This is a genomic window from Mesorhizobium sp. M0772, assembly GCF_040320135.1.
In the GTDB taxonomy this organism is placed as follows: domain Bacteria; phylum Pseudomonadota; class Alphaproteobacteria; order Rhizobiales; family Rhizobiaceae; genus Mesorhizobium.
Window position 1 is genome coordinate 1 of the sequence record NZ_JAMYPB010000035.1, and the last position, 56,067, is coordinate 56,067.

Annotated in this window: 57 protein-coding genes and 1 tRNA gene (1 of these 58 only partly in view); 34 read left to right on the plus strand and 24 right to left on the minus strand. The window is 62.5% G+C overall.

From position 1 onward, the window contains the following. Positions 1–228: 228 nt before the first annotated feature. The gene (locus tag NKI06_RS21230) at positions 229–828 is read right to left on the minus strand and encodes a LysE family translocator (protein WP_023683785.1); all 600 of its coding nucleotides are present in this window, start codon (positions 826–828) and stop codon (positions 229–231) included. Between the two features lie 96 nt (positions 829–924). Here NKI06_RS21230 and NKI06_RS21235 point away from each other — a divergent pair, with 96 nt between their 5' ends. Continuing rightward, a complete protein-coding gene (locus tag NKI06_RS21235) occupies positions 925–1,794 on the plus strand; it encodes a LysR family transcriptional regulator (RefSeq protein WP_352986962.1) in 870 nt (289 codons plus the stop codon). Between the two features lie 63 nt (positions 1,795–1,857). Here NKI06_RS21235 and NKI06_RS21240 read toward each other — a convergent pair whose 3' ends face one another. The 3 genes from NKI06_RS21240 to NKI06_RS21250 form a co-directional block, all read right to left on the minus strand. Further along, positions 1,858–2,508, minus strand: a complete 651-nt coding sequence (locus NKI06_RS21240; RefSeq protein WP_352986964.1) for a dihydrofolate reductase family protein — start codon at positions 2,506–2,508, stop codon at positions 1,858–1,860. A gap of 116 nt (positions 2,509–2,624) precedes the next feature. Further along, positions 2,625–3,482: a protein-L-isoaspartate O-methyltransferase family protein gene (locus NKI06_RS21245; RefSeq protein WP_352986965.1), complete on the minus strand. Its 858-nt coding sequence runs from the start codon at positions 3,480–3,482 to the stop codon at positions 2,625–2,627. A 53-nt stretch (positions 3,483–3,535) separates the two neighbouring features. Next, positions 3,536–4,894, minus strand: coding sequence for an Nramp family divalent metal transporter (locus NKI06_RS21250; RefSeq protein WP_023691522.1), 1,359 nt, complete (start codon positions 4,892–4,894; stop codon positions 3,536–3,538). Positions 4,895–5,150: 256 nt separating this feature from the next. Between NKI06_RS21250 and mntR the strand changes: the two genes are divergently transcribed. Together mntR and NKI06_RS21260 are read left to right on the plus strand one after the other, a co-directional pair. Further along, on the plus strand, positions 5,151–5,606 hold the full coding sequence (mntR, locus tag NKI06_RS21255; protein WP_352987030.1) for a manganese-binding transcriptional regulator MntR: 456 nt from the start codon (positions 5,151–5,153) through the stop codon (positions 5,604–5,606). A 91-nt stretch (positions 5,607–5,697) separates the two neighbouring features. Beyond that, positions 5,698–5,886 carry a hypothetical protein gene (locus NKI06_RS21260; RefSeq protein WP_023672434.1) on the plus strand — a complete coding sequence of 63 codons (189 nt, stop codon included), beginning with the start codon at positions 5,698–5,700 and terminating at the stop codon, positions 5,884–5,886. A gap of 28 nt (positions 5,887–5,914) precedes the next feature. Here the strand turns inward: NKI06_RS21260 and NKI06_RS21265 are convergent, their stop codons facing one another. After that, positions 5,915–7,981 carry a hypothetical protein gene (locus tag NKI06_RS21265; protein ID WP_352986967.1) on the minus strand — a complete coding sequence of 689 codons (2,067 nt, stop codon included), beginning with the start codon at positions 7,979–7,981 and terminating at the stop codon, positions 5,915–5,917. Positions 7,982–8,168: 187 nt separating this feature from the next. Here NKI06_RS21265 and ypfJ point away from each other — a divergent pair, with 187 nt between their 5' ends. The 3 genes from ypfJ to NKI06_RS21280 all read left to right on the plus strand — a co-directional run bounded on the left by ypfJ (position 8,169) and on the right by NKI06_RS21280 (position 11,463). Beyond that, positions 8,169–9,104, plus strand: a complete 936-nt coding sequence (gene ypfJ / locus NKI06_RS21270) for a KPN_02809 family neutral zinc metallopeptidase (protein ID WP_023705842.1) — start codon at positions 8,169–8,171, stop codon at positions 9,102–9,104. Positions 9,105–9,280: 176 nt separating this feature from the next. After that, positions 9,281–10,546 carry a TCR/Tet family MFS transporter gene (locus tag NKI06_RS21275; RefSeq protein ID WP_023683790.1) on the plus strand — a complete coding sequence of 422 codons (1,266 nt, stop codon included), beginning with the start codon at positions 9,281–9,283 and terminating at the stop codon, positions 10,544–10,546. After that, positions 10,543–11,463: an aldo/keto reductase gene (locus tag NKI06_RS21280; protein WP_352986969.1), complete on the plus strand. Its 921-nt coding sequence runs from the start codon at positions 10,543–10,545 to the stop codon at positions 11,461–11,463. The genes NKI06_RS21275 and NKI06_RS21280 overlap by 4 nt, the downstream gene beginning before the upstream one ends. A 263-nt stretch (positions 11,464–11,726) precedes the next feature. Here NKI06_RS21280 and carA read toward each other — a convergent pair whose 3' ends face one another. Next, entirely contained in the window at positions 11,727–12,944 is a 1,218-nt protein-coding gene (carA, locus tag NKI06_RS21285; RefSeq protein WP_081731488.1) for a glutamine-hydrolyzing carbamoyl-phosphate synthase small subunit, read from the minus strand. Positions 12,945–13,202: 258 nt separating this feature from the next. On the opposite strand from carA, the gene NKI06_RS21290 reads away from it, so the two are divergent. Both NKI06_RS21290 and NKI06_RS21295 read left to right on the plus strand, forming a co-directional pair. Further along, positions 13,203–13,652, plus strand: coding sequence for a GatB/YqeY domain-containing protein (locus NKI06_RS21290; protein WP_352986972.1), 450 nt, complete (start codon positions 13,203–13,205; stop codon positions 13,650–13,652). Between the two features lie 110 nt (positions 13,653–13,762). Then, a complete protein-coding gene (locus NKI06_RS21295; protein WP_023672441.1) occupies positions 13,763–14,320 on the plus strand; it encodes a GNAT family N-acetyltransferase in 558 nt (185 codons plus the stop codon). 7 nt (positions 14,321–14,327) lie between these two features. Here NKI06_RS21295 and NKI06_RS21300 read toward each other — a convergent pair whose 3' ends face one another. Both NKI06_RS21300 and NKI06_RS21305 read right to left on the minus strand, forming a co-directional pair. Then, entirely contained in the window at positions 14,328–15,509 is a 1,182-nt protein-coding gene (locus tag NKI06_RS21300) for an MFS transporter (protein ID WP_352986973.1), read from the minus strand. Positions 15,510–15,604: 95 nt separating this feature from the next. Continuing rightward, positions 15,605–17,269: a Na/Pi cotransporter family protein gene (locus tag NKI06_RS21305; protein ID WP_352740759.1), complete on the minus strand. Its 1,665-nt coding sequence runs from the start codon at positions 17,267–17,269 to the stop codon at positions 15,605–15,607. 388 nt (positions 17,270–17,657) lie between these two features. Here NKI06_RS21305 and NKI06_RS21310 point away from each other — a divergent pair, with 388 nt between their 5' ends. The 5 genes from NKI06_RS21310 to NKI06_RS21330 all read left to right on the plus strand — a co-directional run bounded on the left by NKI06_RS21310 (position 17,658) and on the right by NKI06_RS21330 (position 23,515). After that, complete coding sequence (locus NKI06_RS21310; RefSeq protein ID WP_023740190.1) at positions 17,658–18,026, plus strand: RcnB family protein; 369 nt, start codon at positions 17,658–17,660, stop codon at positions 18,024–18,026. A gap of 171 nt (positions 18,027–18,197) precedes the next feature. Further along, a complete protein-coding gene (gene dnaG, locus NKI06_RS21315) occupies positions 18,198–20,138 on the plus strand; it encodes a DNA primase (protein WP_352986975.1) in 1,941 nt (646 codons plus the stop codon). Between the two features lie 412 nt (positions 20,139–20,550). Further along, positions 20,551–22,575, plus strand: a complete 2,025-nt coding sequence (gene rpoD / locus NKI06_RS21320) for an RNA polymerase sigma factor RpoD (RefSeq protein WP_023672446.1) — start codon at positions 20,551–20,553, stop codon at positions 22,573–22,575. 196 nt (positions 22,576–22,771) lie between these two features. Further along, on the plus strand, positions 22,772–23,065 hold the full coding sequence (locus tag NKI06_RS21325; protein ID WP_023733294.1) for a GYD domain-containing protein: 294 nt from the start codon (positions 22,772–22,774) through the stop codon (positions 23,063–23,065). Positions 23,066–23,134: 69 nt separating this feature from the next. Beyond that, positions 23,135–23,515, plus strand: coding sequence for a thiol-disulfide oxidoreductase DCC family protein (locus tag NKI06_RS21330; protein ID WP_352536691.1), 381 nt, complete (start codon positions 23,135–23,137; stop codon positions 23,513–23,515). 45 nt (positions 23,516–23,560) lie between these two features. Here NKI06_RS21330 and NKI06_RS21335 read toward each other — a convergent pair whose 3' ends face one another. Beyond that, entirely contained in the window at positions 23,561–23,818 is a 258-nt protein-coding gene (locus NKI06_RS21335) for a DUF2798 domain-containing protein (protein ID WP_023672449.1), read from the minus strand. A gap of 272 nt (positions 23,819–24,090) precedes the next feature. On the opposite strand from NKI06_RS21335, the gene NKI06_RS21340 reads away from it, so the two are divergent. The 3 genes from NKI06_RS21340 (at position 24,091) to greA (ending at position 25,741) form a co-directional block, all read left to right on the plus strand. Continuing rightward, entirely contained in the window at positions 24,091–24,759 is a 669-nt protein-coding gene (locus NKI06_RS21340) for a PadR family transcriptional regulator (protein ID WP_352986977.1), read from the plus strand. 101 nt (positions 24,760–24,860) lie between these two features. Further along, complete coding sequence (locus NKI06_RS21345) at positions 24,861–25,157, plus strand: HlyU family transcriptional regulator (RefSeq protein WP_023691516.1); 297 nt, start codon at positions 24,861–24,863, stop codon at positions 25,155–25,157. Positions 25,158–25,258: 101 nt separating this feature from the next. Next, entirely contained in the window at positions 25,259–25,741 is a 483-nt protein-coding gene (greA, locus tag NKI06_RS21350; RefSeq protein WP_352986978.1) for a transcription elongation factor GreA, read from the plus strand. A gap of 47 nt (positions 25,742–25,788) precedes the next feature. Here greA and NKI06_RS21355 read toward each other — a convergent pair whose 3' ends face one another. After that, positions 25,789–26,367, minus strand: a complete 579-nt coding sequence (locus tag NKI06_RS21355; protein ID WP_245266126.1) for a hypothetical protein — start codon at positions 26,365–26,367, stop codon at positions 25,789–25,791. A 218-nt stretch (positions 26,368–26,585) separates the two neighbouring features. Then, positions 26,586–27,221 (minus strand): FMN-dependent NADH-azoreductase, encoded by a 636-nt coding sequence (locus NKI06_RS21360; RefSeq protein ID WP_352986979.1) that lies wholly within the window; start codon positions 27,219–27,221, stop codon positions 26,586–26,588. Between the two features lie 109 nt (positions 27,222–27,330). Between NKI06_RS21360 and NKI06_RS21365 the strand changes: the two genes are divergently transcribed. After that, positions 27,331–28,287, plus strand: a complete 957-nt coding sequence (locus NKI06_RS21365; RefSeq protein ID WP_352986981.1) for a LysR family transcriptional regulator — start codon at positions 27,331–27,333, stop codon at positions 28,285–28,287. Here the strand turns inward: NKI06_RS21365 and NKI06_RS21370 are convergent. Beyond that, on the minus strand, positions 28,220–28,846 hold the full coding sequence (locus NKI06_RS21370; RefSeq protein ID WP_023672456.1) for a TetR/AcrR family transcriptional regulator: 627 nt from the start codon (positions 28,844–28,846) through the stop codon (positions 28,220–28,222). The two genes, NKI06_RS21365 and NKI06_RS21370, sit on opposite strands and share 68 nt — an antisense overlap. Positions 28,847–28,912: 66 nt before the next feature. Between NKI06_RS21370 and NKI06_RS21375 the strand changes: the two genes are divergently transcribed. Further along, positions 28,913–29,338: a VOC family protein gene (locus NKI06_RS21375; protein WP_352986983.1), complete on the plus strand. Its 426-nt coding sequence runs from the start codon at positions 28,913–28,915 to the stop codon at positions 29,336–29,338. A 160-nt stretch (positions 29,339–29,498) separates the two neighbouring features. Continuing rightward, positions 29,499–30,344 carry an arginase family protein gene (locus tag NKI06_RS21380; RefSeq protein WP_352986984.1) on the plus strand — a complete coding sequence of 282 codons (846 nt, stop codon included), beginning with the start codon at positions 29,499–29,501 and terminating at the stop codon, positions 30,342–30,344. Between the two features lie 4 nt (positions 30,345–30,348). Here the strand turns inward: NKI06_RS21380 and NKI06_RS21385 are convergent, their stop codons facing one another. Further along, entirely contained in the window at positions 30,349–31,299 is a 951-nt protein-coding gene (locus NKI06_RS21385; RefSeq protein WP_352858106.1) for a S1C family serine protease, read from the minus strand. Between the two features lie 169 nt (positions 31,300–31,468). Here NKI06_RS21385 and NKI06_RS21390 point away from each other — a divergent pair, with 169 nt between their 5' ends. From NKI06_RS21390 to NKI06_RS21400, 3 genes are all read left to right on the plus strand, one after another. Further along, entirely contained in the window at positions 31,469–32,341 is an 873-nt protein-coding gene (locus NKI06_RS21390; RefSeq protein ID WP_352986985.1) for a S1C family serine protease, read from the plus strand. 8 nt (positions 32,342–32,349) lie between these two features. After that, a complete protein-coding gene (locus NKI06_RS21395; RefSeq protein ID WP_502900605.1) occupies positions 32,350–33,060 on the plus strand; it encodes a helix-turn-helix transcriptional regulator in 711 nt (236 codons plus the stop codon). Positions 33,061–33,179: 119 nt separating this feature from the next. Continuing rightward, positions 33,180–34,046: an SDR family oxidoreductase gene (locus NKI06_RS21400; protein ID WP_352986989.1), complete on the plus strand. Its 867-nt coding sequence runs from the start codon at positions 33,180–33,182 to the stop codon at positions 34,044–34,046. 130 nt (positions 34,047–34,176) lie between these two features. Here the strand turns inward: NKI06_RS21400 and NKI06_RS21405 are convergent, their stop codons facing one another. Beyond that, a complete protein-coding gene (locus tag NKI06_RS21405) occupies positions 34,177–34,692 on the minus strand; it encodes a TIGR00645 family protein (RefSeq protein WP_023672463.1) in 516 nt (171 codons plus the stop codon). A gap of 328 nt (positions 34,693–35,020) precedes the next feature. Beyond that, the gene (locus NKI06_RS21410; RefSeq protein WP_245259835.1) at positions 35,021–35,953 is read right to left on the minus strand and encodes an OmpA family protein; all 933 of its coding nucleotides are present in this window, start codon (positions 35,951–35,953) and stop codon (positions 35,021–35,023) included. 90 nt (positions 35,954–36,043) lie between these two features. Between NKI06_RS21410 and NKI06_RS21415 the strand changes: the two genes are divergently transcribed. From NKI06_RS21415 to NKI06_RS21430, 4 genes are all read left to right on the plus strand, one after another. Further along, positions 36,044–36,670: a hypothetical protein gene (locus NKI06_RS21415; protein WP_245262753.1), complete on the plus strand. Its 627-nt coding sequence runs from the start codon at positions 36,044–36,046 to the stop codon at positions 36,668–36,670. Between the two features lie 39 nt (positions 36,671–36,709). Next, positions 36,710–37,327, plus strand: coding sequence for a hypothetical protein (locus NKI06_RS21420; RefSeq protein ID WP_245262754.1), 618 nt, complete (start codon positions 36,710–36,712; stop codon positions 37,325–37,327). A gap of 106 nt (positions 37,328–37,433) precedes the next feature. Next, positions 37,434–37,880 (plus strand): YcgN family cysteine cluster protein, encoded by a 447-nt coding sequence (locus NKI06_RS21425; protein ID WP_023672465.1) that lies wholly within the window; start codon positions 37,434–37,436, stop codon positions 37,878–37,880. A gap of 220 nt (positions 37,881–38,100) precedes the next feature. Next, the gene (locus NKI06_RS21430) at positions 38,101–38,445 is read left to right on the plus strand and encodes a hypothetical protein (RefSeq protein ID WP_023672466.1); all 345 of its coding nucleotides are present in this window, start codon (positions 38,101–38,103) and stop codon (positions 38,443–38,445) included. Between the two features lie 259 nt (positions 38,446–38,704). On the opposite strand, the gene NKI06_RS21435 is transcribed toward NKI06_RS21430, so the two are convergent. Next, positions 38,705–39,412, minus strand: coding sequence for an SIMPL domain-containing protein (locus NKI06_RS21435; protein ID WP_352986990.1), 708 nt, complete (start codon positions 39,410–39,412; stop codon positions 38,705–38,707). Positions 39,413–39,546: 134 nt separating this feature from the next. Between NKI06_RS21435 and NKI06_RS21440 the strand changes: the two genes are divergently transcribed. Continuing rightward, positions 39,547–39,622 (plus strand) — tRNA-Ile (locus NKI06_RS21440). A 21-nt stretch (positions 39,623–39,643) separates the two neighbouring features. Here the strand turns inward: NKI06_RS21440 and NKI06_RS21445 are convergent. Continuing rightward, entirely contained in the window at positions 39,644–40,879 is a 1,236-nt protein-coding gene (locus tag NKI06_RS21445) for a tyrosine-type recombinase/integrase (RefSeq protein ID WP_352986992.1), read from the minus strand. Continuing rightward, the gene (locus NKI06_RS21450; RefSeq protein ID WP_063170774.1) at positions 40,876–41,127 is read right to left on the minus strand and encodes a helix-turn-helix transcriptional regulator; all 252 of its coding nucleotides are present in this window, start codon (positions 41,125–41,127) and stop codon (positions 40,876–40,878) included. The genes NKI06_RS21445 and NKI06_RS21450 overlap by 4 nt, the downstream gene beginning before the upstream one ends. Before the next feature lie 467 nt (positions 41,128–41,594). Between NKI06_RS21450 and NKI06_RS21455 the strand changes: the two genes are divergently transcribed. Then, complete coding sequence (locus NKI06_RS21455; RefSeq protein WP_352986995.1) at positions 41,595–41,756, plus strand: PIN domain-containing protein; 162 nt, start codon at positions 41,595–41,597, stop codon at positions 41,754–41,756. A gap of 347 nt (positions 41,757–42,103) precedes the next feature. After that, entirely contained in the window at positions 42,104–42,709 is a 606-nt protein-coding gene (locus NKI06_RS21460) for a hypothetical protein (protein ID WP_352986996.1), read from the plus strand. Positions 42,710–42,760: 51 nt separating this feature from the next. Here NKI06_RS21460 and NKI06_RS21465 read toward each other — a convergent pair whose 3' ends face one another. The 6 genes from NKI06_RS21465 to NKI06_RS21490 form a co-directional block, all read right to left on the minus strand. Continuing rightward, positions 42,761–43,558 carry a DUF6339 family protein gene (locus tag NKI06_RS21465; RefSeq protein ID WP_352986998.1) on the minus strand — a complete coding sequence of 266 codons (798 nt, stop codon included), beginning with the start codon at positions 43,556–43,558 and terminating at the stop codon, positions 42,761–42,763. Further along, positions 43,555–44,463: a hypothetical protein gene (locus NKI06_RS21470; protein WP_352987000.1), complete on the minus strand. Its 909-nt coding sequence runs from the start codon at positions 44,461–44,463 to the stop codon at positions 43,555–43,557. Before NKI06_RS21470 ends, NKI06_RS21465 begins: the two co-directional genes overlap by 4 nt. Then, a complete protein-coding gene (locus NKI06_RS21475; RefSeq protein ID WP_352987001.1) occupies positions 44,460–46,298 on the minus strand; it encodes a hypothetical protein in 1,839 nt (612 codons plus the stop codon). The genes NKI06_RS21470 and NKI06_RS21475 overlap by 4 nt, the downstream gene beginning before the upstream one ends. After that, complete coding sequence (locus tag NKI06_RS21480) at positions 46,280–47,260, minus strand: PD-(D/E)XK motif protein (RefSeq protein WP_352987003.1); 981 nt, start codon at positions 47,258–47,260, stop codon at positions 46,280–46,282. The genes NKI06_RS21475 and NKI06_RS21480 overlap by 19 nt, the downstream gene beginning before the upstream one ends. Before the next feature lie 22 nt (positions 47,261–47,282). Next, positions 47,283–49,901, minus strand: coding sequence for a Z1 domain-containing protein (locus NKI06_RS21485; RefSeq protein WP_352987005.1), 2,619 nt, complete (start codon positions 49,899–49,901; stop codon positions 47,283–47,285). Positions 49,902–50,071: 170 nt separating this feature from the next. Further along, a complete protein-coding gene (locus tag NKI06_RS21490; protein WP_352987007.1) occupies positions 50,072–51,676 on the minus strand; it encodes a DNA cytosine methyltransferase in 1,605 nt (534 codons plus the stop codon). A 75-nt stretch (positions 51,677–51,751) separates the two neighbouring features. On the opposite strand from NKI06_RS21490, the gene NKI06_RS21495 reads away from it, so the two are divergent. The 5 genes from NKI06_RS21495 to NKI06_RS21515 form a co-directional block, all read left to right on the plus strand. After that, positions 51,752–52,240 carry a very short patch repair endonuclease gene (locus tag NKI06_RS21495; protein ID WP_352987009.1) on the plus strand — a complete coding sequence of 163 codons (489 nt, stop codon included), beginning with the start codon at positions 51,752–51,754 and terminating at the stop codon, positions 52,238–52,240. A gap of 150 nt (positions 52,241–52,390) precedes the next feature. After that, positions 52,391–53,011, plus strand: a complete 621-nt coding sequence (locus NKI06_RS21500) for a type IV toxin-antitoxin system AbiEi family antitoxin domain-containing protein (RefSeq protein WP_352987011.1) — start codon at positions 52,391–52,393, stop codon at positions 53,009–53,011. Further along, positions 53,004–53,888, plus strand: coding sequence for a nucleotidyl transferase AbiEii/AbiGii toxin family protein (locus tag NKI06_RS21505; RefSeq protein ID WP_352987013.1), 885 nt, complete (start codon positions 53,004–53,006; stop codon positions 53,886–53,888). Before NKI06_RS21500 ends, NKI06_RS21505 begins: the two co-directional genes overlap by 8 nt. Before the next feature lie 433 nt (positions 53,889–54,321). Then, positions 54,322–55,215 carry a 3'-5' exonuclease gene (locus tag NKI06_RS21510; RefSeq protein ID WP_352987014.1) on the plus strand — a complete coding sequence of 298 codons (894 nt, stop codon included), beginning with the start codon at positions 54,322–54,324 and terminating at the stop codon, positions 55,213–55,215. A gap of 237 nt (positions 55,216–55,452) precedes the next feature. Further along, a protein-coding gene (locus NKI06_RS21515; RefSeq protein WP_352987016.1) for an RNA-directed DNA polymerase crosses the window boundary here: on the plus strand, positions 55,453–56,067 show its 5' portion. The gene runs 2,979 nt beyond the window's last position; 615 of the gene's 3,594 nt are visible here — the first part of the coding sequence; it begins with the start codon at positions 55,453–55,455; its stop codon lies beyond the right edge, outside the window.

The window sequence follows — 56,067 nt, forward strand, 5'->3', positions numbered from 1 at the left end:
CGCGGCCCACGCCACGCCCTCCCCGCCCGCCCCCCCCCCGACCCGCCGGCGGCGGGTGCGGGGGGGTGAGTCTAAGGGGCGCGGCGCCCCACCCAGGACCCCCACCCCGCTCACTTCGTTCGCGGCCCTCCCCACAAGGGGGAGGATAAAGTGCGCGCTCCCCTACCTCCCCTTTGTGGGGAGGTCGGACCGCAGGTCCGGGTGCGGTACTGGCGCCGACCTCTGCGTTTACGCTCCCCGCCACATCGGTATGATCGACGCAGCCAGCACCAGCGCCAGCACGATGTTGAGCGCGCGCCATTGCCATTCGGTCTTGAGCAGCCGTGCCAGCACCATGCCCGCCACGCACCAGATCGACAGCGAGATGGCTGCGGTGAAGCCGAAGGTCGAGCCGAGCAGCAGCGCGAGTTGTCCCGGACCGTCGGCAAGGGCTGCGAACGAGGCCGCCGCACCCAGTCCCATCGCCCAGCCCTTCGGGTTCATCCATTGAATGCCGGCGCCGCCGAAGAAGCTGTTGGGTTTTGCCATCGCCACATCGAGATCAGGCGGCCCGGCGCGGCCGATCTTGATTGCCAGCCAGATGAGATAGAGCGAGCCGATGATTTTCATCGCCAGTTGCAGCGACGGCATGGCCAGCAGCAGACCGGCGAGCCCGGCGGCGGCAGCAGCGGTCACGGTGGCGAGGCCGGCAGCGCTGCCGATCAATAGGGGAACGGAACGGCGAAAGCCGAACTGCGCACCTGAAGCAGTCGACAGGGTGGTGGCGATTCCCGGCGTGACGGTGGCCACGAAGGCAAACAGGATGAGCGGAAAGATGGGCTGCAACATGAGGCGTCCTCCATCGAAGGCCCTACGGTAGACTTCTGCATACTTCAGTAAATGCAATGTTTGCGATGGTTGGCATTAGTAGGTATAATGCCAACCATGATCCGTAACCTCGACACAGCGCTGATCCGCACCTTCGTCACTGTCGCCGACAAGGCCAGCATGACGGCGGCGGCGAACGCGCTGCATCTGACGCAAGGCGCCGTCAGCCAGCAGATCAAAAGGCTGGAGGAGGCGCTGGGCTGCAGCCTGTTCGAGCGCGACCGGCGTGGCTTGCGGCTGACGCGGCCCGGCGAGCGGCTGTTCGGCAAGGGCAAACGGTTGCTTGGCCTCAATGACGAGATCTGGGCCGAGATGGCGGGCACCGAGGTCGCCGGCCAGGTGCGGCTCGGTGTTCCCTATGACCTTGTCGGCACTTTGCTGGCGCCGGTGCTGAAGGCCTATGCCGAGACCTATCCGCAGGTCGAGATTTCGCTGCTCTGTGCGGCTTCGCCGGACCTTGCCGCTGCCCTTGCGGCCGGCACCATCGATCTTGCCGTCATCGAGGAGCGGGTCGGCCCGTCCGCCGGTGAGTGCCTGGCCATTGACCGGCTGGTCTGGGTCGGGGCCAAGGGCGGCGTCGCCCGCGCCAAGCGGCCGCTGCCGGTGTCGATCGTGGCCGATACATGCGCCTTCCGCCCCGTGGTGCTGTCGGCGCTGAACGAGCACGGGCTGGAATGGCGCACCGTGTTCGAAAACGGCAACATCGACGCGACGACCGCGACGGTGCGCTCCGACCTTGCCGTCACCGCCTGGCTGGCCTCGACCGTGCCGGCCGACCTCGACATCCTGGCTCTCGATGCCGGGCTGCCGCCGCTGCCGAGTTTTTCCATCAATTTGCATTTGCCGAAGTACGGCACGGCGCCGGCAGCGCAGGAGTTCGCGCGTTGTATCCGCCATGGGTTGGCACGGCGGGCTGTGGCGGCTTGACAGAACTTGGATTTCCTCTCCCCCGTCGATCGGGGGAGAGGAAAGGTGCCAAGCCTGTCCCTGTCACTTCCAGTTCTTACGCCGCTCGAGCTCGGCCTCTGACGGCTCTTGCGTGGCGAACGACCCGACCTTGACCTCACCCCCGCGTTCGTAGGTCGCCATGATGACGCCGGTGGTGGTAGCCTGCGACTTGACGAGCTTGAAAGCGGCCGGCATCGCACCACCATCGAACAGCCGCTTGCCCTTGCCCAGCAGCAGCGGGAAGATCATCAGCCGGATTTCGTCGATCAGACCGTTGGCCAGCAAGGTCTGGATCAGCTTGCTCGAACCCTGGATGAGCAGGTCAGGCCCATCTTCCTTCTTGAGGCGGCGCAACGCCGCGACGATATCGTCCCCAAGCCATTGCGTGTTCTCCCAGGTCAGGCTGTCCGGCCGATGCGTGGCCACATATTTGGTCGCAGGGTTGAAGACGTCTCCGATCGGATCTTTCTGGTAAGGCCAGTACGCGGCGAAGATGTCGTAGGTTCTGCGGCCGAGCAGCAGGGCGAAGGGTTTGGAGAACAATTCCTCCATGGCCACCCCCGCCACCTCGTCGAAGTAGTGGAACGTCCAGCCGCCGAATTCGAAGCCGCCAACCGGGTCTTCTTCCGGGCCGCCTGGCGCCTGCATGACGCCGTCGAGGCTGACGAAGGTGGAAGCGATGATCTTTCGCATTGGATTTTCCTTTTCCAGGATCCGCGCCGTCAGGGCCGGATTTCGATCTAAGGACGGACAGGCCGGCGGCCGCCCGACAGACGTTGGCAAAAAAACGCTGCGGCCGACAAGAGTACCTACCGCCGTCGCCCGCCGGCAAGCGCCTGCGACGAAAACCAGACATCGCCGACGATGGCGGTGGCGGTCCGGTCCGGCGCCCTGTCTGATGTCAGCCAGATCGAACGGCTGCGCGCGGCCTTCTGGAGGTCGGGGATTTTGGCCGCCGAACCGGCGACCGAGGCGCCGACGCAGGGGATGAACCACGAGCGCATGAAGGGGTCGCAGGCAAAACCTTGTTTGGTGCGGGTCACCATTACGGCCAGGCCGACGCCCTGGGACGGGCGCCAGGGAAAGATCATGCGGCCGCCCGCTTTCAGCGCCCGCAGCCAGGCAGCCGGCGGTGCGACGACACCGGCATTGACATAGATGATGTCGGACGGCGGCAGATCGCCGGTGACGGCATCGCCGTGGATGACGCTTACATTGCCGTAGGTCTCGAGATTCTTTGTCGCTCTGGCAGCAAGATCGGCCTCTATTTCGAAGGCGGTCACCGGGCCGGGCGCAACCAGCCGGGCCAGCAAGGCGGTGTAGTAGCCTGTGCCGGCGCCGATATGGGTGACGGCCTCGTCCGGTCTGGGGGCGATCCTGCCGATCCACATGGCGTGCAAGGAGGGTTCGCCATTGTTGATGCCCTTGTCGGCATCGAGCGCCACCAGCACGTCCTGATAGATGTGAACAGGATCGGCGCTCGGCGTCATGATCTTGCCGTTGCCGGCGGTGAGCGCCCTGCCGGCGACTACCGCCCAGGGTCCGGGACCGAGAAAGGCCTCGCGCGGAACGGTGGCGAACGCCTCTTCGAGGCGCGGATCGGCCGAGCCGGCATTGCCCGCCATCAGCTGCGCGTAAAATTTCCTGGCGTCTTCGACACTTGTCATGATGGCCGGTAAGATAGCGCAAGCCGCCGGTTTGTCGCGGTCGGGAATGAGAATCAGCCAACGCCGAAGACGGTGTCGTAGAGCAGCTTGAAGTTGAGCACCAGGATGACCGCCGCGACCACCCAGGCGAGGGCCGCCACGCCACGGGGAATGGCAAGGTCGCCCATCTTCTTCTTGTCGGAGACGAACTGCACCAGCGGGATGACCGCGAAGGGCAGCTGCATCGACAGCACCACCTGGCTGAAGACCAGCAACTGGCCGGTGCCCTTTTCGCCATAGAGCGCGGTGACGACCACCACCGGGACGATGGCGATGCCGCGCGTCAGCAGCCGGCGCGCCCATTGCGGAATGCGCAGGCGCAAAAAGCCTTCCATGACGATCTGGCCGGCAAGCGTTGCCGTAACCGTCGAGTTGAGGCCGGAGGCCAGCAGCGCCACCGCAAACAGGATGGAGGCGATGCCGAGGCCGAGCAGTGGCGACAAGAGCTCGAAGGCTTGGCCGATCTCGGCGACATCCTGATGGCCGGTGCCATGGAAGGCCACCGCCGAGACGATCAGGATCGAGGCGTTGACGAACAGCGCCAGGACGAGCGCGATGGTCGAGTCCGTCGTCGCCCATTTAATGGCGTCGCGCTTGCCTTTTTCGGTCCGTTCATAGGCGCGTGTCTGTACGATCGAGGAGTGCAGGTACAGATTGTGCGGCATCACCGTGGCGCCGATGATGCCGATGGCGATGTAGAGCATCGCCGGATTGGTGACGATCTCCGTCGACGGCACGAACATCGAATGCAGGATCGAGCCGACCGGAGGGGCAGCGGCAAAGATCTGGATGGCGAAACAGCCGAAGATGATGATCAGAAGCGCGATGACGAAGGCTTCGAGATAGCGGAAACCCTTGTTCATCAAGAGCAGCACGATGAAGGCGTCGAGCGCCGTCAGCAACGCGCCGCCGATCAGCGGAATGCCGAACAGAAGCTGCAGCGCGATCGCCGTGCCGATCACCTCGGCGAGGTCGCAGGCGATGATGGCGAGTTCGCAGGCGATCCACAGCACGAAACTGACGGGACGCGGATAATAGGCGCGGCAGGCCTGGGCGAGGTCGCGGCCGGTGGCGATGCCAAGCCGGGCGGCAAGCGCCTGCAGCAGGATCGCCATCAGGTTGGACAGCATGATGATGAACAATAGCGTGTAGCCGAACTGGGCGCCGCCGGCGAGGTCGGTGGCCCAGTTGCCCGGATCCATATAGCCGACCGAGACCATGTAGCCCGGTCCCATGAAGGCGAACAGGCGACGGAACCAGACGCCGGACTGCGGCACCGCGATCGTGGAGTTCACCTCGCGCAGGCTGGGAGGATTGTCCTCCGGTCTGTCAAATCGCCAGGATGATCCCAAGGTAGCGTCAGCTTCGGACATGGAGGGCTTTCCACTGGATGGATCGGTTGACGTCATCCTATCTATGCCAGGGCTCAACATTATGCAATAGGCTATATTTCATTGTATGTGCTTCCTGTTCGCCGACCGGCAGGCCGGCAGGGGATCGCAAACGCCGGTTGCGCCTACCATGGAATGGAAATAAACGGCTGGAACAGTTAAGCCCGTGCTATGAATGGCAAAGGGCGATTGCTTTGCCCAAAGCCGATTCTTGTCAAAAGATAGGAAGGAGCGCGTGTTGGCGCTGAAGCACAGACCGGTTGGACGCGAGGAGCCGCTGCCTGACGCCGAGATTCATTCGAAAGGGTTCCGGCAGCAGCGCGATGCGCGCCGCGGCGCGCTGGTCGAGGATTATGTCGAGCTGATCGCCGACCTGATCGAAGACGGCAATGAGGCGCGTCAGGTCGATATTGCTGCGCGGCTGGGTGTCGCCCAGCCGACGGTGGCCAAGATGCTGACCAGGCTGTGCGCCGACGGGCTCGTTTCCAGAAAACCCTATCGCGGTGTGTTCCTGACCGACGCCGGGCGCAAGGTGGCGGAAGAGAGCCGCATCCGCCACCAGACGGTAGAAGCGTTTTTGCGTTCGCTCGGTGTCAGCGCCGAGACGGCGCGCATCGATGCCGAGGGCATCGAGCATCATGTCAGCGCCGAGACGCTGGAAGCCTTTCGCAAGGCGATGATCGCGCCGGGCTGAGGGGTGCCGGGGCCGCACCACTGGAACCTCCGCACGTCAGGCTCGTTGCTCCTGACGTTGCGCGTGATTGTTGCGCGCCAAGGAGGAAAACATGGGCGTCGAACAGGCACCGACCGCGAAGGGCAAGCAGGCGGCCGAGGGTTTGAGGCAGGCAGCGGCAAAGGACGAACGCAAGACCGAGGTCGAAACCGGCCATGCGCTGAAAAAGGGCGCCGCGCGTTTCGAGGAACGCTCCAAAAGCTCGGACGGCAAAAGCGCCGGCACCAAGCAGAAGATCTGAGTTCTGTTCGCAAGCGGCAACCTGCCGCTCATTCCTCGGTGTCCTGCACCCAGCTGCGCGGATGGCCGTCGACGCGGAACTGGAAGATGAAATAGGGCGGAATGCAGGAGCCCTTGCCAGGCTTGGCTGCGGCCAGATCGTCGTAGCCGGCGGTGCAGATATAGTCCTCGCGGCAGGGATGCGCCTTGTCGCAGGCACGCAGGCCGGCGGTCTTGGTGAATTCCTTGGTGCAGAATTTGTGGTCCTTGCCCGACGCGATGCAGTCGTTGAAACCGGTCTTGGCGAGGCGGCCGCAAGTCGCCTCGTCGGGAAGCTTGTCGCAGCTTGCCTTGCGCAGCATGCCCCCGGGAAAGCCGCCGGTCTTCTGCCCGGGGTTGTCATAGCGTTGGCGCGCCGCGCCATAGCCGGCGAGCTTGATTACCGGTTTCTTGTCGCGCGCCGGATCGATGGCGCAGGCTTTTGCGGTGGCCGGCGACAGGCGGCAATATTTGTCGCTGCCCCAGCTCGACATCTTGATCTGGCCGAACTCGACGGGGTCGCCAACTGCGGTGGCCGCCTCGCTGACGCAGGTGCCGAAGCCCGGATGGATGTCGCTTTCATGGACGCCGGCGCAGCGCAGGCTTTCGCCGCAGCTCCAGTCCTTGAAGCTCGCATCCTCGCCGCTGTAGCAGATCGAGCCCCAGCCATTGTAGAGATCGGTGCCTTTCAGCGCTTCGGCGAGTTTGGCGTCCGGACGGGCGGCGAAGCCGCGTGAGAAATCCGGATGGCCGCCGGCGGCGAAGTCCTCGACGTTGGCGCGGCGGCGCGGCAGGTCGGCGAAGAACACAGCCGAGCCGGGGACGAAGACGGCGTTGCGGCGCGGCTCGCTGGCCGGATCGGCGCCGGTGTAATGGAAGCCGGCAATGCCGTGCGTCTGATGGCAGCCGGTGCAGGTCATTTCGTTGAGACGCAGATTGAAGCCGGCCACCGATTTCACGCTGCGCAACGTGTTGCCCCTGGCGACATAATCCTGCAACGCCTTGTCGATATCGCTGTCATCGAGCAGCCCATAGGCGATGTTGTTTTGCGATCTGGCGATGCCGCCGGGTGCGACCGAGACGGCGTTGGTCGCCAGGAACTTGTCGTCGATGACCAGCCGGCCGCGATCGAGGTCGTAGAGGTTGCGGTCGGTCAGCAGCCATTTGGCGAAGGCCGGCCGGTCGGCCAGAACCACTTTCCGGTCGATCTGGTTCTCCATCTTCGATTCCTGGAAGGTGGACGTCGTTGGGTCCCATTTGAAAATCTTGAGGAGATATTCGGCGTGGCCACCGAAGTCGCGGCGGCTCGAGGCCGACAGCCGGAGAACTTGCATGTTCAGCTCAAGTCGCATGATCTGCGACGAATTCAGCATGGCGTTGGAGAGCGGCCCTTCGTCGGAGCGCAGCCAGGCTGCCAGTTGCTCGGGCGCAAGGTTCTTCTGGCCGGCGGCGAGCCAGCGCTTGGCGATTTCGGCACAGGAAACGGCGGTGGCGCTTGGGCGATCTCTCGAAGCGCGGGGGCGAGCCTCGCCGGGCCTGGCGTTGAAGACCAGACTCATGGTCAGCGGCAGCCGCGACGAGATGCGTTGCGCTGTCTTTCCCTTCGCCGGCTTTTCCGCGACCGAATAGTGGAAGCGGTAGATCAGCCTGATCTCGCCGCATTCGGTGTGGCCGAGATAGCCGCGGTCCATGCGGTTCACGACGCCGGTCAGGTCGAGCGTCGAGCCGTCATCGTCGATGTATTTCGGGTTGAATTTCTGGCTGGTGTCCTTCGACTTGGCCATGGCCGCGACGTAAGGATCGGGGCTATTGGCAGGCTCGTCGGCGATCTCCTGCTTGACGGCGTTGCGGACAGGGGTCAGCGCGCGCACCGAAAACAGGCCCCGATTGTCGACCTCGCGCGTGAGACCCAGCGCCGGGCCGAGCAGGCGGCTGATCGAGAGGCCGCCACGCTCAAGCGCCTGCAATGTCTCGGGATCGGTTACGGCGACGCTGGAATCGAGCGTCACGGCGCGCGCCGGCGACGGGCCGAGGCATAGCACCACCGCCAGCAGCAGAAATCGACCGATCGTCCGCAAGTCCCCGACACCCCCGTTCGAACCGGATGCTACAGCGCGCATGCCGCCTCGACCAGAGTGCGAACGCGATGCCGCTGCCACGAAAAATACTGTGACTTGGCGCAACCATTGCGATAATTGTCTGTTGGGTCGGACTGGGCCACGACATCGGCCAAGCCAGCCGAAAATTTGCATACGGGGAGTTGCCATGCTCTGGAAGGGCCGCCGTCAGAGTGACAATGTCGAGGACGAGCGCAGCGACAGCGGCGGCGGTGGTGGTTTCGGCGGCGGCAGCCCTGGCCAGTTCCGCATCCCGATCGGCGGCCGCACCGGCGGCGGCGGCAGCATCCTGCTGGTCGTCCTCGTGGTGCTGGCCGGATGGTATTTCGGCTTCGATCCGTCGCAGATCCTGGGCACTGGCGAGGGCGGCGGTGTGCTGCCGGGTGGCGGTGGCCAGATTACCGACAACAGCGGCGGCCAGGACGACGGCGCCGGCACGCCTGCTTCCGACGAGATGAAGCAGTTCGTGGCGACCGTGCTGGCCGAGACCGAAGAGACCTGGACCGGCATCTTCCAGTCGCAGGGCCTGAAATACGAGGACCCGAAGCTTGTGCTGTTCAGCGGCCAGATCCGCTCGGCCTGCGGCTCCGCCTCGACGGCAGCCGGACCGTTCTATTGTCCCGGCGACCACAAGGTCTACCTCGACACCACCTTCTTCCAGCAGCTCGACCAGCAGTTCGGCGCCTCGGGCGATTTCGCCCAGGCCTATGTGATCGCGCATGAAGTTGGTCACCATGTGCAGAACCTCACCGGCATCCTGCCCAAGTTCAACCAGATGCGGCAGTCGATGGGTGAGGCGGAAGCCAACCAGATGTCGGTGCGCATCGAGCTGCAGGCCGACTGCTTCGCCGGCGTTTGGGCGCATTTCACCGCGCAGAAGGGCATTCTGGAACAGGGCGACATCGAAGAGGCGCTCAACGCCGCCAAGCAGATCGGCGACGATACGCTGCAGAAGAAGATGCAGGGCTATGTCGTTCCGGAAAGCTTCAACCACGGGACGTCGCAGCAAAGGCAGACCTGGCTGGCGCGCGGCTACAAGAGCGGCAAGCTGTCGGATTGCAACACGCTGACCGGTCCGGTTTGAGGCGCTCGCAAGTTCCAGCCGACCGCGGTTCAAAGCGCATCCGTCGGCGGGCCGATTCACCACCGGCAACAGATGTCAGGAGGAGAACGCCTGAGGCGTTCTCCTATTGTTCCAAAGTGGCGCCTCGCCTATAACGGGCGCCCGCCCAAGGGCGGTCTCAGGGAGCAGACACCATCATGATCGACCCCAAAACCGCAAGGCGGGGCCTTGCGCTCGTCTTCACCACGCTGCTGCTCGACATTATCGGCTTCGGCATGATCATGCCGGTTTTGCCGGCCTTTCTCAGGGAGCTTTCCGGCGTCGGCATCAGCGAAGCGGCGATCGAAGGCGGCTGGCTGTTCTTCGTCTATGCGGCGATGCAGTTCTTCTTCGCGCCGATCATGGGTGGATTGAGCGACCGCTTCGGGCGGCGGCCGATCCTGCTTGCCTCGGTGCTTACATTCTCGATCGACAATCTGATCTGCGCCATCGCCTGGTCCTATCCGATGCTGTTCATCGGCCGCGTGCTGGCCGGCATTTCGGGCGCCAGCTATTCGACGACGTCGGCCTTCATTGCCGACATCTCGAACGACGACAACCGGGCGAAGAATTTCGGTCTGCTCGGCATCGCCTTCGGCGTCGGCTTCGTCATTGGGCCGGTGCTGGGCGGGCTGCTCGGCACGTTCGGGCCGCGAGTGCCGTTTTACTTTGCCGCCGGGCTTGCCTTCGTGAACTTCCTCATCGCCATGTTCTTCCTGCCTGAAACGCTCGATGAAAAGCACCGCCGCCGCTTCGAGTGGAAACGCGCCAACCCGGTGGGCACGCTGCTGCAGATGCGCCAATATCAGGGCATCGGCTGGATCGGGCTCGCCTTCTTCCTGATGACGCTCGGCCACATGATGTATCCGGCGGTGTGGTCGTTCGTGTCCAATTATCGTTATGGCTGGAGCGAGCAGCAGATCGGCTTCTCGCTCGGCGCCTTCGGCCTGTGTGGGGCGATCGTCATGGCGACGGTGCTGCCGCGCGTGATCCCCAAACTTGGCGAATGGAGGACGGCGGTCATCGGCCTGACATTCACGGCGGCCAGCGCCTTCGGCTACGCCTTCGCCTCGCAAGGCTGGATGATCTATGCGGTGATCGTCGTCGGCTGCCTGGAAGCACTGGCCGATCCGCCGCTGAGAAGCCTTGCCGCCGCCAAGGTGCCGCCGTCGGCGCAAGGCGAATTGCAGGGCGCGATGACGTCGATCTTCTCGATCACCTCGATCATCACGCCGCTGCTCTACACCGCGATCTTTTCCTGGTTCACCGGACCGAATGCGCCCGTGGTGTTCGGCGGCGCGCCCTATCTGGTTGGCGCGTGCTTCCTGACGCTTGCGGTCATTGTCTTTGTGACGAAAGTTGCGAGGCCGACGGCGGTGAGAAGCGTTGCCACCGGCGCTGCGGAAGATGGAGCCCAGATATGAGCCATGACAGCCGCATAGAGCTGACCAAGGACGGTTTGTCGCTGTCGCGGCTGGTGTTCGGCGCCTGGCGGCTGCTCGACAGCGCCGCGCGCCCGGACGCCGACCAGATCGCGCGGCTGATCGGCACTGCGGTCGATCTCGGCCTGACCAGCTTCGACCATGCGGATATTTACGGGCATTACCTGGTGGAAGCTGCCTTTGGCGCCGGCATGTCGCGCTGGAAGGGCAAGCGCGACAGCATCGAGCTGATCTCGAAATGCGACATCATGCTGGCATCGGCCAACCGGCCTCAGAACCGGCTGAAGCATTACGACACCAGTGCGGCCCATATTGCGGCCTCGGTCGACCGTTCGCTCGCAAATCTCGGCACCGACTATCTCGACCTGTTGCTGCTGCACCGGCCGGATCCGCTGATGGATGCCGACGAGACGGCGGCGGCCCTTGCCGGGGTGGTCAAGTCGGGCAAGGTGAGAGCGGTCGGGGTCTCCAATTTCACGCCGTCGCAGTTCGACCTTCTGGCTTCGCGGCTGCCGTTTGCCTTGGCCACCAACCAGATCGAGATGTCGGTGCTGAAAACCAATGCGCTGGTGGATGGCAGCCTCGATCACGCGCAACGCCTCGGCTATGCGCCGATGATCTGGTCGCCGCTCGGCGGCGGCTTGCTGTTCACCGGCAAGGAAGGGCGCGAGGCGCGGGTCAGGGCGGCAATCGCGGCGGTGGCTGCCGAGATCGGCGCCGGCGATCTCGCCGCCGTCGCCATCGCCTGGCTGCTGCGTCATCCGGCGCGGCTGGCGCCGGTGCTCGGCACGATGAAGCCCGAGCGGCTGGCCGCCATGGTCAAGGCGCTGGAGATCGACCTCGACCGCCAGCAATGGTTCGCCATACTGGAGGCCAGCGAAGGCCGGCCGGTGGCATAAGGTTACCCAGGCGCGAACTTCGAACCCGCCATAGGTGTGTGCTTCGTCCGTTAATGCGGCGCGCAAGCGAAGCGATGAGGGGGGCTTGGGCTCAGGGGATGCCGTCGGCGCTCTCGAAGCCTTCGTCGCTTCGCGCCGTCACAAACAGACCGGTTGACCGGTTTATTCCATTGACCCAAGACAAGGGCAATCGCGCCGCGTTTGTAACTCCGGCTATTCGGAGCATCACGATCTGGGCAACGGCTAGACGAAGACCTGTAAAATCAAACCCGTTCGGCCAGCAGTTCCTCGCCGCGCTTTTCGCGGATCAGGTTGACGAAGCGGCGGAACAGATAGTGCGAATCCTGCGGGCCGGGCGAAGCCTCGGGGTGGTGCTGGACCGAGAACACCGGACGTCCGGTCAGCGCGATGCCGCAGTTGGAGCCGTCGAACAGCGAGACATGGGTTTCCTCGACGCCCTCGGGCAAGGAGTCGGCATCGACGGCAAAGCCGTGGTTCATCGAGACGATCTCGACCTTGCCGGTGGTATGATCCTTGACCGGGTGGTTGGCGCCGTGATGACCCTGGTGCATCTTGGCGGTCTTGCCGCCGAGCGCCAGGGCCAGCATCTGGTGGCCGAGGCAGATGCCGAACACCGGAATATCGGTCTTGAGCAGGTCCTGGATGACCGGCACCGCGTAGTCGCCGGTGGCTTCCGGGTCGCCGGGGCCGTTGGAGAGGAAGATGCCGTCGGGCTGCATGGCCAGGATCTCTTCCGAGCCGGTGCCGGCCGGAACCACGGTGACCTTGGCGCCGAGGCCGGAAAGCAGGCGAAGGATGTTACGCTTGACGCCGTAGTCGATGGCGACGACGTGCATCGACGGCTCGGCCTGTTCGCCAAAGCCTTCGTTCCACACCCAGGGAGTTTCACGCCAGACCGAGGACTGGCCGGAGGTGACTTCCTTGGCGAGGTCAAGCCCGATCAGGCCCGACCAGGCGGCGGCCCGCCGCTTCAAATCGTCGAGGTCGAAGATGCCGTCGGGCGCGTGCGCAATGACGGCATTGGGCATGCCCTTTTCGCGGATCAGCGCGGTCAGCGCCCGGGTGTCGATGCCCGACAGCGCGACGATGCCGCGCTTCTTCAGCCACTGGTCCAGCCCGGTGCCGGCGCGGTAGTTGGACGGGTTGGTGACATCGGCCTTGAACACCGCGCCAACGGCGCCGGCACGGGCGACCGGGTTCAAGTCCTCGATGTCCTCGTCATTGGTGCCGATGTTGCCGATATGCGGGAAGGTGAAGGTGACGATCTGGCCGGCATAGGATGGGTCGGTGAGAATTTCCTGGTAGCCGGTGAGCGCGGTGTTGAAGCAGACTTCGGCAACGGCGGAACCGGTGGCGCCGAGGCCGCGACCCTCGATGACGGTGCCGTCGGCCAGCACCAGGACGGCGGTCGGCTTTTCGGTTGCCCAAGGCGGGGTCAGTTCGGGGGTCATCTCGGCCATGGCGACGCTCCTGTCACGCTGCGCGCTTCGATGGCGGGCCATCTGCGCAGCAAACGGCGCGGCCGATCTCTCGAGCCTGCGCGCTTCAATTCTTTGTCTTATGCAAGGCCGAGTACATAGGGGAAGGCGCCAGAGCGGTCAATGATGCCGGGCCAAAACGGCGGGCATTTGTTTCGTCGAACAATATCAGAGGCTTGGCGTGTTTGCTTTACGAGTTCGCCACCGTTATTGTCCGCACCGTTCGAAGGAGAAAGCATCATGCGCGCAAAAATCGCCGAATCCCTGAAGAGCGCGATGAAGGCGCAGGACAAGCACCGGCTGCCGACGCTGCGGCTCATCCAGGCCGCCATTCACGACCGCGACATCGCCAACCGCGGCTCGGCCAAGGACCCCGCCAGCGACGAGGAGATCCTGCAGATCCTGGCCAAAATGGTGAAGCAGCGCGAGGAATCGGCCAAGGCGTTCGAGGACGGCAAGCGCCCGGAACTGGCGGCGCAGGAGCGTGGCGAGATGGAGATCATCCGCGGCTTCCTGCCGACGCAGCTGGACGAGGCGGCGGTGACTGCAGCGGCGCGCGAAGTGATCACTGCTACCGGTGCGACCAGCCAGAAGGACATGGGCAAGGTGATCGCTGTGCTGAAGCAGAAATATGCCGGCCAGATGGATTTCGGCAAGGCCAGCGGCATCGTCAAAGGCCTGCTGCAGTAGGAGCCGACACCACTTCAATGGCGAAGGAGAGCAGGGGCATTACCTCTGGGCAAGAAACGGTCCGCACCGGCTTAAGCGAGCCAAGCCTTGACCTGCCGGAGAGACCCACCATGATCGAAATCGTCAAACCCACGCTCGAACATCTGCCCTCCTACAAGGCGGCGCTCGAGCGTGGCTGGTCGCCGGACAATGTCCGGCTGATGGAAGCGACGCGCGAGCAACTTGCGGCGATCGACGAGGATCCCGCGGCGTTCCTTGCCAGCCTCGACGATCCCGAGGCCAAAGGAGGCCCGATTACCTTGCCGGACGGCACGACCGTGCCGCGGCTGCCGGGCTTCCGGCGCTGGATCTGGGACGGCGAGGCCGCCGGCTCGATCGGCTTTCGCTGGCAGCCGGGTACGGCCGCACTGCCGTCGCATGTGCTCGGCCATATCGGCTATGCCGTGGTGCCGTGGAAGCGCGGACGAGGCTATGCGACCGAGGCGCTGCGGCTGATGCTGGACGAGGCGAGGGCTGTTGGTTTGCCATATGTCGAGCTCACCACCGACCTCGACAATCCGGCCTCGCAGAAGGTGGTGCTGGCCAATGGCGGCCGTGTGGTCGGTCCGTTCATCAAGGACGCCGCGTATGGCGGCGCCGAGAGTTTGTTGTTCCGGATCGATTTGTAGTCCGACGCTATTCGGCCGCTGCTTGCAGCGGCGGCGCTGCCCGGCTGCGCCCCTCCCACATGTAGGAGGCAAGTGCCACCACCACCGCCACCAGCATGGCGGCAGCGCCCACAACCGGCAGGCTGCGATAGCCGTAGCCGGCATTGAGCATGGCAGCGCCCAGCGACGCGGCGAGCGCGATGCCGACATTGAAGCCGGAGGGGATGAGCGAGGAGGCGAGGTTGGAGGCGTCCGCCGTCCAGGCCAGGATGCGGGTCTGGATCGGCGTGCCGATGGCGAAGTTGAGGCCGCCCCAGACGACGATGGCGATGACCATCGGCACGGGGTAGGGGCTGACGGCATAGATCACGCCCAACATCACCGCCTGCAGCACAAGCATGGTGATCAACGACGGCATCAGCTTCCAGTCTGAAAGCTTGCCGCCGAGAAAGACGCCGACGGTGGCGCCGACACCGTTGAGCAGCAGCACCCAGGGGATCAGGCTCTCGTCGAGATGGGTCACCTCAAGCAGTGTCGGAGTGATGTAAGTGAACAGGCCGAACTGGCCGATCATCAACATCAGCATCAGGATCAGCGAGGTCCAGACTTGCTGGCGCGCCAGCACGCGAACCTCGCTGCCAAGGCTGGTGGATGGGCTCGATGCACCCGTTTTGCGCGGCAACAGAGTGGCCATGGCGGCAAACGCCACCACGCCCAGCGCGCACATCACCCAGAAGGTGGCGCGCCAGCCCCAGAGATTGCCGATTGCGGTGCCGGCCGGCACGCCGATGACATTGGATACGGTGAGGCCGGAGAGGATCACAGCCACGGCCATGCCGCGCTTGTCCTCGGGCACGAGGCCGACAGCCACCACCATGGCGACGCCGAAATAGGCGCCGTGTGCGACGGCGACCGCAATGCGCAAGAGCAGCATCGAGGTAAAATCGGGCGCCAGCGCGCAAGCGGCCTGGCCGATGGTGAAGGCGACGGTCAGGCAAAGCAGCAGCGTCTTGCGGGGAATGCCCTTGGTGGCGAGCGCCAGCAATGGCCCGCCAACCGCGATGCCGCCGGCATAGCCTGAGACGAGATAGCCGGAGGTCGGGATCGAAACGCCAAGGCCGTCGGCCACTTGCGGCAGCACGCCGGCAATGACGAATTCGGTGGTGCCGAAAGCGAAGGCGGCGATGAACAGGGCAATGAGCGGAAGCATGGCGCGGAAGCGATCCTTGAACGAGTTGGCCTCAAATCATGGATGGCGCTTGCCGGCAATGCAGAAATTTTTGCGGCCGGTTTAGGTTTTCTTGATCAGCTCGCCTTCAACCTGGAGCCGCCGAGCAGGCCGCGCTCTTCCAGCACCGGGTAGGCCATCGACGCCAGCAGCGAGTTGATCTGCTTCAGGTCGCGGATGGTGTCGAGGTGGATGGAGCTGGTCTCGACGCTCTTGGCGGTGCCGTCGCGCAGGCGCACGAAATGGCTGGCGCTGGTTTCCTTTTCGCGGTCGCGCAGCCGGTCCTTTTCCAGCACCAGCTGGCGGGCAGTCTCAGGGTCGCGCGACACCAGCACGTTGAAGGCAAGCCTGGCATTGGCCAGCACCGAGGTGTGGAAGGCGAGCAACTCACTCCAGCCCTCGGGCGTGAACTCCAGCCCGCGCTCGAACTTCTTCTTCACATGCACCAGCATGTTGCGCACGATGATGTCGCCGACCTGCTCGAGCTTGACGCAGGCGCCTATCAGCTCCTGGCAGCGCAGCGCCTCGCCCTCTGTGAGCGAGTTCCTGGTCAATTTGGCCAGATAGAGCTTGATCGCCGCGTGCTTCCTGTCGACGCGGTCGTCAAGGGCGGCCAGCGCCTTGATCTTGTCGCCGTCGGCGCTTTCATACAGCTCGATGATGCGCTTGAGCATGATCTCGACCGTCTCGCAGACGCGCACCACCTCGCGGGTGGCGTTGGCCAGCGCCTGGCTCGGAACGTCGAGCGCGCCGTCGTTGAGGGCGGAGAGTTCGACCACGTCGAGCTCTGTAGCCGGCGCTGGCTTGGTGCCCATTGCGACGATCTTCTCGGAAGCACGATAGATCAGGCTGGCAAGCGGCAGGCCGGCGAGCAGGATCAGCACATTGAACAGTATGTGGGCGTTGACGATCTGGTCGGGCACGGTGGCGCCGAGGAAGGCGACCGGCGGCTTCAGCGTCATGAACAGGATCAGCATCACCAGCGAGCCCATGCCGCGCATCAACAGATTGCCGATCGGCACGACGCGCACGCCAGGTTCGGCACTTCGGGTGAGCAGCGGCGCGATGATCGACGAGCCGAGATTGACGCCGAGCACCAGCACGATGCCGAGTTCGGGCGGGATGAAGCCGCGGCCGGCCAGCGTGACCATCAAAAGCACGGCGGCGATCGAGGAGTGGAACAGCCAGGTGACGAGCGCGGCGAGCAGATAGGCCGTGACGTAGTCGCTGGAGAAATATTCGATGATGAGCGGCATCAGCGTGCTCTGGCGCAGCGGCTCCGAGGCTTGGCCGATCATCTCCAGCGACAGTACCAGAAGGCCGATGCCGACCAGGATGCGGCCGAACTGGCGCCAGTCGCGCCGCTCGGTGGCCATGAACATGACCGTGCCGGCGACGAGGCAGATTGGCACCAGCAGCGTCAGATCGAAGGTCAAGAGCTTGACCACCAGCGCCGAGCCGATCTCGGCGCCACGCACAGCCAATTGGCCCGACATGCCCGAGACGATGCCGGCGCCGGCGAAGGAGCCGACCAGAAGCGTGACGGCGGTCGAGCTCTGCAGCGCGATGGACAGGCCGCAGCCGGCCAAAACCGCCATGATCGGATTGCGCATGGTGGAGCGCAGCCGGTGACGCAGCACGTCGCCATAGGCGCGCTCGACGCCTGTCTTGACCATGCGGGTGGCAAACAACATCAGCGCCACCGCGCCCGCCAGATGCAGCAGGACGACGGAGCCGCTCATTTCGAAACCCGCACGCAGACAGGGACCGCGACGCGGAGGGCGCGCAGTGCAGGGAGGAAAACGGGGCTGCGAATCATGGTCATGACAGTCTTGAACAATATCCGGAATATTTTAGCCGGGTAATAAAATCTTGTCGATTTCAAGAGCCGTCGCGGCGCGACAGGGCGTGTCGGAAAATGGACGGATGCGCAAATGGTTGCATGGCGGATCCCTGGTGATGGCAGCGGATCGTCCCGGTTTGCCGGACTCCCGGCAATCGCCTTTGCGATGATGTTCAAATATCCAGGATAAGCACAAGATTTCATTACGTAAATGTAATGCTAGTGTTCAGTTTCGGTTCATCCTTCGGGCGCTATTCCCTAGGCATCGACAACCAAGGAGCCCCGCTATGAAACGCATTGTTCTTTCCGCCCTCGCTTTCTCGATGCTGGCCGCCACTTCGCTTACCAGCCAGGCCGCACCGGTGAACGCACCGGTCGCACCGCAGTCGAATTACACGCAGGTCGACTGGCAGAGGCCCGGCAAGCATGTCGATGTCAGGAAGCGCGTCGTGAAGAAGACGGTGGTCGTCAAGCGCAGCCATTGGCGCAATGGCCAGAAATATTCCAGCTGGAAGCGGCACCAGCCGATCCGCGATTATGGCCGCTATGGCCTGCATCGCCCCGGCCGCGGCCAGGAATGGATCCGCGTCGGCAACGACTATGTGCTGGTCAGTGTCCTGTCCGGCATCATCTTCGGCGCCATTGCCGCGCATTAAGCCCGGCCTCGCCGGCGCAATGCCGAGACTTGAAAGGAGGCGGCCCGAAACGGCCGCCTTTCTTTTGGCTGTAGAAACCGGGCTTTTTGGCTGTGGAAACCGGGTATGGTCCGCAATAAGGGTCGTCGGATTCCGCGCGCATGATTATATGAGGGACAAACGAGTTCCCCAATGCGCTTTCCGCCCGCCTTTCTCGATGAGATACGCGACCGTGTGCCGATTTCATCGGTCATCGGCCAGCGCGTCGCATGGGACAGGAAGAAGACCAACGCCTCGCGCGGCGACTATTGGGCCTGTTGTCCGTTCCATGGCGAAAAGAGCCCCTCCTTCCACTGCGAGGACAAGAAGGGCCGCTATCACTGTTTCGGCTGTTCGGTGTCGGGCGATCATTTCAAGTTCCTGACCGAGCTCGACGGATTAAGCTTTCCCGAAGCGGTCGAGAAGATCGCCGACATGGCCGGCGTGCCGATGCCGGTGCGCGACGAGCGGGAAGAACAGCGTGAGAAGGAACGCGCCAGTCTGACCGATGTCATGGAGATGGCGACTGCCTTCTTCCAGGAGCGGCTGCAAGGACCGGAGGGTGCAAAAGCCCGCGCCTATCTCAGGGATCGCGGGCTGACGCCGGCGACGCAGCAATCGTTCCGGCTGGGCTTTGCGCCCGACAGCCGCAATGCGCTGAAGGAACATCTTGCCGCCAAGGGTGTGCCCAAGGCCGACATCGAGGCCTGCGGGCTGGTGCGTCATGGCGACGACATCCCGGTCTCCTATGACTGGTTCCGCGATCGCATCATGTTCCCGATCTCGGATTCGCGCGGCAAGATCATCGCCTTTGGCGGCCGCGCACTGGCGCCCGATGCGCTGGCCAAATACATGAATTCGCCCGACACAGAGCTCTTCCACAAGGGCAACGTGCTCTACAATTTCGCCCGAGCCCGCAAAGCGCTGGCGAAAGGCGGCACGGTGATTGCCGTCGAAGGCTATATGGACGTGATTGCGCTGGCGCAGGCCGGCTTCGAGAATGCCGTGGCGCCGCTCGGCACCGCGCTCACCGAAAACCAGCTCGAACTTCTGTGGCGCATGGCGCCTGAGCCGATGCTGTGCTTCGACGGCGACCAGGCCGGGCTGAAGGCGGCGTGGCGGGCCGCGGATCTCGCGCTGCCGTCGGTGCAGGCCGGGCGGTCGGTGCGCTTTGCACTGTTGCCGGAGGGCAAGGATCCCGACGATCTGGTCAAGGCAGAAGGGCCGGACGCGTTTCGTGCCGTGCTGGCGGAAGCGCGGCCTCTCGCTGATTTGTTGTGGATGCGTGAGACATCCGGTGGCGTCTTCGACACGCCGGAGCGGCGGGCGGGGCTGACAAAGACGCTGCGCGAACTGACCAGCCGCATCCGCGATGAGAGCCAGCGCTACCACTACCAGCAGTGGATGCGCGAGCGGGAGCTGACCTTCTTCAGCGCCCAGCGCGAAGTGCGGCAAGGTCGCCAGGACTGGAAACCGGGGCAGGGCAAAACGCCCGCACCCGGCGGACAGTTCGCCAAAGGCAGCGGGGCAGGCGCGCGCGCCGCGATCACCGAAAGCCTCGGCCGCTCCGCCATGGTCAAACGCGGTGGCGAGATGATGTCGGTGCGCGAGGCGACGATCATCGTAGCCCTCGTCAACCATCCGGCGCTGATCGACGAGAACTTCGCCCATGTCGAGTTCCTCGATCTCGCCAACACCGATCTGCAGCGGCTGCACGCCGCCATCCTCGATGCGATGGCGCACGACATGGCCAATGACCGTAGCGCGGTGATCGCCACCATCGAACGTGCCGGCTGCAGCGATATCTGGGGGCGCGCCGTGGCGCTCATCCAACGGGCCAGGCAATGGCCCGCGCTGGAAACCGCAGCGCTTGACGATGCCCGCGACGCCTTCAACCAGGCGCTGCACTTGCAGCGCAGCGCGCGCACCTTACATAAGGAGCTGAAACAGGCGGAAGCAGCGCTCGCCAGCGATCCCACTGACGAAAACTACCGGCACCTCATCGAGATTCAGGCGCAGTTCCGTGATGTACAAGCAACGGAAGCGCTGATCGAAGGCTTCGGTGTGTCCTCGGGCAGGGGTGGGCGCGTGTAGGTCGAAACCTGCGCAAGAATGGATGATGTACGTGCTGCGCGTCGAATCGACGCCTCTAAGTCGGGTAATTGATTCGCTTTTTTGATGCGAATCATGCGAGAGGCGCTTGACCTTCTGGCAGAATGACGGAATCAGGACGATTCGAAACCTTAACCCGTGCCGGCGTCGATGGAAATGCACTGACGCGAGGTGCTGATCACTGGACAGGCTGTCAGCCTGCCACAGATATCAGGGTTAATCTGGACTTAATGCATATCGCCCAAAAGTGAAAACCGGTTTTGGGGGCACGATATGAACAAACAAAAGAGTTGATTCGGTTACCGGCCCGGTTAAGCGCCACCAGCGCATGTAGTTTGACCGGTGCGGCAGCTACGCGGCTTCGATGCTCGGCCGCTAGGAGAAGATAAAGACTATGGCGACAAAGGAAAAGGAAGAGGTCGAGACCGAACGTGAAGGCGCCACCGATGGGCCTCTGCTCGACCTTTCCGATGATGCTGTCAAGAAGATGATCAAGGCCGCCAAGAAGCGCGGCTATGTGACTCTCGACGAACTGAACGCGGTTCTGCCGTCGGAAGAGACCGATCCGGATCGCATCGAAGACATCAATGCGATGCTGTCCGACATGGGCATCAACGTGGTCGAGGACGACGATCAGAGCGAGGAGCCCGAGGCCGCCGACAGCAATGCCGACGCCGAGGAAGACGCCAACGAACTGGCCGAGCAGACCGGCACCGCCGTCGCGGCCACGACCACCAAGAAAGAGCCGACCGACCGCACCGATGACCCGGTGCGCATGTATCTGCGCGAGATGGGCTCGGTCGAGCTCCTGTCGCGCGAGGGCGAAATCGCGATCGCCAAGCGCATCGAGGCCGGCCGCGAAACGATGATCGCGGGCCTCTGCGAAAGCCCGCTGACCTTCCAGGCCATCATCATCTGGCGTGACGAGCTCAACGAATCCAAGATCCTGCTGCGCGAGATCATCGACCTCGAAGCCACCTATGCCGGCCCCGAAGCCAAGCAGGCGCCGGTGGTCGAGCGCATCGAGGAGGCGCCCAAGGCCGAGGACAAGCCGAGGCGTGGACGCGACGAGGAAGACGACATCACCAATGTCGGCGCCGACACGCGCGGCCTGGTCGATGACGACGAGGAAGACGAGGACGAGGCGAGCCTGTCGCTGGCGGCGATGGAAGCGGAATTGCGCCCGCAGGTGATGGAGACGCTCGACGTCATCGCCGACACCTACAAGAAGCTGCGCAAGCTGCAGGACCAGCAGGTCGAAAACCGTCTGGCCGCGACGGGCACGCTGTCGCCCAGCCAGGACCGCCGCCTGAAGGAGCTGAAGGACCAGCTGATCAAGGCGGTGAAGTCGCTGTCGCTCAACACGGCGCGCATCGAGGCGCTGGTCGAGCAGCTTTACGACATCAACAAGCGCCTGGTGCAGAACGAAGGCAAGCTGCTGCGCCTGGCCGAAAGCTATGGCGTGCGCCGCGAGGAGTTCCTCAAGGAATATCAGGGATCCGAGCTCGACCCGAACTGGACGCGCTCGATCGGCAACCTGACCTCGCGCGGTTGGAAGGAATTCACCAAGAACGAGAAGGACGCGATCAAGGATCTGCGTTCGGAAATCCAGAACCTCGCCACCGAGACGGCGATCTCGATCCTGGAATTCCGCAAGATCGTCAACCAGGTGCAGAAGGGCGAGCGCGAAGCCGCGATCGCCAAGAAGGAAATGGTCGAGGCCAATCTGCGCCTCGTCATCTCCATCGCCAAGAAATACACCAATCGCGGCCTGCAGTTCCTTGACCTGATCCAGGAAGGCAATATCGGCCTGATGAAGGCGGTCGACAAATTCGAATACCGCCGCGGCTACAAGTTCTCGACCTACGCGACATGGTGGATCCGGCAGGCGATCACGCGTTCGATTGCCGACCAGGCGCGCACCATCCGCATCCCGGTGCACATGATCGAAACGATCAACAAGATCGTGCGCACGTCGCGCCAGATGCTGCATGAAATCGGCCGCGAGCCGACGCCGGAGGAACTGGCAGAAAAGCTCGCAATGCCGCTCGAAAAAGTGCGCAAGGTGTTGAAGATCGCCAAGGAGCCGATCTCGCTCGAAACGCCGGTCGGCGACGAGGAGGATTCGCATCTGGGCGATTTCATCGAGGACAAGATGGCCATCCTGCCGATCGATGCGGCGATCCAGGCCAATCTGCGCGAGACCACCACACGCGTTCTGGCCTCACTGACGCCGCGCGAGGAGCGGGTGCTGCGCATGCGCTTCGGCATCGGCATGAACACCGACCACACGCTGGAAGAAGTCGGCCAGCAGTTTTCGGTCACCCGCGAACGTATCCGCCAGATCGAGGCCAAGGCGCTGCGCAAGCTCAAGCACCCGAGCCGGAGCCGCAAGCTGAGGAGCTTCCTCGACAGCTGATAGCGGCAACAGACCAGCATTCGAAAAGGGCGCCGACGGCGCCCTTTTTGTTGCCCGGGGAGGGCTCTTGTCGCCCATCTCCGTCGGGAGGATACTTGCCTGGTCGGATGCATGTTCTGGGCGACAAACCGGATGCTCGCCCCGGCGAAGGTTGACAACCTGAGCCGTGCTCTGTGGCGCCGGAGGGAGGTGTGTGATGACAACCTACATCCTGCTGATGAACTGGACGGAACAGGGCGCCAGAAATATCCGAGAGTCGCCGAAGCGGCTCGATGCCGCCAAGAAGCAACTGGCCGACATGGGCGGCTCGTTCAAGGCGTTTTACCTGACTATGGGCGAATATGACATGGTGGCGATTATCGAGGCGCCCGACGATGCTGTGCTTGCTCGTTTCGCCTTGATGCTGGCAACGGGTGGCAGCGTCAAGACGCGAACGCTCAAGGCTTTCCCGGAATTTGCCTATCGCGAGATCGTCGCCTCGCTTGGATAGCGCTGGGCGTGGGTCCGTGCGGCTCGGCGTCATATTGCGGGGCCGTGCCGTCAGGGTGATAGTCGCGCCATGTCCAAGCCTGCGCTGACCGTCTGGTACAACACACGCTGCCCGGTTTGCGATGGCGGCATCACCCGGCAGAAACGGCGGCTGATCGAGGCGATCAAGGCCGGGCGGATCGAATTCCGCGACATCAACCTCGAACCGGCGGCGCTGGCCGGCTACGGCGCCTCGCTGGAGGACATACGCCGCCGGCTGCATGCCACCGATGCCGAAGGCAGGCTGCTGGTCGGCGCCGATGTCGCGGTTGCCGTCTGGCGGGCGACGCCGGGCGAGGGCTGGCTGGCGACGCTCTTCGGCAATCCGGTCGCGCTGCCGCTGACACGCTGGGCCTATGATCGTTTCGCCGATCTTCTCTATGCCTGGAACCGGCGCAAGGCTCGCTGGTAGGGAGGCAAGGCCCGAAGATATCTGCGGGCCTTGCCGTCATGGGCGTTACCGGGACGCTGGCTCGCAAAGCCAGCCGACGATGCGGCGCACCGCCGGCAGCACCATGAGCAACGTTGGGAACGCTACCAGCCAGGACAGGCCCCAGGCAGTGAGCCAGACAGCCGGCAAATCAGGTTGCAGTCCAAGGCTTTTCAGCGTCGATATGAACGAGACGATGAAGGTCATCAGCAGCGACAGCACCAGCGGGCTGACGATCGCGGCATAGCGCGCCGGCAGCTTGCCGCGCTTACGGGTCGTGGTCATTTTTGGATTTTCCTGAAACATCCGGTCCGTCGCATTTGGCATCCATTGCGCCGGGTTTCCGGCGGAACTGCCCGGAAAGACCGGGGTGGATGCGTTGCTTGACGTCAGACGCTTACGGAGAGGTTTTGGCCCTCACGCGCTTTCTAGCTGCCGGCGGCGGCGAAATCAACCTTCTGGCGCCGCCTTTAGATACATCGTAAGATATATCTTGACTCGTCGGCGGGGTAAGCCTAATTAAGATGTATCGTAAGATATAACTCAAGGAGCAATTCATGCACAGACATCATCCCTTTGGCGAGCGCGCATTCCTGCACATGGCAGGCAAATTTGGTGGAAGAGGGGGCGGCGGCTTTGGTCCGTTCGGCCACGGCGGACGTGGCGGTGGACGCGGCGGCCCGGGCGACATGTTTCGTGCCGGGCGCATGCTGGCCGACGGCGATCTCAAGCTGATCACGCTGTCGCTGCTGGCCGAGGCGCCGCGCCACGGCTACGACATCATCAAGGCGCTGGAGGAGCGCACCAGCGGCATCTACAGCCCGAGCCCCGGCGTCGTCTATCCGACGCTGACCTTCCTGGAAGAGGCCGGCTATGCGGCATCAGCCGCGGACGGCAACAAGAAGGTGTTTTCGATCACCGAGGCGGGGCAGGCGCATCTCGCCGAGAACCGCGAAATGATCGACGGCGTGCTCGAGCATCTCGAGCGCTTCGGCCGCAAGATGGCCAAGGCGCGGGACTGGTTCGGCTGGAACGACGACGGCGAGGAAGGCGGACGGCGTGGTGGACGGGGTCGCTCGGAAGCCCGCGACGAGTTCCGCGCCGTGCGCCACCGGCTGCGTGCCGCGCTCGGCGATCTCGTCGACGCGCCGGCTGAAAAGCAGGCCGAGGCGATTGCAGTCCTGGAAGCCGCCGCTGAAGCCCTGGAAGCGCTATCGCGCGGTTGACCCCTGGCGAGAACCCTTGCCCGTTCGACTGAGGAACGGTACTGAAAATCATCCTGCACCGCGAGACGTGGTGCAGGATGATTGCCGTTGGAGGAAGCCCGATGTCTTTTCTGAAACGTCTTTTCGGTGGTGGCGGCGGTGAGGCGGGCGAGCCCAAGAGCGCAGCACCGGCAAAGCAGGTTGAGCACAAGGGATTTTTGATCAGCGCCACGCCCTACAAGGCGGAGGGGGGCCAATACCAGACCTGCGGCGTGGTTTCGAAGGAAGTCGACGGCGTGATGAAGGAACACAAATTCATCCGCGCCGATCGCTTTGCCGGACTGGACGACGCCGTCGACATCTCGATCAAGAAGGGCATGCAGCTGGTCGACGAGCAAGGCGAGAGGATGTTCGGGTAAGGGCCGAACTGGTCGAGGCGCCGAACGTAGGTTTTGCGCCGGTCATTCGTCGCCAGAATCTCGAATAGCGGCAGTGGGCCGCAAGCAGAAAGTCTCGACAATTGAGCGTAGCATTTGCCAAGGAGGAAAGCGCCGAGGCTGCATCGGAAACCATCCTGCCGGCTCGCCCTATCTCCGATCGGATCAACCTTGTCACGGAAGCGGGCCTCAAGATGCTGCAGGTTGAATTGGCTCGCGCCCAGCAAGCTCTCGAGGCCGCTAGCGTGCTGGAAGATGTCAATGAGCGGCGACGCCAGTCAGCGATTCCGGTTCGAGATATGCGTTACTATGCCGAGCGCGTGCGTACGGCTCAGCTTATGCCGGTGCCCACCTCTAATGAGGCGATCGCCTTCGGGCACACCGTTACCTTCAAGCGTGATGATGGCCGCACTCAGACCTTCCGCATCGCCGGAGAGGATGAGGCCAACCCGTCTGAAGCTTCCATATCGCATGGTTCGCCGGTTGCCATCGCGCTGACCGGAAAAACCGTTGGCGACTTTGTCCAGCTAGGGCCGCGCGAACTTGAGATCCTGTCCATTTCCTAGGACGCAGGTATGATGCGCGACCGAGGCCGGTGCACCTTGAGACGTGATCAGATGCCCGCAATTGCCAAAAGCCAAGCCAGGATGTCGAGCAGCAGAAAAACCAGCGCAATCTGCAACGCCAGCCGGAGCCGCTGGATAATTCGCCAGTTGCCGGCCATGTCCGCCTTGATCCGAAGGGCAAGCGCGCGGCGCATGGCCGACATTGTCGTCGGCCTGTCGCCGTCGACATATTGATCAAGCAGATCTTCCGGATCGAAGCGGAATGTATATTGGTGATAGGGCCAAAGCATGAAGACGATCAGCCCGCCGATGCCGAACAACAGGGCCACTGCGGTCCAATCCCAAAGCCCAAGCCCGTTGGAAAGCGCCGCACCGCCGAGTAGCGAGTTGGCAAATGCGGTGGCAAAGACAAGGCTGCCGGCGCGGGTGCTCATGTTCTCCACAAGCGTCTGCTGTTGAGTGAGACCTCTCACCGCCTCCTGATAGATGAACGCGAGACGCGGATCGTCGTCGGCAACAGCGCTTGCGACAATTCCGTTGTTCTCTCCTCCACTCCGACATTCGGCCATAAGTTGCCTCTCTGTTTTGACAGGGATGCACGAGTTTAGCCCGATCCGTCGGTGCAAAAACAGATTGGCCGTGGACCAACGGCAAATCCGATGGCGATGCCGGGGGCTCCAAGCCTATGAGGGCCAGCTGATGAACGGGCAAGAATAGTTGGCAGCCATCGAAAACCCCGCCACGAACACCACGCCATCTGCCGGTGGACCCTGCTCTCGGCCCCGGACAGCAAGAAGGCAGGCGCCGAAGCGCCTGCCTTTTCAATGCGAATGACGGGGTGTGCTTACGCGGCGATTTGCGCGCTCGCGGTCTTGGCCACCACGGCATCGACCTTGGCGGTCGCCTTGGCAAGTGCGGCGGTGACGGCATCAGGGCCCATGCCGACGCCTTCGATGCGGATGACGTCGACATCGGTCATGCCGAGAAAGCCGAGCACGCCGCGCAGATAGGGGATGGCGTGATCGAACTGCACGGCCGCACCTTCGGAATAGATGCCGCCCGAGGCGAGTACGATATAGACCTTCTTGCCGGTGACGAGGCCCTTGGGACCACCCTCGCCATAAGAGAAGCTCTTGCCGGAGCGGGAGATGTGATCGACCCAGGACTTCAGGGTCGAGGAGATGTTGAAGTTGATGAAGCCGGTGGCCAGGATCACGGTGTCGGCTGCGAACAGTTCGTCAAGCACGATGTCGGAGACGCCGACGACTTCGGCTTGGCGCGGCGTGCGGGCTTCAACGGGGGTGTAGATGCCGGTCGCATAATCGGTGCCGATATGCGGCAGCGGGTTGGCCACGAGGTCGCGTACGACGAGCGTATTCGACGGGTCGGCGGCGACGAGCTTTTCAGCGAATTCGGTAGCGATACGGGTCGAGTGCGAGGCAGCGCCGCGCGGGCTCGAGGTTACAAGCAGGATAGACATAGCGGTTCTCTCCAGTGGGAATTGATTTCTCCCGCCTGATATGGGCCTACCGACCCATTCAAAAAACTGGTATATTATCTATATGATCCATCCATAAAGTAGGTATGTCGTGCAACCCAATCCGACGCTCGACCAATTGCAGATCCTGGTTGCGGTTGCCGACACCGGCAGCTTCTCAGCCGCCGGCCGCAAGCTTAACCGCGCGCAGTCCGTCATCAGCTACGGCATCGCCAATCTTGAAGCGCAGCTTGGCCTGAAACTGTTCGAGCGCGAGGGCACGCGCGAGCCGCAGCTGACCGAAATCGGCCGGGCGATGCTGGAGGACGCCCGGCGCATGGTCGGCATGCTGCAGCGCATCCGTTCGCGTGCCGACGGTCACCATCAGGGGCTGGAGGCTGAAGTTGCGCTATCGGTTGACGCGGCGCTGCCCTCGCCAGTGCTGGTGCGGGTGCTGAAGGCATTCGAGGCGCAGTTCCCGACCGTGATGATGCGACTGCATATCGGCACGCTCGGTCTGATCCCCGACCATGTCGTCAGCGGACAGTCGGATCTTGGCATCGGTGGCTTGCTGGGCGAGGTCGACGTGCATCTCGTGCGCATCGGCTTCATGTCGATCGTGCTGGCTGCCGCCCCCACCCATCCTCTGGCACTGCTGCCGAAACCGGTGGCGCTCGAGGATGCGCGCGAGCACACCCAGCTGGTTGTCACCGACCAGTCGGAACGCACCAAGGGACGCGACTTCGGCGTCTTTGCCTATCGTACATGGCGGCTGACAGATGTGCGTATCAAGCATACGTTGATGCGCGAGGGGCTGGGCTGGGGCGGGTTGCCGCGCTGGCTGATCGCGGACGATTTGGCCAGCGGCAGGCTGGTCGAACTCGACCTTGAACCTTTTAGCGAGGTGCGCTCATCGCTCTACGCCATGCACCGCGCCGACCGCAGCCCGAAACCGGCGGCGGCCTGGCTGATCGACCAGTTCAAACGCCAGCTCGGCTGCTTCAACGAGTTCGACCCGGACGACCTGCCTGAGGATGAGCCGGAGACAGCCCATCGATCAGAGCCATGAGCACGGCGCGATAGTCTTCGGCCGAGGCGCCGGCCTCGACGGCAAGTGCTGCGCGGTCGAAGGCAGCGGCGAGCAAAGCGGTCAGAGCATCGGCCGGCAGTCTGGTCATCGACTGTTCGCGCATTGCCGCAACCAGGCCTTCGCGCAGCGACCGGTTGCCGTGGCGATTGTCGATCGCATCCATGGCGGCGCGGCCAAGCACGGCCGGCCCGTCGAGCAGCAAAAGCCGCGTGCGGCCGGGCGCGCGCATGGCGGCGAGATAGGCGTCCGAGCCGGCAATCAGCGCATTGCGGGCAAACAAAGAAGGCGGCGAGGCGCGCTCGATCTCTTGCGCCACCGCCGCCGCCTCCTGCTCGACCACGGCGGCAAACAGCGCCTGCTTGTCGGCAAAGTGGTGATAGAGCGCGCCGCGGGTGACGCCGGCGGCCGCAACGATCTCCGGCGTGCCGGTCTCGGCATAGGACTTTTCGATGAACAGTTTGCGCGCCGCAGCGATCAGGTCGGCGCGCGTCGCTTCGGTGCGGTCGCGGTTGGAGCGGCGCGGGGTTTCTCGTTGCATACATGCAGCCTGTATGTTATTTCGAATTACATGCAAACTGTATGTTGGCTGACGGGAGAAAGAAAGATGAAGACGACGAGCTATTATCCGGTGCTGATGACGAGCGACGTAGCCGGCACGAAAGCCTTCTATATCAATCACTTCCGCTTCAAGCCGCTGTTTGCGAGCGACTGGTATGTGCACCTGCAGTCTGCCGAGGATCGCAGCGTCAATCTCGGCATCGTCCAGGGCGACCACGAGACGATCCCCGAGGAGGGGCGCGGCCGCACATCGGGGCTGCTGATCAATTTCGAGGTGAGGGATCCTGACGCTGTCTATGAACGGATCGTTGCGGCCGGCCTGCCGATCCTTTGCCCGCTGCGCGACGAACCCTTCGGCCAGCGCCATTTCATCACCAGGGATCCCAATGGCGTGCTGATCGACGTCATCAAGTCCATCCCGCTCAGCCCGGAATTTCAGGCGCAATTCGCGGCGGGCGCGGCGGGCGCCTGAACGATGGCAGCAAATGTCGGCAGCGGCTCCGGCCGCTGTGGCCGGACCCGCACCATGCGGTCTATGTTGGTGACGTTGAAGCTGGGCCTGCCGCATGCGTGACATCTGCCTTGTTCGGGCGCCATCCAATCTCGGCCTTCGGCCCTTGGAGCCGGGCCATGTGCCCGGCACCTGGCGTGCGCCGCAGGCGCTGAGCCAAGCTGGTTTGATCGAGTCGCTGGCGCCGGGGCGGGTGGTCGATCTCGACAGACCCGCCTACAGTACCGAACCGCAACCGGGCACTAGGCTGCGTAATGGTCCGGCGATCCGCCGCTTCAACCTCGATCTTGCCGAGATCGTCACCGGTGCGCTTGGGCAAGGAGAGTTCCCGCTGATCATCGGCGGCGACTGCTCGATCCTGCTTGGCGCACTGGTCGCTGCGCGGCGCTCGGGCGCGGTCGCCCTGGTCCATGTCGATGGCCACAGCGATTTCCGCCATCCCGGCAACTACGATGTCAATGCCTCACTCGGCTCGGCTGCCGGCGTGGATCTAGCACTTGCCACCGGACGCGGCGAGGCTTTGCTGGCGCAATGGCCAGGTGTTGTCGGTCCGCTCGTCGCCGACGAGGCGGTGGTTCAGATCGGCGAACGCGAGAGCCGCGATGCCGATTTTGCCTGGCCCGACATCAATGCGACCGCCGTGACGCGCATCGACGTCTTTGCCGCGCAGGAACTCGGCGCGGCTGGAGTGTTGCAAAAGACAAGAGCGACGCTGGCGCGCGCCGGCTGTCCCTACTGGCTGCATCTCGATGTCGATGTGCTCGACCAGACGGTGATGCCGGCGGTGGATTCGCCCGGCAGCCCCGGCATCGACCCCGATGAACTCGTTGCCATTCTGTCGGCGCTGACAGCGGACCAGCGCTGCACCGGCTTGGACATGACGATCTACGATCCCGACCTCGACCCGACCGGTGACCTTGCGCGACTGCTGGTGTCGCTGCTCGGGCGGGTGCTCAACCCTCGATAAGGGCTCAACTCGCCCTTGCTACCGGCGTCACCGTCACCTGGCTGACGCCGGTGCGGCGCACCACGGTGCACAGCGTCTCGCGGCCGATGCGTTCGGCGTCGAGCATGCGCACGAGGTCGTCGACGCCGGTGACCGGGCGACCGTCTATTGACGCGATGATGTCGCCTTCCCTGAGGCCGGCCTTCGCCGCGGGTCCGTCTTTCTCGACGCTGCGCAGCCGTACCGCCGTACTGGTGGTCACTTGCGACAGAAGGGCGGCGCGGCGCGGCAGGTTGGTGGTGTCGGCGGAGATGCCGATGAAGGCACGGCGCACGCGGCCGAAGCGGATGATCTCCGAAATGACGAAATTGGCGGTGTTGGAAGCGACCGCGAAGGCGATGCCTTGCGCGCCGTGGATCATGGCGGTGTTGACGCCGATGACCTCGCCTGCCGACGACACCAGCGGTCCGCCGGAATTGCCGGGATTGAGCGCGGCATCGGTCTGGATGACATCGTCGATCAGCCGCCCGGTCGAGGCGCGCATCGAACGGCCAAGTGCGGAGACCACGCCTGACGTTACGGTCCATTCGAAGCCGAGCGGATTGCCGATGGCAATGGCGATCTGGCCGCGCCGCAGCCGCTTGGAATCGCCGAGCGGCGCGACTTCGGTGAAGCTGCCATCGGCGCGCACCAGCGCGATGTCGGTGTCAGGGTCGCGGCCTAGCACGCGGCCTTCGCTGGAGGCGCCGTCGGGCATAGAGACGCGCACCGTTTTGGCATCGCCAACGACATGGAAATTGGTAACGACCAGCCCGTCCGGCGCGATGACGAAGCCGGAGCCATGGCCACCTTGGCCACCGACGCGCTCGATGCGGCAGACGGCTGGGCCGATGCGGTCGACGGCGTCGGCGACTGTCGTCGAATAGGCGTCGAGCAGTGTGTCGTCGGTTTCGAATTTGTGGGCGGCGAGGGCCATTGGCGGGGCTCCGTGTTTTCAGGCGCGATGATGACTATATGTGCGGAGCGGCTCGAACTGCCGCGACCTGACCAGATGGCCAGTCACACCAGTAACTAGCCGTCAGACGAGTACCTCCGGGCGCACTGCCGAGCGATATCTGGGGCATGAGAAAACCCAGGAGATCATCATGAGTGACTTCAACCTTTATGCATTTTCCGAGGCCATCGCCGATCTCGCCGCCAAGGCTGCGCCGGCAACGGCAAGTTTCACCACCCATCACCATCGCACCGCCAGCGCCTTCCACTGGCGTGACGGCTATTTCGTCACCGCCGAGGAAGCTGTCGAGGCCGGTGAGGAGATCGAATTGACATTGGCTTCGGGCGAAGCGGTGAAGGCCGAACTGGTCGGTCGCGATCCGTCGACCGGCGTAGCGCTTCTGAAGCCGGCCGGCGCGGTCGCGGCGCCTGCGCTCGCCAAGGCTGACGCGGTACGGCCCGGCAATCTTGCCATCGCCATCGGCAGTAGTCAGGGTTCGGCGCTGGCCGTATCGGGTTCGGTCGGCGAGGTCGGCCCCGCCTGGCGCTCGATGCGCGGCGGCACCATCGATCGGCGCATCAATCTCGCCGTCAATGCCGGCGGCCGTTTCGAGGGCGGGCCGGTGCTTGACGCCAAGGGCGCGCTGATCGGCATGCTGCTGTTTGGGCCACGTGGTCGTGCGCTGGTCATGCCTTATGAGACGATCGAGCGGGCCGTGGCGACGCTGCGTGAAAAGGGCCATGTCGCGCGCGGCTATCTCGGCGCCGGCCTGCACCCGATCCGTGACGGCGCGGCGCGCGGCGCCATGGTCATGAGCCTCGACGACAATGGTCCGGCCAAGGCCGCCGGCCTTGCGCTGGGCGACATCATCGTGGCGTGGAATGGCGAGGCCGTGCACGGCCCGCGCGAACTGATCCGAAAGCTTGGGCCGGATAGCGCGGGCGCCGCGGTGACGCTCGGCGTGGTGCGCGGCGGCGAGCAGCGCGATGTCGCGCTGACCGTCGGTGAAAAGCCGCTGAGCTGAGAGGGCCGATGGAAAGCGAGACGCTGACAAGGCCGGAGGCGAGTGGATCGGAGGCGGGTGGGCCGGAGGTGGCGGGCGGCGGACGCCGGCTCGTGGTGCTGATCGCGCTGCACGATGCCGCGCGTGCCGAGCGCCTGTCGGCTTCGCTTGCGATGGCGGACGATCTGCTTCCGGTCGTGGCCGGCAGCGGGATTGTCGACGTCGCTGTCGTCGATGACGCTGTTGCGAACAGTGCGGCCTGGCTCGATCGGGCCGATGGTGGCAACAGCGCAATCCCACGGGTGCTGCTATCCGCGAGCGCTGGCCGGCCGGAAAACCGGGTGCTTGCCGTGCTGCCTTTGGCGTCGGATGCGAATCTGATCGCGGCTGCCGTCAGACTGGCGGCGGCCGGCTACCGGGTGTCAAGGGATGGGCGTTTGACGCCGGATCGTCATGGCGGTTTCGATCACATAGCGAGCGGAACTGAAACCGATAGCGGGCTGTTTGGCGAGGAATCTTTTGACGACGGCGCCGCCCTCCGACCAGCGCTGTCACCGCGCGAGACGGAAGTGCTGGCGCTGCTCGCCGAAGGCGCGCCCAACAAGGTGATCGCGCGGCGGCTGAACATCTCCGTGCATACGGCAAAGTTCCACGTCGCCGCGATCCTGATCAAGCTGGGTGCTGCGAACCGCACGGATGCCATCGCGATCGCGATGCGGCAGGGCCTGGTGCTGGTCTAACCCCCTTTTCCGTTTGAGCCTACGTTGCGTAACCCGTTGCAGGCTGCCGAGGCCTTGCGCAGTGCATTGCCGCCGCGCAATGGTTCGCGTCAGTGATGTAGCAAGGGAGGTGCCAAGACATGTCGCTCAAGGGAAAGACGCTGTTCATCTCCGGCGGGTCGCGCGGCATCGGTCTTTCGATCGCGCTGCGCGCTGCGCGCGACGGCGCCAATGTGACGATCGCGGCCAAGACCGCCGAGCCGCACCCGAAGCTGCCGGGCACGATCTACTCGGCAGCTGAGGAGATCGAGCAGGCCGGCGGCAAGGCGCTGCCTGTTTTGTGCGACATCCGCGAGGAGGCGCAGGTGGCCGAGGCGGTTGCCAAGACCGTCGAAAAGTTCGGCGGCATCGATATTTGCGTCAACAATGCCAGCGCCATCCAGCTCACCAGCACGCTGGAGACCGACATGAAGCGCTACGATCTGATGCACCAGATCAACACGCGCGGCACTTTCCTGGTGTCGAAAATGTGCATTCCGCACCTGAAGTTGGCTGAGAATCCTCACATTCTGAATCTGGCACCGCCGCTCGATATGAAGGCCAAATGGTTCAAGAACCACGTCGCCTACACCATGGCCAAGTTCGGCATGTCGATGTGCACGCTGGGGATGAGCGCCGAGTTTGCCAAGGACGGCATCGCGGTCAATTCGCTGTGGCCGATCTCGACCATCGACACGGCGGCGGTGCGCAATCTGCTCGGTGGCGCGACGGTCGCGGCGATGAGCCGCTTGCCCGACATCATGGCCGATGCCGCACACGCCATCTTCCTGCGGCCATCGCGCGAGACATCAGGCAATTTCTACATCGATGAAGAGGTGCTGCGGGCCGAGGGCGTGACCGATTTCGCGGCCTACGCGCCAGGCGCGACCGGGCCGCTGGCCGGAGACTTTTTCGTGCCGGACGCGGTATTTGCCAATTCGCCGACGAACGTCAAAAGCATCTACTGACGGAAATCACGGGCCGACGGCGCTGCTTCCTCATCCACCTGCCGGCGTTGTTCGAAAAACCAAGCAATTGGCTTTTCGCCCGCTGTGCGGACCAGCCTCACCTCCCCATGAACGGGGAGAAAGGGGCTCATCACTCCTCGCCCTTCTTGCCTTTGCTCAGTCCCATCAGCCGGTCGATATAGGCCAGCATCAGCGCCGAAACGACGAAGGCGAGGTGGATGATGGTCAGCCACATCAGCTGGTCGATCGTATAGGAAGACGAATTCAGGAACACCTGCAACAGGTGGATCGAGGAAATAGCGACGATGGTCGAGGCGACCTTGACCTTCAGCGAACCGACATCGATCGTACCCAGCCAGTGCACACCGCCATCCTGGTCGTCGAAGCGGCTGACGAAATTCTCGTAGCCGGAGATGATCACCATCACCACCAGCGAGGCGACAAGTGCGGCGTCGATGAGGCCGAGCATCTTCAGGATGGTGTCGGTGTCGTCGAGTGTGAAGGCGACCATGACGAACTCGTAGAGTTTTTTGCCGAAGGACAGCGCATAGACGGCGAGCGCCAGGGCCAGCCCGATGTAGAAAACCACCAGCAGCCAGCGTGAGGCGAGGATGATCGATTCGATGGCGAGTTCGAGACGTTTCATGCAGCGGTTCCGGTCAGCTTTCTGAGGTCGACTGGGGTATTTCGGTCAGCTTGCCGCGGTTTGCAAGGCAAATTGCGGCGCAAAAAAAAACCCCGCCGGGAGGGCCGGCGGGGTTCAATGCATCCCGCTGGAGTCGGGACGGGGCAGGGAACGCCCAGCCTTGAATCTGGGGAGGGCGGCCGCTCCATTCAATGAGCCGGTTCTAATACCAGTACAAATTCTTGCTGACCGGAATTGCTGTCCGCAGCTCGACCCATCCCGATCTGCCGGGATGGGTCCTTGTTGTCGATCTGATTCCAGAAAGCTGCTCAAGCCATTGGAAAGCAGATCAATTGTTACTCGCCACCGGTGCCACCAGCGAGGTGATGCGACGGATGCCGACACGGCGGTTCTCGCGGTTGGGCGCCGTGGTGTTGACCTTCAGGTATTCCTCGCCATAGCCCTGAGTGGTCAGGTTTTCCGGCGGGATCCCGAAGGCATTGGTCAGCGCTTCGGCGACAGACTCAGCGCGCCGGTCGGACAGAGCAAGGTTTGCTTCCGGCGTGCCAACCGCATCGGTGTGGCCTTCGATCAGGAAGGTTTCGGCCGGGTTCTTCTTCAACAGTTTCTCCATGGCCGTGGCGACGCCTTCCAGTTTCTGCACTTCGGTGTCGGATATCGAGGCCGAGCCGAACTCGAAGTTCAATGTATCGAGGTCGACGCGACGGGCAATGTCGCGCACGCGCGCCGAACGCTTCACTTCGTCGATGGAATAGAGGCGCTGGACCTTCTCCACCGGCGGTTGTTCGAGGAACTCGTAATAATCGTCCGGGCTTTCGACATCTTCCGAATCGAGGATGTACTCGCGGCGCGGGATGGTGAGCCGCATCGGCGGCAGGTCGTCACCGGGATCGCGCCAGTCATTGTCGTCGTCATAGCTGCGCTCGTCGACATAGCTCAGCACATATTCGTGCCCATCCGGCGTGATGCGCGATCGCCTGATGACGTCGCCATTGCGGTTGCGGATGGTGACGATCTGGATGCCATTGTCGCGCTCGACGATTTCCCGAGAGCGATCGCCCGACAGTTCCTCATAGTAAACATTCCTGGCGCCGCGGTGCATGCGCGGAGCGTCATTGCTTTCCACGATCGTCTGGTTGTTGAATTGCAGGATGACGCGGTCGCCGAGTTCCTTGACGACGTCGACGCCTTTCGGACGCCGGCGGTCGCGGACGTTCTCATCGGGTGCACGCTCGACGCGTTTGCCTTTTTCCTCCGTCACCGGGGCGATCTTTTCTGGCTGAATTGCCTGCTGAGCTGACTTGTCGTCGGTGGGCGGCGGTCCCTGGTCGACCGGAGCCGGCTTCGGGGCTTGCGCCTCGGTGCCGCCCTGCGCGGGCTGCTCGCCCGTCTGGCCGCCAGCATTCTGGCCGTTCCCATTTTGGCCGTTCCCATTTTGGCCGTCGCCATTCTGGCTGTTGCCGCCCTGGTCCTTGCGGTGCTTGCGCCTGGCATCCTTCTGGCTGTCCAGGATGGGTGCTTCGTCGGGGTTGGCCGTGGCTTCGCCTTGCGCCGGCGTCTCACGTTGCGCGGGCTGCTCGGCATTGGCCGGTTGCTCCGCAGGCTGTGGTTCACCGGTCGCAGGCTGCTGTTCGCCCGTCACCGGCTGTTCGCCGACAGTTTTTTTGCCGTGCTTTTTCGCCTGATCCTTCGGCTGTTCACCTTCGGCGGGAGCCGCTTGCTGATCGGCCGGGGGCTGAATCGGCTCGGCCTGCGGCGCGGGCTCTCCGGCAGGCGCAACTTTGACGTCTGGCGCTTTGTCGGCAGGCGCGGCCTCAATCTGCTGATCCTGCTTGCGCTTTTTCTTGCCCGACTTGTTGTCGTTTGCCGGCGCCACCTGTTCGGTGGGCGCTGCCTGCTCGGCAGGCTGCTGGGCCGGCTGTTCAGCGGGCGCCGCTTCGATCTGCTGTTGGTCGCGCTTCTTCTTGCGTGGCTTTAGCGGCTGTTCTTCATTTGCCGGAGCTACCTGTTCGGCCGGTTGTTCAGCCGGTGCTGCCTCGATCTGCTGCTGGTCACGCTTCTTCTTGCGTGGCTTGAGCGGCTGCTCATCGGTCGCCGGCGCTGCCTGGGCGCCGCCCTCATCCGCAGGCGCCGCCTCGATCTGCTGCTGTTGATTGCGCTTCTTTTTGCGCGGCTGCTGTTCCTCGGCGGCAGGTGCGGCCTGTTCGGCCGGGGCCTGCTCGGTCTGCTGCTGATCCCGCTTCTTCCTGCGCGGCTGTTGTTCCTCGGCGGCAGGGGCGGGTTGCTCTGCAGCCGGTGCAGGCTGCTCGGCGGCCGGCGCTGCCTGTTCGGCCTGCTGGCGTTTCTTTTTGCGCGGCAGTTCCTGGTCGGTCTGCTGACCATCTGCAGCAGGGTCGTCCTGGACCAGGATCAGTGGCGCGGCCGTGTGCTGCAAGGGGCCGAAAACGGCGTTGCCCTGCAACGGGGATGCGCCCAACGGCGCGGATGCCATAAGCAGGCCAAGTGCCGTACCTGCCAGTACCCGTGGTTGGCGTTTCATCTTAAATTCTCCTTGTGGGGTCCCATCCCTGCCCAAACTGTCCTTGACCGGATTGGTTCCGGTTTGCAGGCATTACCCGCACCCAAGGACGATTGACCGGCGTTTTGAAGGCAACTTCATGTTTTTCCTATGGTGCGGCCGGAACTTGAAGTCACACAACAGCTTGACCTTGCCGCATGCGGAGGCCACATCTCGACCCATAATGGAAACGCCGTTCTGGAAGACCAAGACGCTGGAAGCGATGACGCCCACCGAGTGGGAATCGCTGTGCGACGGCTGCGGAAAATGCTGCCTGTCTAAACTCGAGGACGAGGATACCGGCGAGATCTACTGGACATCAGTCGGCTGCCGGCTGTTCGATGGGCAAAGCTGCCGCTGTTCGGACTATGCCAACCGGCTGGCGCGCGTGCCGGACTGTGTCGGGCTGACGCCGCAGAATGTGCGCACCATCACGTGGCTGCCGAAAACCTGTGCCTACCGGCTGGTTGCCGAGGGGCACGACCTCTATTGGTGGCACAGGCTGGTGTCGGGAAGTGCCGAGACCGTTCATGATGCCGGCATCTCCATGCGCGGCCGCGTCCGCGCCAGTGAGACCGATCTGGCCGAGCCGGACGACTATTTCGACTATATGCTCGATGACGAGCCCTGAGCATTCTGGAACGGACGCTGCCATAGGGCGTTCTGCGCCATTGGACGTTTTTGACGGTCAGGATCGTTTGCAGCGGTGGAAGGGGCGGTTGCTTTCAACCTGTCGGGCAGATTAACCGAAAATGAACGGCCGGTTCGCGAAGAGTTCAGATTGCAAGGAGCATTCTCCCCCCATCGGTTCGACCAAGACGGGCGCAAGCCCTCAACAAGGAGAGAAGACAATGTTCAACTCATTCAAGACGGCAGCCCTTTCGGGTCTCGTAGCTCTCGGCACCCTTGCCGCAGTGCCCGCTCAGGCGGACTCGATCTATCTCGGCTTCGGCAACAACCATGACCGCCGCGTCGGCGTCTACACCGGCGACGATGAGGACGGCTTTCGCCGTGACCGCAATTGGCGCCGCTGCTCGCCGGACCGCGCCCTCGACAAGGCCGAGCGCATGGGCCTGCACCGCGTCCGCATCGTCGATGTCAATCGCCGCGTGGTGAAGGTCGCCGGCCGCCAGTATGGCGATCGCGTAGTGGTCGTGTTCGCCAATGAGCGCGGCTGCCCGGTTATCTATCGCTAAGAGAACCAGACTGATCTTCTGCGAAGATCAGTCTGGGATACGACCTTCTGCGAAGGTCGATCCGGAGGCATGTTCCTCTGCGAGGATCAGCCTGGAGTAGCGGCATGACCCTTCTAGGGTCAGCCAGGAGCCCCTTTCCCTCCGCGGAAAGGTGCGGCTCGAAAAAACCCCGGAGGCCAGTCCTCCGGGGTTTTTCATGTCGGAAATCTGCGGTTCCGGCCGACGGGTTCAGCAGAACCGCGCCCGGCCCGGCGGCCTGCTACTTAAGCTCGAATGTAACTGTTACCTGCACGGCGTAGGCATTCTCGCCGGCCTGCACGGGAACCGCGGCGCCTGCCGCATCGAAGGCCTTGGCATTGATCGGCATCGGCGCCGGCGCAACGTTCTGGTCGGTGATTTCCAGCACCCGGCCGATGCTGACGCCGGCGGCTTCGGCCAGCGTCTTGGCCTTGGCCATGGCATCGGCGACCGCCTTCCTGCGGGCTTCGGTGACGGCAGCTTTCGGGTCTTCGTTGGAGAACGAAATGCCTCCGCCCTGATTGACGCCGAGCGACACAGCCTTGTCGAGAATCTCACCTGTTTTGTCGATGTCGCGGATGCGCACCGAGAGTGTGTTGGTCACCTGGTAGGCGACAAGCTCGGCTTCCTGGCTGCCGTCCGGTTTGTTGGTGTAGTTGTAACGCGGGTTGATCTGGATGCCGGCGGTCTGCAGGTCGCGGTCCTTGATCCCTGCCGACTTCATTGCCGCGATCACGGCGGCCATGGCGTCGTTGTTGGCGTCGAGTGCCGCGCGTGCGGTCTTGGCCTCGCGCATGACGCTGAGCGTCAGCAGCGCCAGGTCGGGGGCCACGGTCGACTGGCCTTCACCCGACACGACGATGCGGGGCGGGGGCAGCGAATCGGCGCTTGCCATCGCCGGAAAAGCGATCGCGGCGGCAAGTGCGAGCGGCAAAATATGTCTGGTCATGAAAATCTCCTCGGTGTGCGATCCAGTCGCGCCTGTCGACTAGGGCGCGAATATGGGCTGATTTGGGCGATCTCGGCCAGCCCGTCCGGAAAGCCTTGTGCCGCGCAAGGAAAAACACTAATCCAGCGCGCGTGGGGCCTGTAGCTCAATGGTTAGAGCCGGCGGCTCATAACCGCTTGGTTGGGGGTTCGAGTCCCTCCGGGCCCACCATTGGCTTTCGCTGCCGTTGATTTAATTGGGTTTTTTGTGCTTTTTTGTCCCACTCTCTTCCACCCCCTCCAAAAGTGGGACATTTTCGTTCTCGTTTCGATCGAATACCAGAAGTGTCCGGGCAGACTGCGCCACTATCCGGCGGCGTGCCTTGCGGATGTAATGATCGGGCTGCTGATACGTCGTCCAGCCGTAAATCGCCTTCAGCTGTTCATGTGTGGCTCCGTTTTCTGCGGCAACGGTGGCGCCTGCCTTGCGGACCCCGTGGGCGCTGCAGTCCCGGAGCCCCGCTTCGTCGCACCATTGGCGCATCTTGTTACCAAGGCCGTTTTCCGAGAAAGGCCGACCATACTCGGTGACGAGGAATGTCAGGTTGCCGGCCGGGGCGAAGGAAAGCTCATCCTCGAGTTCTGGGAGCAGAGGCAGTTCGACGACAATCGCTTCCTTGCGCACCTTGCTCTTGTCGGTCTTGCCGGGCTTGATCCTGATCCACTTCTCCCAGGTCCCGGTATCCTTGTTGCGAACCTGGGTAATGTGTTGTCTGCCGAAGATGGCTGCATCTGACAGTCGCAAACCTGTGAACATGAAAATCGCCAGCGCCATACGAGCCATAGTGCCGCGCGCATGCCGTTTCTCATACTGGACGATCTCCGACACTTCCCAGGTGTGGAAACCTTCGCCATTGCCCGAAGTCAGGCGCTTTATTCCGTTTGCCGGATTGACCTCGACCATCTCGGCATCCTTGGCCCAAGCGAACATTGCGCTAATGGCTTTTGTAATATTGTTGGCTGCCCCCGGAGCGTCTGACCGGGTATCACGGAGCTCCTTGACGTGAGCCCGCTTCATGGCCGCGAATGGTAATGAACCCTTCGTCGAGAAGTCCGGATTGACTGGCCCGCTCAGCGGGTGAGGCAGTTTGCAAACGCCTTCGAGTATTGTTCGTCGTCGAAGCATCGTGCCTTCGCCGACCTCTGCGCCACCGCGCCGGAAATACTCCTGGCAAAGCCACATCAGACTGCCGCGAGGGGCCACTGGCCTCACTACAGGCCTGACCACATTCTGAGCCGAAGCATAGGGAACGCCAGCTCGCGCGCAGCGCACTTCTTCGTGGAACTCGGCTGAACCTGGCTTTTCTCGGAGACGGATCTTTTTTCTACCCGGTGCTCGGAAGTACAGCCGGATATTGCCGTGCCGATCCCTGTCTTCGACAACGCCTTTCAGATTGAATTTCACCATGGTGCTCGCCACGTCCATCATCTGCGATCCCAAGGATTATCGCTGGAGGACACGCCGTCAAGTTTGCTGTTGCGGTGTGGTAGCCGCCCGAATGCCTCTGCCAGTTCCTCCACGTCCCAGACATAGCGCTCTTTGCTGGGCATCCGCGGTTGTGGCATACGGCCATCCGCGACCATCTGGTCGAACGTCGTTGGGCTGACGCCGATAGCTACCGCTGCCTGTTCTCGATTAATGCCGAACAGGAGGAGCCCGCCAAGTGCGCGTTTCATTGGTTTTCTCGCTGCACATCGCCTCGCGGGCTGAGTTCCGCGACAGTGGAGCATTCACCTAAGAAGCAATCACGCTACCCTTTCCTTGGAATGCCTGGAATGGATCTGTCCGGCCAATGCGGCAAACGGCCGTAATGGCGTGAAAATAGGATAGCAGACCGCGGCTGCGGGGGTTCGAGTCGGGAGACCGCTACATCGCGAGACCCACTATCGCCGAAGCACTCTTCTGCTATCGGCGACGGTCAGCAAGAGCGTAAACGTCGCCGAAGATCGATCGAAATTAGGTGGCAGGGTCCCCACGGGCTCGATAGGCCAACTGCCCCTCGCCGTGCACCCGAGGGCGCTGCTTGAACCACAATCGTGCGCACATCGCACATAGATGCTATCAATGAAGATGCGCAGGGAGGGCGAACAATCGAATGGAGAATGAGGACAGGTCGCGAACCAGATCTGATCGGCGAATCGCCTTGCTCATCGACGCGGACAATGTGTCCCACGGTAAGATCGCAGCGATACTGGCGGAACTTTCAAAATACGGCACGGCCAATATCCGCCGCGCCTATGGCGATTTTAAACTTTATTCCCGCTGCTTCGTCGGTCAGGGCCGCCGCAGTCTGACACCCGGATGATTGCCGTTAGTGAATTCCACACCCTCTGCCTCCAGAACGACACGGATTTTGTCCTGGGTTTCAGCAGAGACTGCAGCGACGCGCTCACTGTCGCTCTCACAGCGTTTTACAGTAGGAATTGAAACGCCGGCCCGCTTGGCAAGCTCCGATTGTGATAGGCTGATCAAAGCTCGGGCCGCCCGCATTTGTGCTGCTGTCACCAATTTCTGTTGATCCCTTTAGATCATTGCGGTATGATCCAAAGGTATCAGTGGATACCCTTGGCCGGTTGTCGGGGGTGCGGCTAGACGCAGTGTTGACGCACCGTGCCTAGCCTGACCACGCCAAAGCTGTCTGGAGCTCGGATCATGGCTGATTCCGACAATACCACGACTTTGCCTTTCGTCATCGACAGGCAAGGCGATAAGCCGAACGGTCCCGAACGGCAAGCTATAGACCCGGCTTTAGGCCTTTGGAGCGAGTGGCGACAAGCTCGATATGCCTCATTGCTATTGTGTCGGGTGCAGCAACGTTTGGAGGCGCGAATGATGGCCAATACCGGAATTCCGGTATTGACCTCAGGCAAATCCTTGTCTCGGCGGATGGCGGTGGCCGCGCCGGAGGGGAGCGCCGAATATGCGGTGGCTCGCGAGGCAGAGGTGTTTGCCATGACCGAGGCACTCAAATTTCAGGATGCTATCCCGAGCGTTGCAGCTCCGTCGCTCGCAGGGATCATCGCAAAGCTGGAGATGATTGTTGGCGCCGACCGGGACATCGGCGATCCGACGGATTTCCCATGGCCGCACATTGCGTCCGTATTGCGCGACCTGAAGGCACTTGCGGGCGATCTGCCAGCCTACCGACCGGGCCGAACCATCACCCGTGCTGACGTGGCGCGACATTGGAACGAAGCCATCAAGCTCGTGACCGTGCTTTCGTATGAGGAATCCCAGCGGAATGCGCCTGTTTTGTGAACTTCGCGTAGCCGCAGTATGCGCGGGCCGGCCCTCACAAGGATGAGCTGGTCAGGTCCGACCGAGCAGGCGGCCTACCCAACCGGGCTTGGCAGGCGCTGGCGGTGTACTGTCTACGGTGAAGAAGGAATCCATGACGGTCCCCAGTTCGGAATCCTCAATCTCCGAGAGGACCTGGATCTGGTTCCGCAGTCTCAGCCGGATGATAGCTTCCCGCGTCACATCTTCCATAGCCGGACGGCCGAGCCGAACTGTCGCCCTGACCCAGGCCTCGGCGAACCCGCGCGCAAGCCGCGCGTCACTTCCGACGGATGGCCGTTCGGTGATCTGGACAAGAGCATCTTCCGTGAGCTCTGCCAGCAGCTCCCAGCGGCGGCCGGTCCGAGGACCTCTGTCGAGTATTCGCCCTCTCATCCACAGCCTCTGGAATGCATTGCGAATGCCGCCCTGAAATCGCTCGGCCGGCCTTCCGGCGAATCGCCATGCCACAAGGTCAGGCAGAACTACCGTCGCGAGGAACGCCCACACGTCATCCCGCAGTGCTTCTCCGCTTTCAAACTCAGGCACCTGTGCAAGGTGGATGGATGCAAGTTCGTCGAACCGAGCTCGCTCGATGGCGCTGCCTCGGTCCGGAAATCCGCAGGCATGCCCGATCTCGAGCAGAGCCGATCGGAGTGTCCGGAGAAACTCGTCGGGCACCGGGCTTCCACCGCTCGCAGCATAAGTTGCCTCGACAGGAAAATGGGCAGAATCCAGCCCAGCATCGACGGTCACCATGAGACCCGCTGTAGACGAAAGGCACGCGTCGACTGCGATGCGGTCGAGTCTCGGCAGTAGTGCCACGCTCATGCGCGAGCCTCCTCCGTCGCGACGTCCGCAGCGGCGAGAACCGCTGCATGGAACGAGGATGGTCTAAGATCGAGCATGCTCCGAATCGTCTGGATGTCCTGGCCGGGAAAGGCCAGCCGGATCCAGAACTCGACTCTACCTGCTATAGAGTTGGAGTCGCTCTCTGCGACCGCTTGCTCGAAATCGGACTGTCGCAGCGATGTCGCGATGATCTGCGTCATGACATCGGCAAGCACCACCTGGAGGGTGGCGCGATCGCCGGCGAGAAGACGCTCGGTGAAGTCGGGGCGATCGCTGTTGAGGAAAAGTCGAACAGCTCCACCGAAGTCCCGGTGGAGGTTGCCTGGAGCCCAGTGCAGGTACCATGGCGCATAGGCTTCCGGCCTTCCGGCGAAGCGGCGGGAGAAACTCAGCGATTCCATCGGGAATCTGGGCTCCTCGCCCTCGAGACGCAGATCGATCCGGTCAGACCAGAGCTTCGATGCGGGTCGCGACGGAGACAGCGTGTGGGCGCCTGAACCGGGGTGGCCGAGGAGGATCATTGTCTCGGCAAGAAGGCGCTGGGAAAGGCTGTGTCCTGCCACTCGCTCCTCGAGAAGAATTTCTCCAGCGCGAATTTCGCGACGCGTCGCTGTAACGATCGTTCGGGGCATGTTGCCCGCACCCGTGCCGACGCGCATCAACAGCACCAAGGCGAGCTGCGCGATGTCGATCCGCAGCTGTGAAGCGGCGATATCAAGATCGACAGCAATCCGGCGCCTGAGGGTCACGTCCCGTCCGCTGTCCCAGTCTGCAATCCAGGGATCTTCTATGACGACTTCACGACCGTTCTCGACAAGTACCCATGGGCCGGCATGTACGGCGTCGGTCCCTAGCGTCAGGAATGGAAAGGCGATACGGCTCATGCGTCGGCTGCCGCGGACAGTCGCGCGCCGAGGGTCACGGCGCAATCAGACGGCATCGCGACAGCCACCTCGAACCTGCCGACTCGATCACCGATCTCGATCCGCGTCCCGCTGCCGAGCGATTCTCCGAAGTCATCGCGAGCGTCGAGCACATGAGGTTTGATGGTCGACGGAGCTTCGGCTGCGGTGCCGCCGTCCATCACAAGTGCAGGTTCAAGAAGCAGCGAACTTGCCGCGCCGTCGCCCCTCACGACCATCTCGAAAACCGCGACAGGCCCGTCCTGGCCTTCCTCCAGTCTCAGGAACAAGGGTCGAGTGACGCCGCTGCCACCACGGCCTGCACCGCCACCACCGCCCCCGGGAGCTCGAGGACCTGCGCCTTCGCCTTCACCCTCGAGTACCCTTCCAACCTGGCCGGCGACCGGCGCAAGCGAGGGTCCAGTAGCGCCGGCGAGCGGCGGCGCCGCCGGCGGATTTGCATATTCTGCCGCGGCAACCTTGATGCGGCGGACGGCGATCCGCACGATACTGCGCGCCTCCTTGTCGGCGAGCGCCTCGAACTGCCAATCATCGTGGGCGGGCGGCTCTGCTTCTGCGAAGGCAGCCTCGACGATCTGCTCATCTGAAGCGACAAAGACACCAGCCCACTCGAATCGATCATCGGGAAGCTGCGGACCTTCGTAGTAGCGAACCACCAGTTCCACAGGCCGCATCACGGCGATCGCGGCGGATCGCTCCGGGAACAGGCTACCCTCACGACCTGCTGTCGAGATTCGATCTGCCCGGAGCCCTCGAACCATGCTCAAGTGACCAAGCATCCTGTTCGGCCGAAAGGAGCGTATCTCCTCGCCACTCGCCGGATCGGCCCGCAAGGCTTTCATTGCACGCGCGTAGAGATCCAGCGGAGGAAAGTCCTCAGGCTGCGGCAGCGGATATTCCGTATCGTCGATGAAAACGCGGAAGTGCATCTTCCGCGTCTCGGGCGTGTCCTCGATGAGGCGGGGCCAGAAGAACCAGAGCAGTGCCTCCTGCACGAGGCTCATCGCATGCTCGCCATCGGTGCCGACAAACGCAGGGTCAAGAATCATGATCGAGGTGCCTGATCGGGTAGCGTCGCGCCCCGGAAAGCCGATCGCGTCGGCTAGGTCCGCAGCCTCCTGGCCTTCGATCGGGTCGACGTACTCCTCGCGGTCGGCAGGAACACCCCACCAGTGCCTCCCGGTGAACCTTCGTCTCACTCCGTGCGGGTCGTCTGCGTCAAATGCTGATCCAAGCTGGGCAGCGATGAGGCGGCGGACCGCATCGCCTGCAAAGGAGGTCTGACTGTCGATCACGATCGTCGAACAGCGGCTCGCCAGATAGAGGGAGGTCTTGCCATAGCCGTATGTGCCGCCGCCGTGCACGGTGTTGCGGCGTGAACCCACGTTCCTCAGGAAATCGACAAAGTCGGTTGGCCCATCATCAGACGCCAGGTCAGCTCTGGTCGGTCCGGCGAGACCGGCTGTGCCGAAGTCACAGATCTCGAGCACGCGCAGGCTTTCGGAATGCAGGAAATCGTCGAGGCTGCCCGCCGCCTTGCCGTCGAGCGGTCGCTGGCTCAGTATCTCGACACGCAGAACCGCGGCCTGTTGCGGATCAAGCGTGCGCAACCGAAAATGGACCTCGGCTCCGCCGTCGGACAAGGCGGCATCGCAGCTGTTCTGCACGGCCTCTCTCACCACCGTCTGGACAAGATCGATCGAGGGCGCACCGAGCAGCTTCAGATAGCCGTCGGCGGCCAGGTTGCCGGATGCTGAATACGCCTCGGAGTGCAGTGTCAGGGGTGGTCGAGGCATGCGATCATCTCGGTGACATGAGCGTCGGCACGAACGGCAGCCAGACGGCTGGACTCGGCAGCGACAAGGTCGATTGAGTAGAAAAGGCTGGTAACGCCTGTGGGCGGCGCCCCGGTCGCGAAGCTCTCCGGGATGATCCTGGGGAAGTCGTCGCCGACAACATAGTGATGCTCGCCCTCAAGATGAAAGTTCGCCCTGTTCCACACCGGAGCGTTCGGATCAGCGCAGCCGACAGCCGCAAGAAGATTCCGGACCTCAAGGGAGTCCGATGCCATCGACGTGGCTTCTGCGGCCAGTGTCGATACGGAAAGGTCGCCGCCCGTCGACTGCTCGAGCTGATAGAGCACGAGATGCAGCACGCCTCCCGTTGGAGCGAGCAGCTGATCGACCGAGGAAATCTTGACCGAAAGGCCAGTCACTCTCGCGGAGGTCTTGACCTCGAGCGCGAGGCTGCCGGCGCGAAAATCATGACGTTCCATCATGGGGCCGCGCCAGAGCCGCCAGGCGCGCGCATCAAGCCGAAGCATCCGCCGGAGCATCAGGAGCTCGCCGACGAGACCCCTCACTTCCTGGGTAGTTGCTCCAGAAGCCGGATCGGCGAGCAGCGATCTGAAGTCGTCGAGGGTCGACGCGCAGGCGTCGACTGGAGACGAGCCAGCCCTGATACGCTTCATCATCTCTGCGCTGACATCCGCAAAGACCCCGTCCAGCCCGGCTGCCAGGCAGACAATGTCAAGGTAGCGTACCGAGACACCATTCAGAGAGTAGGTCGTGATGCCGATCCCAAGCGACGGACTGCTCGGAACCTGCGCGATCCGTTCGCTGTGTCTTATCGGGAGGAGCACGCGCAGCTCGCCCGCATTGCCTAGCGCAAGGCGAACGCTTCCGAAGCCAGTCTCGATTCCTGTATCCACGCTTGGAATCCCGAGCTCGCTCGATGCGTGACCACCACGGCGCAGCATGGACCACTCTTCGAGCGATGGCTCAGTGGACACGACCGGCCTCGAGCTGTTCTGCGATCTCGTCCTCGATGTCTTCGAGATCGTCTGCCGATGGTGGTTCCAGTCTCACACTGTAATATCCGCCTGACCCGTCTGCCGACCCGGGAAAGACAATCCCGAAGCCGACCAGATCACCGACGGCTTCGAGGCCGACGCGCTGGCCCGACGGCCTTCTCGGCGTCGAGTTCCTGTCGATCGGATAGAGAAGCAGGAGCGGCACGTTGCCGACGACGCCGGCGCGCACGGCCTTCAGCCTGGTCCAATCTGTCTCTGCCGCGGCGTCTCCGCCAGTACAGTCGAAGAGGACGTCCCTTCGCGACATCAGCGCCTTGATGTCGGCGAAATCATCCGGCCGCTCCAGTCGCGTTCTTGTCGAAAGTCGTACCGGGCCAAGTTCGCCCATCGGTGCTGCCGACGGTTCCCCGCTTTTCGGTTCCACGACTCCGACGTTCCATGTCCGCGCGCTGTCGCCAGATGCCTCGATGTATCCCAGCAGGAACTCGGCTGAGAGCTCCCTGTGGGACGCCTGCACAGAGTATGCCCGAAGAAACTGCACTATCAGGCGCCCGGGCACACCGCGAAACAGGATGCGCGCCGATTCCCGGTCGCGTAACCCGAGGTCGGTCGCCTGTGTCATCAGATGGGCGGCGGCGGTCCAGTTTCCCCTGACGATCTCAGGCCTGCGATGATCGAAGCGGATTGTCTGCACGTGCTTGCCGGCATAGCTCACGTCGGTGAGGATGGCCGCTCTCATCTTGCTTGCGGCAGTGATCGCCATCCCCGGGATCGACCTCACCCTGACCGCGAATTCCATCGGAGTCGTCTTGCGGACCGCATACTCCGCCACATCCCCCCTGATCTCGGCCTCGATGAGAGCGAGCGAACGGAACGCCGTGCTGAGCGAATCGGTCATCCAGATGCGCGGCATGTCCTCGTATCCGGGCCGATAGCCGAACCACCGTCCCATCTGCAGCAGCGTATCGTACTGGCTGGATGTGCGCAGAAAGTAGCTCACGCAGAGGCCCTCGATCGTCAGGCCGCGAGCGAGGATGGAGCCACCGATCACGATGTATGTCCTCGGAGAACCGTCATAGTTGATCCGATCGTCGCTGGTGCCGTTCTCGACAGGAACTTCCAGCGCCTCGAGGACCGCCGCCATGAATGGCATCAGCTGATGTCCGGTGACGTAGGGCAGGGCGCAGAGGTCGTCGGGCACGCGCTGCTGCTCGGCCTCCCAGAGACCAAGCATCCTTGTCCCAAGAGCAGATCCGGGGTCCGTGATCTGGTCGGCGATAACCTCGAGCCATGCCTTCACCAGAGTGGCCAGCCGCTCATGCATGATCACATACGCTGATGTGTGGATCAGCATCGACATGTGGCTGTCCGCATCGCCTCGGAACCGTCGCGCTGCGCAAGACGCCAGGAAATACAGGACCGCATCTTCGAGCGATTCCGTCATGCGTGGCTGAAAATGATCCTTTTCTGCCCGGCTCGGAGGCTGAAGGAACGCGATGTCGTCCTCCGGGATCTCCCGGATCATGTCGAGCCCCTCTTCTTCCGGCTGCGGGGAATCCGCGTCGACGGGCGGGCGGCCGAACAGACGCTCGGTCCCGAAATAACCATCCGGCGTCGGCAAGGCGGTTATGAAGTCCTTCGGGTAGAGGTCGTCGAGTTCCCTTCCCCCAGCGGGGAAAGGGTTGATGAGCACGTTGGCGAACGGCGTGGCGGTATATCCTACGTAGGAATTTGCCGGAATTTTCTTGAGGATGAGGCGGATCCTCTCGTTTATGCGCGTCATGTCGTACTCGCCCGAGGCCGTGTTCACACTCGCCTGGTCGCACTCATCATCGATGACAAGGACCTTCAGACGGCGCAGAATCGCGGGCAGGGTACGCTCGAGTGTGAGAAGCAGCTGTCCGAGCGGAGCAACATTCTTCTTCACGACTGCGAGCTGCGCCGCCCCATCCACGGGCATCGGAAAGCCGCCATTGGGCGGCATCCTGAAATCGCCCTGCTCGTCTTCCCGAGTCTGGAGCTGCCACTGGTCTCTCAGCCGATCGACCAGATCCTTCTGCATGCGCCCCTGGGTCTGCTTGCGAAGCTTGTTCGTGAGGCCAGCCAGAATGATCACCAGATTGTAGCCGGCGTCGACAGCCTTTGCGATGACGGCGGTCATGTTGGCGGTCTTGCCGGACTGAACGTGTCCAACGACCAGACCACGACATGCAAAGCTCTCCTTCGAGGGATTCTCAAGCAGCGAGACGATCTCGTTCGAGGCCTTGCCGATGCGGTCATCGACGGTGTCTGCGGACCAGCCCTTGGAATCGACGAGATACGCCCGCAACGCGGGCCAGTGACGATCAGTTTCCGCCGGCCCATGATACCAGTCCTGGCGGATTCGGAAGATCGAATTCACCCTGAGAATTTCGACGGGTCGAATGGATCCGCGAACCTGTTCGATGGCGGCAGCAAAATCCTGCTCGGTCTCGTCCGAGAAGCGGCCAAGGAACGGTTCGAGGTCCTGCCGGACGAGGCGAGCCGCGTCGTCCAGGCCGTCAGCCGATGACAGGCGCGCGCGCAACTGCCTGACAAACGCATCCATTTGTGTCGCTGATACCGACATCACCCGCCCCGCTGTGAATAGACTCATCGCCCCGAATGGACTTTGTACGCCGCAGGCCATCTGCTGCAAGCTGAAATGAAAAAAACGCGAACGACTTCGCCACTAGAACCGTACGCGAATATCAGCGTGAGTCTTTCCAACTAGCTTGGTCAGGCAACTTGCGACAGCTTCATTTCGTTTTCTGTTGCATCGCTTCTCTCGGCAGTCAGAATCACGAAAAGAGCTTCACCGATCCAGCGGGCGAGGAGAGGCGGCACCGCATTGCCAACCTGGGTATATTGCTGGGTACGATTGCCCTGGAAGAGATAGTTGTCGGGGAAGGTCTGAAGACGCGCCGCCTCGCGTACCGAAAGGCTGCGACATTGCATTGGGTCAGGATGGATAAAGTAGTGTCCATCCTTGGAGATATGACTCGTGACGGTCGTTGAGGGAGCCTTGGAGAGTTGCACCCGGAAGCGATCGGCAAACTTGCCCGAGTTCCAGTTCTCGTGCTCCGGTGCCAGCTCCTCCGGAAAATCCGACGCCTTCGGCGAGCGGCCGACGACTTCGGCGAAGACCGCTGCAAAGAAGTAACGGGCAAGATCGCTCGCCATATGGCTACGAGTCGCATGATTTGGCAGTGTCTCCAGCCTGGGATCGATCAGCCAGTCACGAAGGTCGGCTGGACAGGCTGGCGAGATGCCGACGCCCCGCGCCTCACGGCCAGGTATGTCGTTCAGGCTCTCGAAGGTCGTATGATACCGATGAGCCGTCTGCGCAAATGCTGCTTGCAGATCATCCGCGAGACCGGTGTCCACGTCGGCGACAAAGGCCATGGCGATGCTGACCATCTGTTTCCACTCCTCCCGGCTGTCGACGCCACGGCTGAGACCGCTGCGCAGCTTCGGCATCCCATCCAGTACATTGCCGACGGTTGCAGTCAGGCTATGGCGGACCATCAGGTCAGCGAGGGCGGAATCAGGCAAGTCCGCAGCCAGGTCGGACCTGAGGCCGACGACGATCACTCGATGGCGTGCTTGAGGAATTCCGAAATCCTCGGCACGAACTATGAAATCAGTGGCGCGTGGTTCAAACCTGCCAAAGCCGAGTTGTCCTCGGCTACGCGGATCCAGTGCAATCAGCCGGTATGGCTCTCCGTGCGGCCGGTCTCCACGCAGGTCACGAAGTACCTGATCGAAAATCCGATTCTCGCCATCGACCGACGAAGACAGCATGCCCTTGACGTTTTCCATGACAAAGGCCGCGGGCCGGAGTCGATCGAGGATGCGGATATATTCCCTGTACAGGAAGTGCTTTTCATCCTCGCTGGCCACATACCCTTCCTTGCCCTGGTTGCGAGCACGGCCAACGAGCGAATATGCTTGGCAGGGCGGACCGCCTATGAGGATGACATTGCCGCCACTTTCGGCCCGGATGGCGTCGAGTCGAGCGTTCAGTCGCCCCTCGGGATCCTCCTTGCCAAGCTCGAGTTGCCAGGCCTCCTCTTCCGCCGCGGCCCATTCCTTTGGGTGCTGTTTGGACCAGTCGGGTACTTCGCCCCCCTCATTGATCAGATTGTAGTAACTTCCAGGAAGGGAATTGCCAAACTGGCGCAGGAAGCTTCGCAGCTGCAGGGTCGAGTGCGCCGCCTTGTCCTTCTCGATCGACAGAGCGATCTTGAACGCGCATTTCCCATCGGCGCCGGAAACGCTCGAAAATCCCTCGGCCAGTCCTCCAGGACCTGCAAATATGTCAACAACTGCATATGTTGGCAAGAATCACGCTCTTTCGACCCCGGAGCAAAGGTCTGATTAATACCAGCTCTGCAGAGAAATGACAGGCTTGGATCGATGGCAGATGTAGTTGATCAGGCGACCCGTTCTCGGATGATGTCCGGCATTCGAGGGAAGAACACGAGGCCGGAAATGGCATTGCGAAAGGCGCTGCATCGGTCTGGCCTGCGATATCGATTGCACGGGGCACATTTGCCTGGCCGACCGGATATGGTTCTGTCTTCGCGACGGGCGGTAATCCTCGTTCACGGATGCTTCTGGCATCGTCACGCGGGTTGTCACTGGTGCAGCACACCAGCGTCCAGGCCGGAATTCTGGGCTGCGAAGTTCGATCGAAACATGACCCGAGACTGCGAGGTGGTCGATGCCTTGCATGCGGAAGGCTGGCGCGTCGCTATCGTCTGGGAATGTGGGCTTCGGGCAGCGTATCTCAATGAGACGGTAGAACGGGTGCTGGCCTGGGTATGGTCGGAAAGCGGTGATTTCGAAAGCGATGTTGTACGTCCACGTGTCGATTCTCCGCTGACCAGGAGAGCGTCATTGTGACTGGAGTGGCGAGTTGAGAAAGCCAAGGGCTAGACATTGGGATTGTGACAAATCCTGGGTATGATTTAAATGAAACCCAGGATTTGTCACGGAGCGACAATGTGACATATCCTGGGTATGATCGAAACGAGACCCAGGATATGTCACGTCATGGAACGGACTCAAACAACCCAACGCCAACAACTGGCTGCCCTCCTGGACACCCAGCCAATCATGCGCGCATACGAACTCCGCAAGGCCGGGATTGCGCCCGAGACGATCTCGCGCGCTGTCAACAATGGCCAACTCATCCGCATCTCGCGCGGCCTCTATCAACGCGCCGACAGTGAAGTCGAGACCGAGCAGGCGCTCGCAGAAGCTGCAAAGAGGGTCCCCAAAGGCGTCATTGCCATGGTTTCGGCGCTCGCCTTTCACGGGCTGACCGACCAGATGCCTCGCAAGATATGGGTCGCAATCAGCGCGAGGGACTGGGCACCGGTTCCTTCATATCCGCCGATCCGCATCGTCGAACTTCGTGACAAGTACATGGACCAAGGAATCGAGCATCATCGGATATCGGGAGTCGACGTTCCCATCTTCTCGGTCGAGAAGACGCTCGCCGATATCTTCCGCAACCGCAAGCTGGTCGATCGCTCGGTTGCAGTCGAGGGGCTGCGAGCTGCGCTCGACCAGCGCAAGGCAACACCCGGTTCCATCGCGGAAGCGGCAATGGCAGGTGACTCCTGGAAGATCATGCGCCCCTATCTCGAGGCTCTGACCTCGAATGGCTAACGGTACTACAAATCAGGCTGCCTCGATCAAGCAGCGGTTACTGAACCTCGCGCGCAAGGAAGGCCGGATCTATGAGGTCGTGCTGGTGCGCTACGCGCTGGAACGGCTGCTCTACCGCCTGTCTGTCTCGGACCAGCGCGATCGTTTCATTCTGAAGGGAGGGATGCTCGTTACCCTATGGATCGACGGTGGCAATCGCGAGACGCGAGACGCTGACTTTCTTGGTCACGGCGATGCCAACCCGGAAAAGCTCAGAGCTACATTTGCCGAAATCATGGCACTCGCTACCGACGATGGACTTGTATTCGATACCCAAGGCCTGACTGCAACTACGATCCGCGAAGAGATGGAATATGGCGGGGTTCGTCTACGCACAACAGCCTTTTTGGAGCGGTCCAGGATCCCAATTACGATCGACATAGGGTTTGGCGACGCTCTAGCCGCAGCGGCGCAACCGCTCGCCTATCCATCGTTGCTCGGCATGGAGACGCCGCAGATACGGACCTATCCCCCGGCAACTGTTGTCGCTGAGAAATTTCAGGCCATGGTCGCGCTGGGCATCGCCAACGGTCGGATGAAAGATTACTACGATCTGTGGGCGATCCCCAAGGCAGTCCCTCTCGCTGATGCTGATCTGGATGCTGCCATCCGGGCGACTTTCGAGCGACGGCAAACCGACATTCCTGCCGATCGACCGCCCGGCCTTTCCGGAACCTTCTTGAGGGATGAGACCAAGCAACGCCAGTGGCGGGCCTATGCACAATCGATCGACCACGATGGTCTGCCGCTGGAGGAGGTCGTCGACGCTGTCTGGGCGCTGGTTGGTCCATCGTGCGTACGCATCAATTCGTCTGTCGGCAGACAATCTGCTTCGTGATTTTGGGTCTGCCATGGCGCAAACCAGCGACTTGTTGGGTATGCGACCAGCGCGGACAACGGTGTTCACAACGGCCTGCTACCTCACCACGCAATCCATCCAGTGTTTGATATGGGCTTTGTCGACATCGATCCGGCACGTCAAGGATTGCTCTTTCCATCCGGCGGTACAGACGGAAGGATTCGAAACAGCATAAGGGACAGCGCTGCTCATGAACGGAAACCGACGGGCTGGGAAGCAATGCACTTCGCAAGAGCTGGGCGTCTTTACCATCGCAGCCTGAAGAAATCAGCGGAAGCTGCGTGCACGAATGGCTACATTTCCTGCGCGAATGTCGGATGGGAAGAGCTTCTTGCCATTTTCGACCCGCCGACGAAGCTCTGTTCTCGACCTATGACTGCTACTGCAGAGCTATTCATAAAGGTAGAACGAGTTGGAAAATAATGCGAACCTTGACGCCATGGCGAAAGCCCTCGATGCAAGTGGCCAGTATCGCGTTCTGCGTAGGCTACCATCACGGTTGGTCATCGAGCCGCCCGATGGTTCGGAAATGCGCCAAGGCTTGTTCCTGGATGTGGAAACGACTGGTCTTGATCCGGTGAACGACGAGATCATCGAGCTTGCCATGGTTCCGTTCACCTATGGCCTCGACGGTCGAATTTTTCAGATACGGGAGGCCTTTCAAAAATTTCGACAGCCCTCGACACCCATCCCGCCAGCGATCACCGCCCTCACGGGCATCACAGATGAGATGGTGGCGGGGCAGGTGATTGATCCTGCGGAGGTCGGAGTGTTCGCCAGCGATGCGGCCTTGGTGATCGCACACAACGCTGCATTTGACAGGCGCTTCGCTGAGCGCCTCAGCGATGTGTTCGCAACTAAGCCGTGGGCTTGCTCTATGACCCAGATCGACTGGGGCAATGAAGGTTATGAAGGAACCAAACTAGTTTACCTGGCCATGGGAGCGGGGTTTTTCTACGACCGTCATCGAGCCGCAAATGACTGCATGGCAGCGATCGAACTTTTAGCGTCGCGGTTGCCCAAATCTGGTGTGCCGGCCATGCGGCACCTCTTGGAGAGGGCAAGGTGTCCGACCTGGCGCATTTGGGCTGAAAATGCACCGTTTGATCTAAAGGATATTCTAAAAGCTCGAGGCTATAGATGGAACGGCGTTGGAAACCCGGGCCCTCGCGCCTGGTACATCGACGTAGATGACGACGCCAAGGAGTCGGAATTAATCTATCTTCGTATTGAAATATATCGGCGTGAGATCGAACCTCTGGTACGAAAGATAACGGCCTACGAGAGATTCTCCGATCGATCATGACGCCTTAGAGTTTCAAGGAATTGAGCGCTGTTTCAGGCAGGACAGAAGAGTAACCGGGGGGTGTTTTGTCGATCGAGCGTTTGAAGCCAACCATTAAATGTCTCAGCAGGGAATCGGTGCTGGTTCAGGCGTGGAAAAAGACTTCCTCCTACATTCGATACCACAATTGGTTCTCCGATACTCTGGAGCTCGACAGAATTGCGATCAATCTGCCGGATTTCATCGCAGATCTCTCGAATGAAATATCAAGCGGTGGTCTCGCTGGCAGTGAACCTCTGCGGATGGTGCCCGCTCCGAAAAGTCAGAGATGGCGCGTTCAATGCAGAAGGGCAGTGGCAGCCTTTGAATGCGGGGAAGACGGCGTCGAAGATTCGGCCACTCGCTCACGTGACTTTAAAGGACCAGGTTATCGCGACCGCGATGATGTTATGCTTGGCGGACAGGGTTGAGACGGCTCAGGGAGATCCACGAATTGGGCTGGACTCTGAAAATCTGAAGTCGGTTACCTCCTACGGTAACCGTCTGTTCTGCGACAGAAGTGCAGGACAACTCATTCACAGGTGGGGCGCGTCAAAGCTCTATCGCGGATTTTACCAGGATTATCAGAGGTTTCTGGTCAGGCCGGAATCAGTAGCAGAGCCGCTCGCCGACAAGGGCGCGCGCGTGGTGATACTTCAGTCGGATCTTCGCCAGTTTTATGATCGCGTAACGCCGGATCTCCTCCGCGAACGTGTTGGAGCCTTGCAGGAAGATCATGAGGAAGGGACTTTCTTCGACCTCCTTGGCCGATTCATGGATTGGCGTTGGGCTGTCCAGGATCTGGATGAGGTTCAGATCTACGCTGAGCAAGCC

Excerpts from the sequence above, each read along its gene's own strand:
- NKI06_RS21230 (WP_023683785.1), bottom strand. The coding sequence starts at position 828 with ATGTTGCAGCCCATCTTTCCGCTCATCCTGTTTGCCTTCGTGGCCACC.
- NKI06_RS21235 (WP_352986962.1), top strand. The coding sequence starts at position 925 with ATGATCCGTAACCTCGACACAGCGCTGATCCGCACCTTCGTCACTGTC.
- NKI06_RS21240 (WP_352986964.1), bottom strand. The coding sequence starts at position 2,508 with ATGCGAAAGATCATCGCTTCCACCTTCGTCAGCCTCGACGGCGTCATG.
- NKI06_RS21245 (WP_352986965.1), bottom strand. The coding sequence starts at position 3,482 with ATGACAAGTGTCGAAGACGCCAGGAAATTTTACGCGCAGCTGATGGCG.
- NKI06_RS21250 (WP_023691522.1), bottom strand. The coding sequence starts at position 4,894 with ATGTCCGAAGCTGACGCTACCTTGGGATCATCCTGGCGATTTGACAGA.
- NKI06_RS21260 (WP_023672434.1), top strand. The coding sequence starts at position 5,698 with ATGGGCGTCGAACAGGCACCGACCGCGAAGGGCAAGCAGGCGGCCGAG.
- ypfJ (WP_023705842.1), top strand. The coding sequence starts at position 8,169 with ATGCTCTGGAAGGGCCGCCGTCAGAGTGACAATGTCGAGGACGAGCGC.
- NKI06_RS21275 (WP_023683790.1), top strand. The coding sequence starts at position 9,281 with ATGATCGACCCCAAAACCGCAAGGCGGGGCCTTGCGCTCGTCTTCACC.
- NKI06_RS21280 (WP_352986969.1), top strand. The coding sequence starts at position 10,543 with ATGAGCCATGACAGCCGCATAGAGCTGACCAAGGACGGTTTGTCGCTG.
- carA (WP_081731488.1), bottom strand. The coding sequence starts at position 12,944 with ATGGCCGAGATGACCCCCGAACTGACCCCGCCTTGGGCAACCGAAAAG.
- NKI06_RS21290 (WP_352986972.1), top strand. The coding sequence starts at position 13,203 with ATGCGCGCAAAAATCGCCGAATCCCTGAAGAGCGCGATGAAGGCGCAG.
- NKI06_RS21295 (WP_023672441.1), top strand. The coding sequence starts at position 13,763 with ATGATCGAAATCGTCAAACCCACGCTCGAACATCTGCCCTCCTACAAG.
- NKI06_RS21300 (WP_352986973.1), bottom strand. The coding sequence starts at position 15,509 with ATGCTTCCGCTCATTGCCCTGTTCATCGCCGCCTTCGCTTTCGGCACC.
- NKI06_RS21305 (WP_352740759.1), bottom strand. The coding sequence starts at position 17,269 with ATGAGCGGCTCCGTCGTCCTGCTGCATCTGGCGGGCGCGGTGGCGCTG.
- NKI06_RS21310 (WP_023740190.1), top strand. The coding sequence starts at position 17,658 with ATGAAACGCATTGTTCTTTCCGCCCTCGCTTTCTCGATGCTGGCCGCC.
- dnaG (WP_352986975.1), top strand. The coding sequence starts at position 18,198 with ATGCGCTTTCCGCCCGCCTTTCTCGATGAGATACGCGACCGTGTGCCG.
- rpoD (WP_023672446.1), top strand. The coding sequence starts at position 20,551 with ATGGCGACAAAGGAAAAGGAAGAGGTCGAGACCGAACGTGAAGGCGCC.
- NKI06_RS21325 (WP_023733294.1), top strand. The coding sequence starts at position 22,772 with ATGACAACCTACATCCTGCTGATGAACTGGACGGAACAGGGCGCCAGA.
- NKI06_RS21330 (WP_352536691.1), top strand. The coding sequence starts at position 23,135 with ATGTCCAAGCCTGCGCTGACCGTCTGGTACAACACACGCTGCCCGGTT.
- NKI06_RS21335 (WP_023672449.1), bottom strand. The coding sequence starts at position 23,818 with ATGACCACGACCCGTAAGCGCGGCAAGCTGCCGGCGCGCTATGCCGCG.
- NKI06_RS21340 (WP_352986977.1), top strand. The coding sequence starts at position 24,091 with ATGCACAGACATCATCCCTTTGGCGAGCGCGCATTCCTGCACATGGCA.
- NKI06_RS21345 (WP_023691516.1), top strand. The coding sequence starts at position 24,861 with ATGTCTTTTCTGAAACGTCTTTTCGGTGGTGGCGGCGGTGAGGCGGGC.
- NKI06_RS21360 (WP_352986979.1), bottom strand. The coding sequence starts at position 27,221 with ATGTCTATCCTGCTTGTAACCTCGAGCCCGCGCGGCGCTGCCTCGCAC.
- NKI06_RS21370 (WP_023672456.1), bottom strand. The coding sequence starts at position 28,846 with ATGCAACGAGAAACCCCGCGCCGCTCCAACCGCGACCGCACCGAAGCG.
- NKI06_RS21375 (WP_352986983.1), top strand. The coding sequence starts at position 28,913 with ATGAAGACGACGAGCTATTATCCGGTGCTGATGACGAGCGACGTAGCC.
- NKI06_RS21385 (WP_352858106.1), bottom strand. The coding sequence starts at position 31,299 with ATGGCCCTCGCCGCCCACAAATTCGAAACCGACGACACACTGCTCGAC.
- NKI06_RS21390 (WP_352986985.1), top strand. The coding sequence starts at position 31,469 with ATGAGTGACTTCAACCTTTATGCATTTTCCGAGGCCATCGCCGATCTC.
- NKI06_RS21395 (WP_502900605.1), top strand. The coding sequence starts at position 32,350 with ATGGAAAGCGAGACGCTGACAAGGCCGGAGGCGAGTGGATCGGAGGCG.
- NKI06_RS21400 (WP_352986989.1), top strand. The coding sequence starts at position 33,180 with ATGTCGCTCAAGGGAAAGACGCTGTTCATCTCCGGCGGGTCGCGCGGC.
- NKI06_RS21405 (WP_023672463.1), bottom strand. The coding sequence starts at position 34,692 with ATGAAACGTCTCGAACTCGCCATCGAATCGATCATCCTCGCCTCACGC.
- NKI06_RS21425 (WP_023672465.1), top strand. The coding sequence starts at position 37,434 with ATGGAAACGCCGTTCTGGAAGACCAAGACGCTGGAAGCGATGACGCCC.
- NKI06_RS21430 (WP_023672466.1), top strand. The coding sequence starts at position 38,101 with ATGTTCAACTCATTCAAGACGGCAGCCCTTTCGGGTCTCGTAGCTCTC.
- NKI06_RS21435 (WP_352986990.1), bottom strand. The coding sequence starts at position 39,412 with ATGACCAGACATATTTTGCCGCTCGCACTTGCCGCCGCGATCGCTTTT.
- NKI06_RS21445 (WP_352986992.1), bottom strand. The coding sequence starts at position 40,879 with ATGATGGACGTGGCGAGCACCATGGTGAAATTCAATCTGAAAGGCGTT.
- NKI06_RS21450 (WP_063170774.1), bottom strand. The coding sequence starts at position 41,127 with ATGAAACGCGCACTTGGCGGGCTCCTCCTGTTCGGCATTAATCGAGAA.
- NKI06_RS21460 (WP_352986996.1), top strand. The coding sequence starts at position 42,104 with ATGGCTGATTCCGACAATACCACGACTTTGCCTTTCGTCATCGACAGG.
- NKI06_RS21465 (WP_352986998.1), bottom strand. The coding sequence starts at position 43,558 with ATGAGCGTGGCACTACTGCCGAGACTCGACCGCATCGCAGTCGACGCG.
- NKI06_RS21470 (WP_352987000.1), bottom strand. The coding sequence starts at position 44,463 with ATGAGCCGTATCGCCTTTCCATTCCTGACGCTAGGGACCGACGCCGTA.
- NKI06_RS21475 (WP_352987001.1), bottom strand. The coding sequence starts at position 46,298 with ATGCCTCGACCACCCCTGACACTGCACTCCGAGGCGTATTCAGCATCC.
- NKI06_RS21480 (WP_352987003.1), bottom strand. The coding sequence starts at position 47,260 with ATGCTGCGCCGTGGTGGTCACGCATCGAGCGAGCTCGGGATTCCAAGC.
- NKI06_RS21485 (WP_352987005.1), bottom strand. The coding sequence starts at position 49,901 with ATGGATGCGTTTGTCAGGCAGTTGCGCGCGCGCCTGTCATCGGCTGAC.
- NKI06_RS21495 (WP_352987009.1), top strand. The coding sequence starts at position 51,752 with ATGGCAGATGTAGTTGATCAGGCGACCCGTTCTCGGATGATGTCCGGC.
- NKI06_RS21500 (WP_352987011.1), top strand. The coding sequence starts at position 52,391 with ATGGAACGGACTCAAACAACCCAACGCCAACAACTGGCTGCCCTCCTG.
- NKI06_RS21505 (WP_352987013.1), top strand. The coding sequence starts at position 53,004 with ATGGCTAACGGTACTACAAATCAGGCTGCCTCGATCAAGCAGCGGTTA.